At 73.1% G+C, this 56,101-nt stretch carries 55 protein-coding genes (2 of these 55 cut by a window edge); 24 read left to right on the top strand and 31 right to left on the bottom strand.

Going from position 1 to position 56,101, the window contains the following annotated elements; genetic code table 11:
• Window positions 1-608: the 5' portion of a LamG-like jellyroll fold domain-containing protein gene (locus tag QBL21_RS05485; protein WP_407560847.1), read on the bottom strand. It extends 3,649 nt beyond the left edge of the window; 608 of the gene's 4,257 nt are visible here — the first part of the coding sequence; the start codon lies at window positions 606-608; the stop codon falls past the left edge of the window.
• A gap of 1,039 nt (window positions 609-1,647) precedes the next feature.
• Window positions 1,648-2,736 carry a redox-regulated ATPase YchF gene (ychF, locus tag QBL21_RS05480; protein WP_407560846.1) on the bottom strand — a complete coding sequence of 363 codons (1,089 nt, stop codon included), beginning with the start codon at window positions 2,734-2,736 and terminating at the stop codon, window positions 1,648-1,650.
• Between the two features lie 300 nt (window positions 2,737-3,036).
• Here ychF and QBL21_RS05475 point away from each other — a divergent pair, with 300 nt between their 5' ends.
• A complete protein-coding gene (locus QBL21_RS05475) occupies window positions 3,037-3,660 on the top strand; it encodes a DUF6542 domain-containing protein (RefSeq protein WP_407560845.1) in 624 nt (207 codons plus the stop codon).
• Here the strand turns inward: QBL21_RS05475 and QBL21_RS05470 are convergent.
• Window positions 3,581-4,582: a 4-hydroxy-3-methylbut-2-enyl diphosphate reductase gene (locus tag QBL21_RS05470; RefSeq protein ID WP_407560844.1), complete on the bottom strand. Its 1,002-nt coding sequence runs from the start codon at window positions 4,580-4,582 to the stop codon at window positions 3,581-3,583. The two genes, QBL21_RS05475 and QBL21_RS05470, sit on opposite strands and share 80 nt — an antisense overlap.
• Window positions 4,583-4,688: 106 nt before the next feature.
• On the opposite strand from QBL21_RS05470, the gene xseA reads away from it, so the two are divergent.
• Both xseA and QBL21_RS05460 read left to right on the top strand, forming a co-directional pair.
• Window positions 4,689-5,900, top strand: coding sequence for an exodeoxyribonuclease VII large subunit (gene xseA, locus QBL21_RS05465; RefSeq protein ID WP_407560843.1), 1,212 nt, complete (start codon window positions 4,689-4,691; stop codon window positions 5,898-5,900).
• 21 nt (window positions 5,901-5,921) lie between these two features.
• On the top strand, window positions 5,922-6,206 hold the full coding sequence (locus QBL21_RS05460) for an exodeoxyribonuclease VII small subunit (protein WP_407560842.1): 285 nt from the start codon (window positions 5,922-5,924) through the stop codon (window positions 6,204-6,206).
• Between the two features lie 72 nt (window positions 6,207-6,278).
• On the opposite strand, the gene QBL21_RS05455 is transcribed toward QBL21_RS05460, so the two are convergent.
• The gene (locus QBL21_RS05455; protein WP_407560841.1) at window positions 6,279-6,806 is read right to left on the bottom strand and encodes a DUF4245 domain-containing protein; all 528 of its coding nucleotides are present in this window, start codon (window positions 6,804-6,806) and stop codon (window positions 6,279-6,281) included.
• Window positions 6,807-7,002: 196 nt separating this feature from the next.
• Between QBL21_RS05455 and glpX the strand changes: the two genes are divergently transcribed.
• On the top strand, window positions 7,003-8,049 hold the full coding sequence (gene glpX, locus QBL21_RS05450; protein ID WP_407560840.1) for a class II fructose-bisphosphatase: 1,047 nt from the start codon (window positions 7,003-7,005) through the stop codon (window positions 8,047-8,049).
• 78 nt (window positions 8,050-8,127) lie between these two features.
• Here glpX and QBL21_RS05445 read toward each other — a convergent pair whose 3' ends face one another.
• Both QBL21_RS05445 and QBL21_RS05440 read right to left on the bottom strand, forming a co-directional pair.
• Window positions 8,128-8,493, bottom strand: coding sequence for a WhiB family transcriptional regulator (locus tag QBL21_RS05445; protein WP_407560839.1), 366 nt, complete (start codon window positions 8,491-8,493; stop codon window positions 8,128-8,130).
• A 231-nt stretch (window positions 8,494-8,724) separates the two neighbouring features.
• Complete coding sequence (locus tag QBL21_RS05440; protein WP_407560838.1) at window positions 8,725-9,414, bottom strand: DUF1707 domain-containing protein; 690 nt, start codon at window positions 9,412-9,414, stop codon at window positions 8,725-8,727.
• A 165-nt stretch (window positions 9,415-9,579) separates the two neighbouring features.
• Here QBL21_RS05440 and QBL21_RS05435 point away from each other — a divergent pair, with 165 nt between their 5' ends.
• Window positions 9,580-11,316 carry a fumarate hydratase gene (locus tag QBL21_RS05435; protein WP_407560837.1) on the top strand — a complete coding sequence of 579 codons (1,737 nt, stop codon included), beginning with the start codon at window positions 9,580-9,582 and terminating at the stop codon, window positions 11,314-11,316.
• 84 nt (window positions 11,317-11,400) lie between these two features.
• Here QBL21_RS05435 and QBL21_RS05430 read toward each other — a convergent pair whose 3' ends face one another.
• Complete coding sequence (locus tag QBL21_RS05430; protein WP_407560836.1) at window positions 11,401-12,120, bottom strand: hypothetical protein; 720 nt, start codon at window positions 12,118-12,120, stop codon at window positions 11,401-11,403.
• 203 nt (window positions 12,121-12,323) lie between these two features.
• Between QBL21_RS05430 and QBL21_RS05425 the strand changes: the two genes are divergently transcribed.
• The 3 genes from QBL21_RS05425 to QBL21_RS05415 all read left to right on the top strand — a co-directional run bounded on the left by QBL21_RS05425 (window position 12,324) and on the right by QBL21_RS05415 (window position 16,752).
• Complete coding sequence (locus QBL21_RS05425) at window positions 12,324-13,760, top strand: class II fumarate hydratase (RefSeq protein WP_407560835.1); 1,437 nt, start codon at window positions 12,324-12,326, stop codon at window positions 13,758-13,760.
• 24 nt (window positions 13,761-13,784) lie between these two features.
• Window positions 13,785-14,612 carry a DUF402 domain-containing protein gene (locus QBL21_RS05420; RefSeq protein ID WP_407560834.1) on the top strand — a complete coding sequence of 276 codons (828 nt, stop codon included), beginning with the start codon at window positions 13,785-13,787 and terminating at the stop codon, window positions 14,610-14,612.
• 121 nt (window positions 14,613-14,733) lie between these two features.
• Window positions 14,734-16,752 carry a SpoIIE family protein phosphatase gene (locus tag QBL21_RS05415; protein ID WP_407560833.1) on the top strand — a complete coding sequence of 673 codons (2,019 nt, stop codon included), beginning with the start codon at window positions 14,734-14,736 and terminating at the stop codon, window positions 16,750-16,752.
• 370 nt (window positions 16,753-17,122) lie between these two features.
• Here the strand turns inward: QBL21_RS05415 and QBL21_RS05410 are convergent, their stop codons facing one another.
• Entirely contained in the window at window positions 17,123-18,397 is a 1,275-nt protein-coding gene (locus QBL21_RS05410; protein WP_407560832.1) for a hypothetical protein, read from the bottom strand.
• A complete protein-coding gene (locus QBL21_RS05405; protein WP_407560831.1) occupies window positions 18,381-19,217 on the bottom strand; it encodes a hypothetical protein in 837 nt (278 codons plus the stop codon). Before QBL21_RS05405 ends, QBL21_RS05410 begins: the two co-directional genes overlap by 17 nt.
• A 206-nt stretch (window positions 19,218-19,423) precedes the next feature.
• Here QBL21_RS05405 and QBL21_RS05400 point away from each other — a divergent pair, with 206 nt between their 5' ends.
• The 6 genes from QBL21_RS05400 to QBL21_RS05375 all read left to right on the top strand — a co-directional run bounded on the left by QBL21_RS05400 (window position 19,424) and on the right by QBL21_RS05375 (window position 25,031).
• The gene (locus QBL21_RS05400) at window positions 19,424-20,404 is read left to right on the top strand and encodes an SPFH domain-containing protein (protein WP_407560830.1); all 981 of its coding nucleotides are present in this window, start codon (window positions 19,424-19,426) and stop codon (window positions 20,402-20,404) included.
• 10 nt (window positions 20,405-20,414) lie between these two features.
• On the top strand, window positions 20,415-20,645 hold the full coding sequence (locus QBL21_RS05395) for a hypothetical protein (RefSeq protein WP_407560829.1): 231 nt from the start codon (window positions 20,415-20,417) through the stop codon (window positions 20,643-20,645).
• A 93-nt stretch (window positions 20,646-20,738) separates the two neighbouring features.
• Window positions 20,739-21,263 carry a PadR family transcriptional regulator gene (locus QBL21_RS05390; protein ID WP_407560828.1) on the top strand — a complete coding sequence of 175 codons (525 nt, stop codon included), beginning with the start codon at window positions 20,739-20,741 and terminating at the stop codon, window positions 21,261-21,263.
• Window positions 21,260-21,985: an ABC transporter ATP-binding protein gene (locus QBL21_RS05385; protein WP_407560827.1), complete on the top strand. Its 726-nt coding sequence runs from the start codon at window positions 21,260-21,262 to the stop codon at window positions 21,983-21,985. The genes QBL21_RS05390 and QBL21_RS05385 overlap by 4 nt, the downstream gene beginning before the upstream one ends.
• Entirely contained in the window at window positions 21,982-24,381 is a 2,400-nt protein-coding gene (locus QBL21_RS05380; RefSeq protein ID WP_407560826.1) for an ABC transporter permease, read from the top strand. Before QBL21_RS05385 ends, QBL21_RS05380 begins: the two co-directional genes overlap by 4 nt.
• A 113-nt stretch (window positions 24,382-24,494) precedes the next feature.
• Window positions 24,495-25,031: a carboxymuconolactone decarboxylase family protein gene (locus QBL21_RS05375; protein ID WP_407560825.1), complete on the top strand. Its 537-nt coding sequence runs from the start codon at window positions 24,495-24,497 to the stop codon at window positions 25,029-25,031.
• A gap of 9 nt (window positions 25,032-25,040) precedes the next feature.
• Here the strand turns inward: QBL21_RS05375 and QBL21_RS05370 are convergent, their stop codons facing one another.
• From QBL21_RS05370 to QBL21_RS05355, 4 genes are all read right to left on the bottom strand, one after another.
• Entirely contained in the window at window positions 25,041-26,414 is a 1,374-nt protein-coding gene (locus QBL21_RS05370) for an AI-2E family transporter (protein WP_407560824.1), read from the bottom strand.
• Window positions 26,415-26,621: 207 nt separating this feature from the next.
• Window positions 26,622-27,347, bottom strand: a complete 726-nt coding sequence (locus QBL21_RS05365) for a transglycosylase SLT domain-containing protein (RefSeq protein WP_407560823.1) — start codon at window positions 27,345-27,347, stop codon at window positions 26,622-26,624.
• 415 nt (window positions 27,348-27,762) lie between these two features.
• Window positions 27,763-29,076: a PhoH family protein gene (locus tag QBL21_RS05360; protein WP_407560822.1), complete on the bottom strand. Its 1,314-nt coding sequence runs from the start codon at window positions 29,074-29,076 to the stop codon at window positions 27,763-27,765.
• 310 nt (window positions 29,077-29,386) lie between these two features.
• Window positions 29,387-30,166, bottom strand: a complete 780-nt coding sequence (locus QBL21_RS05355; RefSeq protein WP_407560821.1) for an isoprenyl transferase — start codon at window positions 30,164-30,166, stop codon at window positions 29,387-29,389.
• A 117-nt stretch (window positions 30,167-30,283) separates the two neighbouring features.
• Between QBL21_RS05355 and mgrA the strand changes: the two genes are divergently transcribed.
• Window positions 30,284-31,321 (top strand): L-glyceraldehyde 3-phosphate reductase, encoded by a 1,038-nt coding sequence (gene mgrA / locus QBL21_RS05350; RefSeq protein WP_407560820.1) that lies wholly within the window; start codon window positions 30,284-30,286, stop codon window positions 31,319-31,321.
• Window positions 31,322-31,636: 315 nt separating this feature from the next.
• Here mgrA and QBL21_RS05345 read toward each other — a convergent pair whose 3' ends face one another.
• On the bottom strand, window positions 31,637-32,365 hold the full coding sequence (locus QBL21_RS05345) for a prepilin peptidase (RefSeq protein ID WP_407560819.1): 729 nt from the start codon (window positions 32,363-32,365) through the stop codon (window positions 31,637-31,639).
• A 123-nt stretch (window positions 32,366-32,488) separates the two neighbouring features.
• Between QBL21_RS05345 and QBL21_RS05340 the strand changes: the two genes are divergently transcribed.
• The 4 genes from QBL21_RS05340 to QBL21_RS05325 all read left to right on the top strand — a co-directional run bounded on the left by QBL21_RS05340 (window position 32,489) and on the right by QBL21_RS05325 (window position 35,058).
• Entirely contained in the window at window positions 32,489-32,863 is a 375-nt protein-coding gene (locus QBL21_RS05340; RefSeq protein WP_407560818.1) for a DUF192 domain-containing protein, read from the top strand.
• A 141-nt stretch (window positions 32,864-33,004) separates the two neighbouring features.
• Entirely contained in the window at window positions 33,005-33,943 is a 939-nt protein-coding gene (locus QBL21_RS05335) for a hypothetical protein (protein WP_407560817.1), read from the top strand.
• 175 nt (window positions 33,944-34,118) lie between these two features.
• Window positions 34,119-34,553: a hypothetical protein gene (locus QBL21_RS05330; RefSeq protein WP_407560816.1), complete on the top strand. Its 435-nt coding sequence runs from the start codon at window positions 34,119-34,121 to the stop codon at window positions 34,551-34,553.
• A 286-nt stretch (window positions 34,554-34,839) separates the two neighbouring features.
• Complete coding sequence (locus QBL21_RS05325; RefSeq protein WP_407560815.1) at window positions 34,840-35,058, top strand: DUF397 domain-containing protein; 219 nt, start codon at window positions 34,840-34,842, stop codon at window positions 35,056-35,058.
• Between the two features lie 74 nt (window positions 35,059-35,132).
• Here QBL21_RS05325 and QBL21_RS05320 read toward each other — a convergent pair whose 3' ends face one another.
• The 5 genes from QBL21_RS05320 to QBL21_RS05300 all read right to left on the bottom strand — a co-directional run bounded on the left by QBL21_RS05320 (window position 35,133) and on the right by QBL21_RS05300 (window position 37,803).
• Window positions 35,133-35,588: a hypothetical protein gene (locus tag QBL21_RS05320; RefSeq protein WP_407560814.1), complete on the bottom strand. Its 456-nt coding sequence runs from the start codon at window positions 35,586-35,588 to the stop codon at window positions 35,133-35,135.
• A 69-nt stretch (window positions 35,589-35,657) separates the two neighbouring features.
• Complete coding sequence (locus tag QBL21_RS05315) at window positions 35,658-36,284, bottom strand: OmpA family protein (protein ID WP_407560813.1); 627 nt, start codon at window positions 36,282-36,284, stop codon at window positions 35,658-35,660.
• Between the two features lie 13 nt (window positions 36,285-36,297).
• Window positions 36,298-36,906: a hypothetical protein gene (locus QBL21_RS05310; protein ID WP_407560812.1), complete on the bottom strand. Its 609-nt coding sequence runs from the start codon at window positions 36,904-36,906 to the stop codon at window positions 36,298-36,300.
• Window positions 36,907-36,925: 19 nt separating this feature from the next.
• Window positions 36,926-37,600: a pilus assembly protein TadG-related protein gene (locus QBL21_RS05305; protein ID WP_407566313.1), complete on the bottom strand. Its 675-nt coding sequence runs from the start codon at window positions 37,598-37,600 to the stop codon at window positions 36,926-36,928.
• Window positions 37,597-37,803, bottom strand: coding sequence for a hypothetical protein (locus QBL21_RS05300; protein WP_027754509.1), 207 nt, complete (start codon window positions 37,801-37,803; stop codon window positions 37,597-37,599). The genes QBL21_RS05305 and QBL21_RS05300 overlap by 4 nt, the downstream gene beginning before the upstream one ends.
• 288 nt (window positions 37,804-38,091) lie before the next feature.
• Here QBL21_RS05300 and QBL21_RS05295 point away from each other — a divergent pair, with 288 nt between their 5' ends.
• On the top strand, window positions 38,092-38,964 hold the full coding sequence (locus QBL21_RS05295; RefSeq protein ID WP_407560811.1) for an LLM class flavin-dependent oxidoreductase: 873 nt from the start codon (window positions 38,092-38,094) through the stop codon (window positions 38,962-38,964).
• Between the two features lie 23 nt (window positions 38,965-38,987).
• Here QBL21_RS05295 and QBL21_RS05290 read toward each other — a convergent pair whose 3' ends face one another.
• From QBL21_RS05290 to QBL21_RS05255, 8 genes are all read right to left on the bottom strand, one after another.
• Entirely contained in the window at window positions 38,988-40,808 is a 1,821-nt protein-coding gene (locus QBL21_RS05290) for a hypothetical protein (protein WP_407560810.1), read from the bottom strand.
• Window positions 40,809-40,926: 118 nt separating this feature from the next.
• A complete protein-coding gene (locus QBL21_RS05285) occupies window positions 40,927-41,826 on the bottom strand; it encodes a DUF5936 domain-containing protein (protein ID WP_407560809.1) in 900 nt (299 codons plus the stop codon).
• Between the two features lie 15 nt (window positions 41,827-41,841).
• On the bottom strand, window positions 41,842-42,777 hold the full coding sequence (locus QBL21_RS05280) for a type II secretion system F family protein (RefSeq protein ID WP_407560808.1): 936 nt from the start codon (window positions 42,775-42,777) through the stop codon (window positions 41,842-41,844).
• On the bottom strand, window positions 42,777-44,111 hold the full coding sequence (locus QBL21_RS05275; protein WP_407560807.1) for a CpaF family protein: 1,335 nt from the start codon (window positions 44,109-44,111) through the stop codon (window positions 42,777-42,779). The genes QBL21_RS05280 and QBL21_RS05275 overlap by 1 nt, the downstream gene beginning before the upstream one ends.
• A 2-nt stretch (window positions 44,112-44,113) precedes the next feature.
• The gene (locus QBL21_RS05270) at window positions 44,114-44,548 is read right to left on the bottom strand and encodes a TadE/TadG family type IV pilus assembly protein (protein WP_407560806.1); all 435 of its coding nucleotides are present in this window, start codon (window positions 44,546-44,548) and stop codon (window positions 44,114-44,116) included.
• A gap of 2 nt (window positions 44,549-44,550) precedes the next feature.
• Entirely contained in the window at window positions 44,551-46,323 is a 1,773-nt protein-coding gene (locus tag QBL21_RS05265; RefSeq protein ID WP_407560805.1) for a CpaE family protein, read from the bottom strand.
• A gap of 123 nt (window positions 46,324-46,446) precedes the next feature.
• Window positions 46,447-47,160 carry a Flp pilus assembly protein CpaB gene (gene cpaB / locus QBL21_RS05260; protein WP_407560804.1) on the bottom strand — a complete coding sequence of 238 codons (714 nt, stop codon included), beginning with the start codon at window positions 47,158-47,160 and terminating at the stop codon, window positions 46,447-46,449.
• Window positions 47,161-47,170: 10 nt separating this feature from the next.
• The gene (locus QBL21_RS05255; protein WP_407560803.1) at window positions 47,171-48,229 is read right to left on the bottom strand and encodes a hypothetical protein; all 1,059 of its coding nucleotides are present in this window, start codon (window positions 48,227-48,229) and stop codon (window positions 47,171-47,173) included.
• A gap of 299 nt (window positions 48,230-48,528) precedes the next feature.
• Between QBL21_RS05255 and QBL21_RS05250 the strand changes: the two genes are divergently transcribed.
• A complete protein-coding gene (locus tag QBL21_RS05250) occupies window positions 48,529-50,265 on the top strand; it encodes a chitinase (RefSeq protein WP_407560802.1) in 1,737 nt (578 codons plus the stop codon).
• 138 nt (window positions 50,266-50,403) lie between these two features.
• Here the strand turns inward: QBL21_RS05250 and QBL21_RS05245 are convergent, their stop codons facing one another.
• Window positions 50,404-51,705 (bottom strand): Nramp family divalent metal transporter, encoded by a 1,302-nt coding sequence (locus QBL21_RS05245; protein ID WP_407560801.1) that lies wholly within the window; start codon window positions 51,703-51,705, stop codon window positions 50,404-50,406.
• A gap of 221 nt (window positions 51,706-51,926) precedes the next feature.
• Here QBL21_RS05245 and QBL21_RS05240 point away from each other — a divergent pair, with 221 nt between their 5' ends.
• Window positions 51,927-53,273, top strand: coding sequence for a M14 family metallopeptidase (locus QBL21_RS05240; protein WP_407560800.1), 1,347 nt, complete (start codon window positions 51,927-51,929; stop codon window positions 53,271-53,273).
• A 55-nt stretch (window positions 53,274-53,328) separates the two neighbouring features.
• Here QBL21_RS05240 and QBL21_RS05235 read toward each other — a convergent pair whose 3' ends face one another.
• The gene (locus QBL21_RS05235; protein WP_407560799.1) at window positions 53,329-53,562 is read right to left on the bottom strand and encodes a hypothetical protein; all 234 of its coding nucleotides are present in this window, start codon (window positions 53,560-53,562) and stop codon (window positions 53,329-53,331) included.
• A gap of 93 nt (window positions 53,563-53,655) precedes the next feature.
• Here QBL21_RS05235 and QBL21_RS05230 point away from each other — a divergent pair, with 93 nt between their 5' ends.
• Window positions 53,656-54,630, top strand: coding sequence for a GlxA family transcriptional regulator (locus QBL21_RS05230; RefSeq protein ID WP_407560798.1), 975 nt, complete (start codon window positions 53,656-53,658; stop codon window positions 54,628-54,630).
• A 23-nt stretch (window positions 54,631-54,653) separates the two neighbouring features.
• On the opposite strand, the gene QBL21_RS05225 is transcribed toward QBL21_RS05230, so the two are convergent.
• Together QBL21_RS05225 and QBL21_RS05220 are read right to left on the bottom strand one after the other, a co-directional pair.
• Window positions 54,654-55,067, bottom strand: coding sequence for a RidA family protein (locus QBL21_RS05225; protein WP_407560797.1), 414 nt, complete (start codon window positions 55,065-55,067; stop codon window positions 54,654-54,656).
• A complete protein-coding gene (locus QBL21_RS05220) occupies window positions 55,064-55,813 on the bottom strand; it encodes an IclR family transcriptional regulator (protein WP_407560796.1) in 750 nt (249 codons plus the stop codon). Before QBL21_RS05220 ends, QBL21_RS05225 begins: the two co-directional genes overlap by 4 nt.
• Window positions 55,814-56,000: 187 nt before the next feature.
• Here QBL21_RS05220 and QBL21_RS05215 point away from each other — a divergent pair, with 187 nt between their 5' ends.
• Window positions 56,001-56,101 carry the 5' portion of an alanine racemase gene (locus QBL21_RS05215; protein WP_407560795.1) on the top strand. Its footprint extends 1,234 nt past the window's final position, so only the first 101 of its 1,335 coding nucleotides appear in the window; the start codon lies at window positions 56,001-56,003; its stop codon lies beyond the right edge, outside the window.

Below are 56,101 nucleotides of genomic sequence, written 5' to 3'. Positions count from 1 at the left end.
GCGGTCTTGACCACCAGCAGTTGGGCGAAGCCGTCAGCCTGCACCCCCATCCGCAGGTCGACCCCCGGCAACACCTCCGGGTAGACGGCCGCATCACCCTCCAGCCGCGGCTGCGGCAACTCACCCGGCCACGACAGCGACAACTCCCGCCCGGCCCGGGCCATCCGCACCAACGGCGCCGCCCCACCACCGGAGAACTCCAGCCCCACGGTCGTCGCCCCCGGCGCCACCATCCCGTCCGCGGCCGGAGCGAGCCGGGTGTCGATCGCCTTCCACTCGCCACCCACACGGGTCCGCACGGGCCGCAGATACTCGCGCGCCTCCAGGCTCCCGTCAGGAGTGGCGAACACCTCACTGGACTCGCCACGCAACGACGCGATCTCCACCGGCTCACCGGTACGCTCCGCCCGCGCCGCCGCCTGATCCTCCGTAGCCGCGACCGCGGTATCCGACGCCGCTGCATTCCCCTTGGCGTCCGGCGCCGCCGAGGGCGCGCGCGTGCTACCGGGAACCGCACCCGCTTCCACAACCGGAGCTGCACCCAAGAGCAGGGCCGTGCCCAGGCCCGCCGTCAACCACGCCCGACATCGCTGCCATCGCCCACGCATCACCACAGAGCCCCACCCCTGAGACAACGGAACGTAACGTCGCGTCAACGTAACGGGATCAAGGCTGCTGGACTAGACCTCCTTGGCGGGCAAACCTGGCAATTGTCCCACACCTCTCGTGACTTACATCACACCACTTGCCTTATCAGGCATACGTTCTTCAGAAAAGAACAACAGATACCAGCCAAACAGCGATCAAGTCTGAACACTTCAGCTGAAATACGGTCACACACGCCCCCTCAGCCGCCCCCTGTACCGAGCGCCGCGAGCCTGTTCGCGTACGGGACGCTCCAGTTCGACGCTGTCCTCGAAGCCCTGATACGTCGGATACCGCAGCAGGTTCCAGCCCGTGCCCTGGCTGGCGCGCTGCGTCCCTGGAGCGGCGTGTGTACCCAGGTCTCGTAGCGGCGCCCGGCCGCACCGCCCCCGGAGTGCAAAGCTGACCGGTGACACGGGGCGTGTTCGAGGAGGTCGGACCCCTCGGACGCTGGCAACCACGGCATCCGGTGATCCGAGCAGCGGGATGCCCTCCAGCCGGGGCGGAGGAGAACCTGCCGGATGATGCCAGCCGCTCGTCGGCCCCGGACTCGAATTTGCGGCTGACGCTGGGGCTTCAGAGGGGCAAAGTGGACTCGATGGTGATCCGTGAGTCCGCTGACCAGGGCCTATGGCCGTTCCCATCTGTCTGGTGCCCCGCTGAGGATTCGAGGGGGAACGGGGTGGCAGAGCGGCCCCGCTCAGCAGCCCACGGGGGCAGCGGCGGTGCCGTTCACGCACGCCGGGCCACGGGGGTGCGATCCGCGAAGCACTCGGCCGACGCAGGCGTACACGCCGTCTGCGCGTACCCACTTGCGCTGACTCGCCGTTGAGCGCTCTCCAGCCAAAATCCGGCCAGCGTGCGGAGAACGACAGGTGACGAGCCGTCAGGGCATCCAGCGAGAATCCAGCCACGGTACGCGAACGGGGGCGACCCGAATCCGGGCCGCCCCCGGATGACCTGGTGGTTTGCTAATTCGCCAGAGTTACAGTACCGCGTGGCCTATACATTGAACCTGAACTCGACCACGTCGCCGTCGCGCATGATGTAGTCCTTGCCCTCCATGCGGGCCTTGCCCGCCGCGCGGGCTTCGGGGACCGAGCCGGTGGTGACCAGGTCGTCGAAGGAGATGACCTCCGCCTTGATGAAGCCCTTCTGGAAGTCCGTGTGGATCACGCCTGCCGCCTCCGGGGCCGTGGCGCCCTTTTTGATGGTCCAGGCGCGGGCTTCCTTCGGGCCTGCGGTGAGGTAGGTCTGGAGGCCCAGGGTGGCGAAGCCGACGCGGGCCAGGGTGACCAGGCCCGGTTCTTCCTGGCCTACGGACTGGAGGAGTTCGAGGGCGTCGGCCTCGTCGAGTTCGGCGAGTTCGGATTCGAGTTTGGCGTTGAGGAAGATGGCCTCGGCGGGGGCGACCAGGGCGCGCTGTTCGTCCTTGAAGGTCTCGTCGGCCAGTTCGTCCTCGTCGACGTTGAAGACGTAGAGGAAGGGCTTGGCCGTCAGGAGGTGGAGGTCGTGGAGGAGTTCGGCGCGGGGGGTGCCCTGGGCGATGCCGGCGGCGAAGAGGGTCTGGCCGGCGTCGAGGATGCCCTTGGCCTCTTCGATGGCGGCGAGTTTGGGGGCCAGGTCCTTTTTGATGCGGGATTCCTTCTGGAGCCGCGGGAGGACCTTTTCGATGGTCTGGAGGTCGGCGAGGATCAGCTCGGTGTTGATGGTCTCGATGTCGTCCTTGGGTGAGACCTTGCCGTCCACGTGGACCACGTTCTCGTCCCGGAAGGCGCGGATGACCTGGCAGATCGCGTCGGACTCGCGGATGTTGGCCAGGAACTTGTTGCCCAGGCCCTCGCCCTCGCTCGCGCCGCGCACGATGCCGGCGATGTCGACGAAGTCGACCGTGGCCGGGAGGATGCGCTGGGAGTTGAAGATGCCGGACAGGGTGGCGAGGCGGGAGTCCGGGACGCCGACGACGCCGACGTTGGGCTCGATGGTGGCGAACGGGTAGTTGGCCGCCAGCACCTCGTTCTTGGTCAGGGCGTTGAAGAGGGTGGACTTGCCGACGTTCGGCAGGCCGACGATTCCGATCGTGAGGGACACGTGAGCGACTTCCGGTACGGGGTACGGGGACGGGGTCGCGACGCGGCGGGACCCGGTTGACGATTCTACGGGTGGCCCCGTGCACCCGGTGTGTGCGTCCCGTGGGACTCCGGCACTCCGAATGAGCGCATTCTGTGCCCCTCGCGGGGTTTCACCTGCCGCGGGGCCTAACGTGGAGCGATGCAGCATCACCGTACGAACACGGATCCTGACGGAGAGCGACGGCGGGCTCACGTCCCGCGACCGGCCCGTGAGCCCGACCCCTCCGCGGCGGGCGCCCGGCCCGAGGAGAGCGCCGGGGTGTACCGGGCCGCGGTGCGGCGGCCCGTGCCGCCGGTGCTGCGGGCGCTGCTGCGGCCGCCCGGGCCGCGGCTGACGGCGGCCGGCGGGGGGCTGCTGGCGGTGTCGGTGATGCTGGGTACGGGGGCGTTCGTGCAGGTGGTGATGGGGACCGCGCCGGTGTTCTTCGGGGTGGTGTTCCTGGTGCTCTCGGTGTGCTGCGCGCTGTGGATCCGGCCCGCGGACGCCGTCGCCGCGCCGATCGCCATGCCGATCGCGTTCGCCGCCGGGACCCTGGCCGTCGGCGAGGGCTCGGACGGGATCTCCTCGCACGTGATGGCCGCCGGTACGACCCTCGCCCTGGAGGCGCCGTGGCTCTACGGGGGCACGCTGCTGGCCGCCGCCGTCGCCCTGCTGCGGCACTTCGTCATGCTCGCCGTGCGGCGCGGCCCCGGCGGGGGCGGGTCCGGCGGCGCCCCCGTGCGGTCGTCGTCGGGGGCGCCGCCCGCGTCGCGGTCGCGGCGGCGGGCGCCCGGCCAGCCGGCTCCCGGCCAGCCGGCTCCGGTCAGTCCTGCCCGGCGGCGCCCAGCGCAGCAGCCTCGGCGCGCAGGTCGCGGCGGAGCTCCTTCGGCAGGGAGAAGGTGATCCGCTCGTCCACCGGCTGCACCAGGTCCACGTCTCCGTAGCCCCGCTCCGCCAGCCACTCCAGCACGCCGTCGACCAGCACCTCCGGCACCGACGCCCCCGACGTGACGCCCACCGTCGCCACGCCGTCCAGCCACGCCTCGTCGATCTCCTCGGCCCCGTCGATCAGGTACGACGCCTTGGCGCCCGCGTCGAGGGCGACCTCGACCAGCCGCACCGAGTTCGACGAGTTCTGCGAGCCGACGACGAGCACGAGGTCCGACTCCGCGCCCACCTGCTTGATCGCGACCTGCCGGTTCTGCGTCGCGTAGCAGATGTCGTCGCTCGGCGGGTCCAGCAGGTTGGGGAAGCGGCCCTTGAGCCGGCCGACGGTCTCCATCGTCTCGTCCACGGACAGCGTGGTCTGCGACAGCCAGACGACCTTGTCGGGGTCGCGCACGGTGACCTGCTCGGCGCCCTCCGGGCCGTCGACGAGCTGGATGTGCTCCGGCGCCTCGCCCGAGGTGCCGACGACCTCCTCGTGGCCCTCGTGGCCGATGAGGAGGATGTCGAAGTCGTCCTTGGCGAACCGGACGGCCTCCTTGTGCACCTTGGTCACCAGCGGGCAGGTCGCGTCGATGGTGGCGAGCCGGCCTTCCTTCGCCTCCCCGTGGACGGCGGGGGCGACGCCGTGCGCGGAGAAGATCACGATGTTGCCGGGGGGCACCTCGGCCGTCTCCTCGACGAAGATCGCGCCCTTGCGCTCCAGCGTCTTGACGACGTATTTGTTGTGCACGATCTCGTGCCGTACGTACACGGGTGCGCCGTACTGCTCAAGTGCCTGCTCCACGGCGATCACCGCCCGGTCCACGCCGGCGCAGTAGCCCCGGGGAGCGGCGAGAAGGACGCGGCGGGCGGGCTGCGGCATGCTCGAAGCAGTCATACCGCCATGGTACGGAACGCCCGGTGCGCGGTTGGAGGGCGCGGGCGCCCGCACGCCCCCCGCCGGAGCCGCCCGGGTGTCGTACCCCGCCGTTAGGCTCGGGGCCATGGCGGTGAACACGGCAGAGACACCCATGCCCGTCGGGGTCGTCTCGCGGAAGATCGGCGGCTGGATCGACCGGCTCGGCGCGCTGTGGGTGGAGGGGCAGATCACCCAGTTGTCGCGGCGGCCGGGCGCCGGCGTGGTCTTCATGACCCTGCGCGATCCGGCGCAGGAGGTCTCCCTGACCGTGACGTGCTTCCGCGACGTGTTCGACAAGGTGGCGGATGTCATACAGGAAGGCGCCCGCGTCGTCGTCTTCGCCAAGCCGGTCTGGTACGCGCCGAGCGGCCAGCTCTCGCTGCGCGCCGCCGAGATCCGCCCGGTGGGCGTCGGCGAACTGCTGGTGCGGCTGGAGCGGTTGAAGAAGGCGCTGGCCGCCGAGGGGCTGTTCGCGCCGGAGCGCAAGAAGCCGCTGCCGTTCCTGCCGCGCCGCATCGGGCTGGTGACGGGGCGGGCGTCGGCGGCGGAGCGGGACGTGCTGGAGACGGCGCGGCACCGGTGGCCGGCGGTGCGGTTCGAGGTGCGGCCGGTGGCGGTGCAGGGGGTGCACGCGGTGCCGCAGATCGTCGCGGCGGTGCGGGAGTTGGACGGCCACCCCGAGGTCGACGTCATCATCGTGGCGCGCGGCGGCGGCAGCGTGGAGGACCTGCTGCCGTTCTCGGACGAGCAGCTCGTACGGGCCGTGGCCGCCTGCCGTACGCCGGTGGTCTCCGCCATCGGCCACGAGCCGGACAACCCCCTGCTGGACCACGTGGCGGATCTCCGTTCCCGTACGCCCACGCACGCCGCCAAGGACGCGGTGCCGGACGTCGGCGAGGAGCACGTGCGGATAGAGCAGCTCCGGCAGCGCGCGCTGCGGGTGCTGACGGGGGTGCTGGACCGCGAGGAGCGCGGGCTCGCGGCGTGGCTGAGCCGGCCGGCGATGGCCGAGCCGTACCGGATCGTCGACGAGCGCGCAGAGGTCGTGGACGCGGTGCTCGCGCGCGGCCGGCGCACGCTGGCGCATCTGCTGGACCGCGCGGACTCCGAGCTGGCGCACACCCGCGCCCGGGTCGTCGCCCTCTCCCCCGCCTCGACGCTGAAGCGCGGCTACGCGGTGCTCCAGCGGGAGGACGGCTCGGCGGTGCGGGCGGCGGACGAGGTGAGCGCGGGCGAGGAGTTGCGCGCCCGCGTCGCCGACGGGGAGTTCGGTGTCACGGTCGGCCCGGTGTCGTAGGCGGGTCCTAAGGTGGGGGCCATGGCAGAGACGAAGGACCGGGGGACTCTCGGCTACGAGCAGGCGCGGGACGAGCTGATGGAGGTCGTGCGGCGGCTGGAGTCCGGCGGTTCGACCCTGGAGGAGTCCCTGGCGCTGTGGGAGCGCGGGGAGGAGCTGGCGCGGATCTGCCGGCAGTGGCTGGACGGCGCCCGCGAGCGGCTCGACGCGGCGCTGGCGGAGTCGGGGGACGCGGATGATGCGGAGGATGCGGAGGAAGAAGAGGGTGACGGCGCGGAGTTGGACGGCTCGGAGCGGGCGGGGTGACGCACCCCGCTCACCGCTCGTCCGGTACGGGCCGCAGGGTCCGCCGGAGTGTCCCGCCGACCGGCAGTCCGCTCACTTGGCCTTCAGCGCCGCCGCCACCCGCTCCATCTGCTTCAGGCTTCCCGTGCCGGTGACCACGGTCGTCACGCCGTCGCCCTTGTGCACCAGGGCGTCGTACTGCCTGCCCTCGTAGCGCGCCCACTCCTCGCCGGCCACCTGCCGGGTCTCGCCCGTCGGCCGCGCCTCGTGGGTGACCTTGCGGACGAAGCTGTCGGGGCGCTCGCTCCCCTGCTCCACCGCCACGTACTCCTCGTCGGGCGTGACGAAGCCCAGGTGCCAGGTCGTGCCGTGGTCGCCGGTCCCGCGGTACGTCACGGAGTTGGCCCGCCAGTCGTCCGGCAGGCCCACCGGCGCGACGACCGGGTACGGTGCGGCGCGGCGGGCCTGGCCCAGCTCCTGGCTGTAGGAGACGGCCGCCATCTCGTTGCCGTCGCCCTCGCGCGGGATGACGCCCCAGTAGACGACCAGCGACACCCCGCAGGTGACCGCCAGCGCACCCACCAGATTGCGCACCGTCCGCATGCTGTTCCTGTCTGCCACGCCTCCTATCGTCCCTCATCCCGGAGCGGCCCCTTCCCCGGGGGCGGGGAGTCCGGCGGGAGACACGGCGACCGACCCGCTCATCCGAGGGGCGGTGTGCTCAAAATGGCGATAAACGGATAGGCTTTGAGGGCCCCCTATGTCGCCCCCTACCGCCCCCCTTCCGGCCGTCGACCGAGCGGAAAGGTCCTCACGGATGCCACAGCCCCATGAGACGCCCCACCACCTCCCCGAGCAACTGGAGGTGGCCCCCGAGGCCCCCGACCGCAACCTCGCCCTGGAGCTGGTCCGGGTCACCGAGGCCGGCGCGATGGCCTCCGGCCGCTGGGTCGGCCGCGGCGACAAGAACGGCGCCGACGGCGCGGCCGTACGCGCCATGCGCACCCTGGTCAGCACCGTCTCGATGAACGGCGTCGTCGTGATCGGCGAGGGCGAGAAGGACGACGCCCCGATGCTCTTCAACGGCGAGCACGTCGGCGACGGCACCGGACCCGAGTGCGACGTGGCCGTAGACCCGGTCGACGGCACGACGCTGACCGCCAAGGGCATGGGCAACGCGGTCTCGGTGCTCGCCGTCGCCGAGCGGGGCGGCATGTTCGACCCGTCCGCGGTCTTCTACATGGACAAGCTCGCCACCGGCCCCGAGGCCGCCGAGTACGTCGACATCAACGCGCCGGTCGCCGCCAACATCCGCCGCGTCGCCAAGGCCAAGGGCGGCACCGCGCAGGACGTCACGGTCTGCGTGCTGGACCGGCCGCGCCACGACGGGCTGGTGCAGGAGGTCCGCGAGGCGGGGGCGCGGATCAAGTTCATCTCCGACGGCGATGTCGCCGGCGCCATCATGACCGCCCGCGACGGCACCGGCGTCGACCTGCTGCTCGGCGTCGGCGGCACCCCGGAGGCCGTCATCGCGGCCTGCGCGATGAAGTGCCTGGGCGGTACGTTCCAGGGCCGGCTGTGGCCGCGGGACGACGCGGAGCGGCAGCGGGCGCTGGACGCCGGCCACGACCTGGACCGCACGCTGCTCATCGACGACCTGGTCAGCGGCGAGAACGTGTTCTTCGTCGCCACCGGGATCACGGACGGGGAGCTGCTGCGCGGCGTGCGCTACCGGGCGGACCGGGCGTACACGCAGTCGCTGGTGATGCGGTCCAAGAGCGGCACGATCCGGCAGATCGAGTCGGAGCACCGGCTGTCGAAGCTGCGTGCGTACAGCTCGATCGACTTCGACCGGCCGCTGTAGCGGCGGCGCGCGCGGGAGGGCTGGTGCGTACGGTCGGCGCCCCCGGCAGAACCGTTTGTCCAGGCCCCGCGGGCAGTCTCAGCCGGCCTGCGCTATCCCCCGCGGGGCGGTCAGCTTCTCGGCCGTCTCACGCCGCCTGCGCCGCGCCTGGACGACCCGGCGCTCCGCGGCCGTGAGCCCGCCCCACACGCCGTACGGCTCGGGCAGCAGCAGCGCGTGCTCCCGGCACTCGATCATCACGGGGCAGCGCGCGCAGACCCGCTTCGCGGCGGCCTCGCGGGAGAGCCGGTCGGCCGTCGGTTCCTTCGACGGTGCAAAGAACAGCGCGGCCTCGTCCCGCCGGCACACCGCCTCCGTGTGCCACGGATCCCCCTCTTCCCGCCGGCCGGAGCGCTGGGTCGGCACCCGGGCTTCGTGCAGGGACTGCTGGTGGGACTGGAGCACGGTCCACTCCTGACGACGGCGTTGGCGGATCAGGGACAAAGCTGTCTCGGGGGCGTACGACGTTCGCACCTGCGGCCGTACGGAGGAGACGATGCACGTGCTCTACCCGCTGTGCGCGCGCTTATGCGCCGAGTTGCCACCCGGGATGGAGGTGCTCCTTCCGTGGCTGCGGGGGCGGTTGGGGCGGCGGGAAAGCGGCGGGAAAAGGGCCGGAAAAGGGCCGAAAAGGGGTCAGTGGCCGAGCCCGTGCTTGCGCATCCGGTCCGTCAGGTTCTTCAGGAACTTGCCCGTTTTGCCCTTTGCGTCCACCCCGCCGAAGAGCGCGAAACCGGTGACGACGACCACCGGCGCACGCGGATCGTCCGCCTCCTGCGCGTGCACGTCGAAGCCGCCGAAGATGGCCGTGCCGGAGCCGCGCAGCGACACGTTCTCGGGGACCCTGATCTCGACGCCGCCGAAGATCGCGGTGGCGTTGATGACGATCTCCTGCTGGTGGAAGACCGCCTCGGTCAGGTCGATGTCCACGCCCCCGAAGAGCGCGAACGCCGACGTCCTGCGCCCCACGCTCCAGCGCCCCTTGCGCCCGGAGCCGCTGAAGATCGCGACGAGGGTCTGCGGCTGCGGCGGCGGGTACGACTCCGGGGGCGCCCCCGCCGCGGGCCCGGCCCCGCGCCGGCCCACCGGGAGGTCGCGTACGAGCGGCTCCAGCTCCCCCACGGTCTTGGCGTTGTAGACGCCGTCGATCCGCTCGGCGTGCTCCTCCGGGTCCAACCGCCCCTCGGCGAGCGCCTCGCGGAGGATGTCGGCCACCCGGTCACGGTCCGCGTCGGAGGCGCGCAGCTCTCCCTCGGCGACCGGCTTCTTCGACAGCGACGGCTGGGCGGCGGGCACGGGGGCGTTGTCGCGCGGGGTCTCGTCCACGGCACCAGCCTAACCAAACGCGATACATCGTGACTAGGGCCCGTCCGCCCGCCGGACCGTCCGGTTCGGGCGGGGGGAGGGCGGGAGGGGCACCTCACGCCGAGGCGCCCGCGGGGCCGTCCTAATCTGGAGGGCGCCGCCGCCGGCCGACGACGAAGGAACGCGATGACCGCCACCGCCCGCCCCGCCAGCCCCGCGTTCTCGTACACGGACATCCTCCCGCTCGGCGCGGACACCACGACGTACCGCCTGCTGACAAAAGAGGGCGTGCGCACGGTCGAGGCCGGCGGCCGTACGTTCCTCGAAGTGCGGCCCGAGGCGCTGCGGCTGCTCGCCGCGGAGGCGATGCACGACATCTCGCACTACCTGCGCCCCGCCCACCTCGCGCAGCTCCGCGCCATCTGCGACGACCCCGAGGCGTCGGCCAACGACAAGTTCGTCGCGCTCGACCTGCTGAAGAACGCCAACATCTCGGCGGCGGGCGTGCTCCCCATGTGCCAGGACACGGGCACGGCGATCGTCATGGGCAAGCGCGGTCAGCACGTGCTGACCGAGGGGCGGGACGAGGAGGCGCTGTCGGGCGGGGTGTACGACGCGTACACCAAGCTCAACCTGCGCTACTCCCAGATGGCCCCGCTGACCATGTGGGACGAGAAGAACACCGGCAACAACCTGCCGGCGCAGGTGGAGCTGTACGCCACCGACGGGGACGCGTACAAGTTCCTGTTCATGGCCAAGGGCGGCGGCAGCGCCAACAAGTCGTTCCTCTACCAGGAGACGAAGGCCGTACTCAACGAGGCGTCGATGCTCCGCTTCCTGGAGGAGAAGATCCGCTCGCTGGGCACGGCCGCCTGCCCGCCGTACCACCTCGCGATCGTCGTCGGCGGCACCTCCGCCGAGTACGCGCTGAAGACCGCCAAGTACGCCTCCGCGCACTATCTCGACTCGCTGCCCACCGAGGGCTCCCCCGCCGGCCACGGCTTCCGCGACACGGAGCTGGAGGCGAAGGTCTTCGAGCTGACCCAGACGCTCGGCATCGGCGCGCAGTTCGGCGGCAAGTACTTCTGCCACGACGTGCGCGTCGTGCGGCTGCCGCGGCACGGCGCGTCCTGCCCGGTGGCCATCGCGGTCTCCTGCTCGGCCGACCGGCAGGCGCTGGCGAAGATCACGGCGGAGGGCGTCTTCCTGGAGCAACTGGAGCACGACCCGGCGCGCTTCCTGCCGGACACCACCGCGGCGGAGCTGACCGCGGGGGCCAGGGGGGCCGCGGGAGCCGCGGACACCGCGAACCCCATGGACGAGGCCGTACGGATCGATCTCGCCCGGCCGCTGGCCGAGGTGCGGGCGGAGCTGACGAAGTACCCGGTCAAGACGCGGCTGTCGCTGACCGGCCCGCTCGTCGTGGCGCGCGACATCGCGCACGCGAAGATCAAGGAGCGGCTGGACGCGGGCGAGGAGATGCCGCAGTACCTGAAGGACCATCCGGTGTACTACGCCGGCCCCGCCAAGACCCCCGAGGGCTACGCCTCCGGCTCCTTCGGGCCGACGACGGCGGGGCGGATGGACGCGTACGTGGAGCAGTTCCAGGCGGCCGGCGGGTCGACGGTGATGCTCGCCAAGGGCAACCGCTCGAAGCAGGTCACCGACGCCTGCGCCGCGCACGGCGGCTTCTACCTGGGCTCGATCGGCGGGCCCGCGGCGCGGCTGGCGCAGGACTGCATCAAGAAGGTCGAGGTCCTGGAGTACGAGGAGCTGGGCATGGAGGCGGTCTGGAAGATCGAGGTGGAGGACTTCCCCGCGTTCATCGTCGTCGACGACAAGGGGAACGACTTCTTCACCGACCCCGGGCCGGTGAAGCCGTTCGTGACGAGCATCCCGGTGCGGGGCGCGGCGAAGCCGTAGCGGGGCGCGGACGGGAGGGCAGGGGCGGCCGGGGCGTGCCGGGCGCCCCCTGCGGGCGTACGAGCCGGGCGGTACGCCGGCGCCTCAGCCGCGGCGCGCCGCCACCGCCCGGCGGCGTAGCGCGAACGCCACGGCCCCGCCGCCCAGCAGCAGCACGCCCGCGCCCAGCCCGTACGCCGCGGCGCTCCCGAAGTCGCCGGCGGCCTGCGGCTCGGCGTCGCGCCCGCCGCCGCGGCCGTCGTCGGCGGTGCGCGCCGGCGCGGCGGTCAGCCTGTCGATGTCCGGTGCGCACACCACCGGGGTCCTGGCGCCCTTCTCGTACGCGCATGCCGTCGCCGCCAGCTCGCCCGCCGTCGGCGCCTCCTTCGCCAGGCGCGTCCGCGCGGTGAACTCGGCGTGCTTGTGCCCCTTCAGGTCCGCCGTCCAGCGCACCTCGCGCCCCCGCACCGCGCCGCCCGCGCCCGGCTCGACCAGCTCCATGCCCTTCGCCAGCGTGTGCCGGATCTCGATGCCCTCGATCGGCCTGTCCTGGAGGCTGGAGACGCGGATGGTGTACGTGGCCTCCTGACCGGGGCCCGTGGTCTTGCGCGCGTTGTCGATGGCGATCTTCATCGCGGGCCCGGTCACCCCCTGCACGTCCTTCCCCTTGTCGTCGTCCTGCGGCCGGACGGCGCCCGCCGGCTGCGCCGCGGCGGCGAGCAGGGCGCAGGCGAGCGCGGCGGCGCACGCCCCGCCCCGGCGGCGAGGGAGGGGAAGGCGAGGGCTGGGGAGGCGAGGGATGCGGATGCGGGGGCTGGTCGTCACGTCACTCCTCGGGCCGTACCTGTTCGATGCCGGCTGATCTCTTCTGGTTTTTGGTTTCTTCTGATTTCTTTTCGCTTCCGGTCGATTCCACCGCGCCACCGCCCGCGCCCGCGGCAGCCGCCGCGGCAAGTCCGCGGCGGCCCCCGCCGAATCCACCGTTCGGCGCACGGGCGGTGTCGGCGCGCGGTCGTATCCTCGGCAGCATGAGCCAGCCCGCCACCACTCCCCCCGCAGAACGCCCCGACTCCGACGGCTTCCGCACCGAGCACGACTCGATGGGCGAGGTCCGCGTCCCCGCCCGCGCCAAGTGGCGCGCCCAGACGCAGCGCGCCGTGGAGAACTTCCCGGTCTCCGGGCTGCGCCTGGAGTCCGCGCACATCGCGGCGCTGGCCCGGATCAAGGCCGCCGCGGCGAAGGTCAACGCCGAGCTGGGCGTGCTCGACGAGGACGTCGCCGCGGCCGTGCAGGCGGCGGCGGAGGAGGTCGCGGAGGGCCGGTGGGACGAGGAGTTCCCGGTCGACGTCTTCCAGACCGGCTCCGGCACCTCGTCGAACATGAACATGAACGAGGTGCTGGCCACCCTCGCGCAGGAGAAGCTGGGCGCCGGGGGCCCGGTGGTCCACCCCAACGACCACGTCAACGCCAGCCAGTCGTCGAACGACACGTTCCCCTCCTCCATCCACATCGCCGCCACCGGCGCGGTCGTGCAGGACCTGATCCCCGCGCTGACCCACCTCCGGGCGGCGCTCACGGGCAAGGCGGAGGAGTTCGCGGAGGTGGTGAAGTCGGGGCGTACGCACCTGATGGACGCCACGCCCGTCACCCTCGGCCAGGAGTTCGCGGGCTACGCCGCCCAGGTCGCCTTCGGCGTCGAGCGGCTGCACGCCTCGCTGCCGCGGCTGGCCGAGCTGCCCCTCGGCGGCACCGCGGTCGGCACGGGCATCAACACCCCGCCCGGCTTCGCCGCCGCCGTCATCGCCGAGGTGGCGCGGACCACCGGGCTGCCGCTGACCGAGGCCCGCGACCACTTCGAGGCGCAGGGCGCCCGCGACGGCCTGGTGGAGATCTCTGGCCAGTTGCGCACGATCGCGGTCGGGCTCACCAAGATCTGCAACGACCTGCGCTGGATGGGCTCGGGACCGCGCACCGGCCTCGCCGAGATCGCCCTGCCCGACCTCCAGCCCGGCTCGTCGATCATGCCGGGCAAGGTCAACCCGGTGATTCCCGAGGCGGTGCTGATGGTCTGCGCCCAGGTCGTCGGGAACGACGTCACGGTCACCACCGCCGGCGCCTCCGGCAACTTCGAGTTGAACGTGATGCTGCCCGTCCTCGCCCGCAACGTCCTGGAGTCCGTCCGGCTGCTCGCCAACGCCGCACGCCTGCTCGCCGATCGCACGGTCGACGGCATCACGGCGCACGCCGGGCGCGCCCGGGAGTACGCGGAGTCCTCGCCGTCCGTCGTCACGCCGCTCAACCGCTACCTCGGCTACGAGGAGGCGGCCAAGGTGGCGAAGAAGTCGCTGGCGGAGCGCAAGACGATCCGCGAGGTGGTGGTGGAGGGCGGCTACGTGGAGCGCGGGCTGCTCACGGAGGAGCAGTTGGACAGTGCGCTCGACGTTCTGCGAATGACCCGTCCGTAAGGCGCCGCTGGATACCATCGTCGGATGCACGGGCCAGACGCGACGCTTGACGGCGGCAGGAACGGCAGGAACGGCAGGAGCAGCGGCAACGGGGGGAACGGCGGGAACGGCAGAGCCGAAGGGGCCGAAGGGGCCGGTGAAGCCGGCCGGACCGGCCGGGACGTCACGGACGGCCGGTGGACACCGGGGGACCACATCCTCTGGCGCTACCGCGCCAACGCCCCCGGCGCCGGCAGCACCGCCGAAGACGGCGCCCCGGCCCGTACCGTCGCCGTCTGCCGCCCGGTCACCGTCGTCCGCGACGACGCCGAGACCCTCGCCGTCTGGGTCGCGCCGGACACCGAATGCGTACGCCCCGTGCTCGCCGACGGCACCGAGCTGCACCGGGAGCCCCTGGTCACCCGCTACACCAAGCCGCACCGGCCGCTGCGCACCCGCTGGTTCGGCGCCGGCGTGCTGAAGCTGGCCCGGCCCGGCGAGCCGTGGTCCGTCTGGCTGTTCTGGGAAAACGACTGGACCTTCAGGTCCTTCTACGTCAACCTCGAAGCGCCCCGGGTGCGGTGGGCCGGGGGCGTCGACTCCGAGGACCACTACCTGGATCTCGTCGTCCACCCGGACCGCTCGTGGGAGTGGCGGGACGAGGACGAGTTCGCCGCGGCGCAGCGGGCGGGGCTGATGTCCGCCGCCAGGGCCGCGGCCGTACGGGACGCCGGCCGGCAGGCGGTCGACGCCATCGGTGCGTGGGGGCCGCCGTTCTCCGCGGGGTGGGAGCGCTGGCGCCCGGACCCGAAGTGGACAGTTCCGCTTCTTCCGGCGGATTGGGATCGCACGCCGGCGCGCTTGTCTTCATGAGCCTCTTGCTGCGCCCCGGTAGGTCAAACGTAGGATCGACGTCCACAGCACCGCAGTGCCCACAACTCAACCCGCCCTGTGGAGACTTGGGTGGATACGGCCGGATGGACGGTACCGACACGTGACGGAGCGCGACAGGCGGCGGGCAGCCGCCGAGCGGACGGAGTCCGGCAACACCCTTGCCGCCTCCGGCACGGACGAGGCGGTGTCGCCGGCCGCGAACTCGCCCGACGCCATCCCCGACCCCCGTGACGCCCTGCACCGCGCGAAGCCGGCGCAGCCCGCGAAGCCGCCCTCGGCGGACGGCACGGGCGGCGTACCGGCGCACCAGGGCGCCGACGACACCCCCAGCGGCGGCAGGCCGCGCCCCCAGCCGGGCGCGGGCGCCGACGCGGACCCGGGCCGGCCCGCGGGCCGGCAGCCCGAGGAGGACGCCGCGTCCGCGCGGCTGCGGTTCCTCGGCGCGGCCACCCGCCGGATCGCCCGCGGCATCGACCTGGACGAGATCGTCCTCGGCCTGTGCCGCTCGGTCGTCCCCTCCTTCGCCGACGCGATCCTCGTCTACCTCCGCGACCCGCTGCCCGTCGGCGACGAGCAGCCGACGGAACCGTTCCGGCTGCGCCTGCGGCGTACGGACCGGATCACCGACGGCGTCGAGGACGTCGACAGCATGGGCGGCAGCCGGCTGCTGCCCGCCGCGGCGGAGCCGGACGCCCCGGGCCTGGGCGCGGCCGAGCAGGTCGACGTCGTACGGGCCGGGGCGCTGCTCGAAGTCCTGCGCGGGGTGCGCCCGGTGTTCGGCGAGACGCTGGCCGCCCGCGCCGCGCTCACCGAGCTGCTGGGCCGCGAGAGCCCGCTGGCGAACGCGCCGGCCGACAAGCGCACGATCGTCGCCCCGCTGCGCGGCCGGCGCCGGGTGATCGGGGTCGCGGTGCTCGTACGGGGACCGGCGCGGCCCGCGTACGGGCAGGACGACCTGCTGATCGCCGCCCAACTGGCCACGCACACCGCACTCGGCGTCGACAAGGCGGTGATCTACGACCGCGAGGCGTACATCGCCGACCAGTTGCAGCGCACCATGCTGCCCGAGTACCTGCCGGAGCCCACCGGCGTCCGCCTCGCCAGCCGCTACCGGCCCGCGGCCGAGACCGCGCGGGTCGGCGGCGACTGGTACGACGCGATCCCGCTGCCCGGCAGCCGGGTCGCGCTGGTCGTCGGCGACGTCATGGGGCACTCCGTCACCTCCGCGGCGATCATGGGCCAGTTGCGTACCGCGGCGCAGACCCTGGCCCAGCTCGACCTGCCGCCGCAGGAGGTGCTGCACCACCTCGACGAGCAGGCGCAGCGCCTCGGCGACGACCGCATGGCCACGTGCCTGTACGCGGTCTACGACCCCATCGCCCACACCCTGACCGCCTCCAACGCCGGCCACCCGCCGCCGGTCCTGCTCCGCCGCGACGGCACCAGCGAGGTGCTGGACGTGCCGCCGGGCGCGCCGATCGGGGTGGGCGGTGTCGGCTTCGAGGCGGTGGAACTCCAGGCGCCGCAGGGCTCCACGCTGCTGCTGTACACGGACGGCCTGGTCGAGTCCCGGCTGATGGACGTCTCCACCGGCATCGAGCAGTTGTGCGCCCGCCTCAGCCGCACCGCGGCGCTCACCGGACCGGGCAACCCGCCGCCGCTGGAACCGCTGTGCGACGAGGTGCTGGACGTCCTCGGGCCCGGCGACCGCGACGACGACATCGCCCTGCTGGCGGCGCGGCTCGACGGCATAGCACCCAGCGCGGCGGCGCAGTGGTCCCTGGACCCCCGCGCGCAGGCGCCGCGCGAGGCGCGTTCGCTGGCGCGCGGAGCGCTGGCGGGCTGGGGCCTGGAGGAGCTGACGGACATCGTGGAGCTGCTGGTGAGCGAGGTGGTGACCAACGCGGTCCGCTACGCCCAGCGGCCGGTGACGCTCCGCCTGGTGCACACAGACCGGCTGCGGTGCGAGGTCGTGGACGACGTCCCTCAGTTGCCGCGGATGCGGCGGGCGGGTCCGGCGGACGAGGGCGGGCGGGGGATGTTCCTGGTGAACAAGCTGGCCCGGCACTGGGGCGCGGAGCGCCTGAGTGTGGGCAAGGTGGTGTGGTTCGAGATCTGAGCGGGGCCGGAGGGAACGGCGGAGGGCGCGGGGCAGGCCGCAGCGGTACGGGCCTGAGCCCCGGTCCTCGCCGGTCGGCTGTGGGAGGGGGCTGTTCCCCGACCACGTCCCTTCCCGAAACTCGGGGGCTCCGCCCCTGAGACCCCCGGGTCCCGAGCGCCTACGGCGCCGCGCCCGCGCCCTCCCGCCGAGCCGCGGCTGTGGCGCGGGGCCGACGCCGTCACCCCGTACGCTCCCGCCCGTTCCGGCGACGCCGGATCCGCGGGCCGGGCATGCCGCGGGCCGGCCGCGGGGCGCGCCCGTCTCCGTACCGTCCCGCCCTCATCCGGCAGCGCCGGATCCGCGTGCGGGCCTGCCGCGGGGGCGGCCCTCAGTCGCACTCCGGTAGCGGCGGCAGCGTCGAGGCGCGGGTGAGCTGGATGACGTTCGTCGCGCCCGGGTCCTTCGCCTCTCCCTCCGGGTACGCCACCCCCAGCCCCCCGTCCCGCGCCAGCGCGTACCCGTACCGCGGTGTGATCCGCGTGTACGACCGCGACCGCAGGTCCAGCGCCCACGCCGCCTCCGTCGTACGCCACGTGACCACCTCCCCGCTCACCTGCACCTGGTCGATGCCTCCCAGTTCCGGCTCCGGCTCCGGCACCGCCCCGGCGCCCGCGCCCTCGCCCCGTACCAGCGCCAGCGGTTTCCGCCAGCCCTCCCGCCACACGTACAGCCGCTGCCGCTCCGCGTCGCCGCCCGCCCAGGCCCACGTCCGACCGTCGGAGGCCACGTACCGGACGTTGCGCAGCGCCGCGATCGGGCCCGGCAGTTCCGCCTGCCGCAGCGTGTCCATCGAGACCGCCGCGAGCCGGGTCTCCGGGCGCCCCGACGACTCCCCCTGCCGCAGCCACACCAGCAGTCCGCCCGCCGCGAACGGCGTGTCGACGACGCCTTCGTACACCGTGCGCCGCTCGCCCCCGCCCAGGTCCCGCGCGTACACCGCCGACTTGCCGCCGCCCGTGCCCTGCGCCCAGAACAGCCGCCCGGAGCGCACCACCGCCTGCACGAACGGGCCCGGCACCGCGCTCTGTCCGTCGCCCGCCGACTCCGCCTCGGCGACCGCCTGGCGCCGGCCGCTGGTCGCGTCCCAGGCGTAGAGCGTCCAGGGGCTCTCCAACTGCCGGCCCTCGACAACGTCGAAAACAAGCCACCGCCCGTCGAAGTCCGCGCTGCCCACCTGGTGTTCCACCGGGTCCGCCAGCCGCATCACCGGCCGGGGTTCGCCGCCCTCGCGCAGCACGACCGACCGCCCGTCGCCGCCGTCGCCCGTGCCCGACGACTGGAGCACCGCCCAGCCCGCTCCCGGGCCGACCTCGGTGAGCACCGCCTGCTCGCCCTCGGGCACCGGGACCTGCCCGTCGGCCAGCGCGTCGGACCACCCGCCCGGCAGCTCCACCTCGCACGCCCGGTCGCGTACGGGCGCGCCGGACGGCGCCCCCGTGGGGGGCGCCGCCGTTCGCGTACGCGACCCGCCTTCGTCGTCCGCGCCGTCGCCGCCCCCCGACGAGCACGCGGGCGTGCCCGCCAGGAGGACGGCCGCACCGAGCGCGGCGACTACGCCGCGGGCGCGGGACACGACGGGCCGGGCCTCACCAGACGTACCCACGACCGCCCATGATGGTGGTGATGGTGTCCGACGAGATGGTCGCCGTCCGCGGCACGCTGCCCGCCCACGAGATGACGCTCGTCGGCACCCCGCCCACCGGGTCGCGGTACTGCACGGTACGCGCGCCGTCGTCGCTGTGGCCGTCGATCGACACCCAGTGGAATATCTCCCGGTTCGGGTGCCCGACGAGGTGCGGGCCGCCGACGACCTCCCAGGCGTTGCCCGCGATCGCGAAGTCGCCGGAGGTGTTGTGGACGATGTGGTCGCGGAAGTTGGCCTTGTCCGTGGCGCTCGGCGTGTACGGCAGTGCCTTCGGCACGTAGCCGGCGCCGGGCAGGCGGTGGTTGAGCACGTCGGGGATGGGATAGCCGGTCGGGTTGGGCACGTTCGCGTTGATGCCGTACCAGGCCGTCCCGGAGGAGTTCGTACGCAGGTCGCTGCCGGCCTGCGTCTGGGACCGGTTGCCGACCTCGTCGCGCGCGGACTGCGTGATCACGAGGGTGGCGGGGCCGCAGTAGTACGAGTTGATCTGGGACTGCTGTACGGCGCCGGAGGAGACGATCGCCGCCGCCCCGGCGTCGCCGCTCGCGGCGAACCGCTGGGCCGACTGCCGCGCCGCGCCCTCGGCCGCCGCCGACTTCTCGGCGAGCAGCCGCTGCTGCTCGGGCGTCAGCCGCTCGGGCGGCAGGGTGTCGGTGCGCTGCTTGTACGCCCCGGCCGCCGCGGCACCCGCGGACGGGCCCGGCTCGGCCGCCTGCGCGGGGCCGGCGGTGAGCGTGAGGGCGGCGACCAGGATGCCGCCCGCTCCGGCTGCGGACACGGCTCGAATAGTGGACATCGCTGTCTCCTGTCGTTCGTGGGGGTGACACGGGGACGGTGATGCCGGCGTCTGCTCCCGCAGGCGGCTCCATTCTGACCGGAGTAGACCACTTCCCGGAAGGGGGCATGACAACCCGTCTCGCTAAAGTGATAGCACTTTGCTAGGCTCCCACCCCACCGGCACGGACCGAGAAACGGGGATTTCACATGACCGACCAACCACGCGACGAGCACACGCCCGCGGCGGACCCGCCCCCCAGCGCCGACCCCGGCACCCCGCCCACGATGCCCGCGCCGCCCGTCGGCGAGCGGCAGGCGAACAGCATCGGCGGCGCCCTCGCCCTGGTCCTCGGCCTCGTCGGCGCCCTGGTCGGCGCCGGCCTGCTGGCCCTCGGCATCGCCCTGTCGGGCAACGGCGTCCCGGCGGCCGGCATCCCCCTCCTCGTCCTCGGCGCCCTGCTCTTCCTCGCCGCGATCTTCGCGATGGCCGGGCTGAACATGGTCGAGCCCGGCGAGGCCCGCGTCGTGCAGCTCTTCGGCCGCTACACCGGCACCATCCGCGACGACGGCCTGCGCTGGGTCAACCCGCTCACCACCCGCCGCAAGATCTCCACCCGGGTACGCAACCACGAGACCGCCGTCCTCAAGGTCAACGACGCCCGCGGCAACCCCATCGAGCTGGCCGCCGTCGTCGTCTGGCAGGTCGAGGACACCGCGCAGGCGGTCTTCGCCGTCGACGACTTCACCGAGTTCGTCGCCACCCAGACGGAGACCGCGGTGCGGCACATCGCCATCGAGTACCCGTACGACGCCTACGAGGACGAGGAGTTGTCGCTGCGCGCCGACGCCGAGGAGATCACCGAGAAGCTGGCCGAGGAGCTGACCGCGCGGGTGCAGGCGGCGGGCGTGCGCATCATCGAGTCGCGCTTCACGCATCTCGCGTACGCACCGGAGATCGCCTCCGCGATGCTCCAGCGCCAGCAGGCCGGCGCCGTGGTCGCCGCGCGGCGGCAGATCGTGGACGGCGCGGTGGGCATGGTCGAGGACGCGCTCGCCCGGCTCACCCAGCAGGACATCGTCGAGCTGGACGAGGAGCGCAAGGCGGCGATGGTCGGCAACCTCATGGTCGTACTCTGCGGCGACCGCGCCCCCCAGCCCGTCCTCAACACCGGCTCCCTCTACCAGTGACGGGCGACCAGTGACGGACGACGACCCCGGCCGCCCCCGCCGGGCCGCGCGCAAGCAGGTGCTGCTGCGGCTGGACCCGGCCGTGCACGACGCGCTGGCCCGGTGGGCGGCGGACGAACTGCGCAGCACCAACGCGCAGATCGACTACCTGCTCCGCCGGGCCCTCGCGGAGGCCGGCCGGCTGCCGAAGGAAGCCCGCCCGCACCCGCGCCGCGGCCGTCCGCCGCGCGAGCCGGACTAGCCCATCCGCCCCCGGCACCGCTCCCACCAGGCGTGACCCACTACACACCCCGTCTATACACAGCACGTATACACACCGTGTAGAGTCACCCGCATGACGATCGGCCACACCCTCCTCGGACTCCTGGAGTCGGGACCCCGCCACGGTTACGACCTGAAGCGCGCCTTCGACGAACGCTTCGGGCACGACCGCCCGCTGCACTACGGGCAGGTCTACTCCACGATGTCCCGGCTGCTGAAGAACGGCCTCGTCGAGGTCGACGGCATCGAGCCCGGCGGCGGCCCGGAGCGCAAGCGCTACGCCATCACCGACGCCGGCGTCACCGACGTCGCCGACTGGCTCGCCGCCCCCGAGAAGCCGGAGCCGTACCTCCAGTCGACCCTGTACACCAAGGTCGTCCTCGCGCTGCTCACCGGCCGCGACGCCGCGGAACTGCTCGACGTACAGCGCGCGGAACACCTGCGGCTGATGCGCGAGCTGACCCGTCGCAAGAAGCACGGCGACCTCGCCGACCAGCTCATCTGCGACCACGCCCTGTTCCATCTGGAAGCCGACCTGCGGTGGCTGGAGCTGACCGCCGCGCGCCTCGGCAAACTCGCCGCGGAGGTACGCGCATGAGCACCGCCCCCACCCCCGACCCCCTCGCCGCGCCCGACGAGCCGGCGCCCGTCCTCACCGCCACCGCCCTGCGCAAGGTCTACGCCGGCACCCCCGCGCTCGACGGCGCCGACTTCGCCATCGCCCCCGGCGAGACCGTCGCCGTCATGGGCCCCTCCGGCTCCGGCAAGTCCACGCTGCTGCACTGCCTCGCCGGCATCGTCCCCGCCGACGCGGGCACCGTGACGTACGCCGGCCGCGACCTCGCCGCGCTCTCCGACGCCGAGCGCAGCGCCCTGCGCCGCCGGGAATTCGGCTTCGTCTTCCAGTTCGGCCAGCTCGTACCGGAGCTGACCTGCGTGGAGAACGTCGCGCTGCCGCTGCGCCTGACCGGCCTCGGCCGCCGCGACGCCGAACGCGCCGCCCGCCCGTGGCTGGAGCGCCTGGAGGTGGACGACGTGGCGCACCAGCGGCCGGGCGAGATCTCCGGCGGCCAGGGCCAGCGCGTCGCGGTCGCCCGCGCGCTGGCGACCACGCCGCGGGTGGTCTTCGCCGACGAGCCCACCGGCGCGCTGGACTCCCTCAACGGCGAGCGCGTGATGGAACTCCTCACCGCAGCCGCGCAGGACAGCGGCGCCGCCGTCGTCCTGGTCACCCACGAGGCGCGCGTCGCGGCGTACGCGGACCGCGAGATCGTCGTACGCGACGGGCGGACCCGCAGCCTGGAGCCGGCCGGCCGATGAGCGACCTGAGCTACGCCGAGAAGACGAGCGGCACCGGCCGTACGGCACCAGCCGCCGGCCCGCCGCCGCCCGACCCCCGCGGCACGCTGCGGACCTGGGCCGACGACCTGCGCATGGGCCTGGCGTTCGCGCTCCGCGGCGGGCGCGAGGGCTGGGTGCGTACCGTGCTCACCGCGGTCGGCGTCGGCCTGGGGGTGGCGCTGCTGCTGCTCACCACCGCCGTCCCCGGCGCCCTGGCCGACCGCGACGGGCGCGAGCTGGCCCGCGCCGAAGTCCCCGCCTCGGACGCCGAGTACGCGGACGGCACCGTGCTGGTGGGCACCGTCGACACCGAGTACACCGGCACCGGGATCCGCGGCCGGCTGCTACGCCCCGAGGGCCCCGGCGCGCCGCTGCCCCCGGGCGTCGAGAGCTTCCCGAAGCCCGGCGAGATGGTGGTCTCCCCCGCGCTCGCCGACCGCCTCGACGACGGCGACGCGGGCCTGCTGCGCGAACGCCTGGACTACGGCATCGCCGGCACCATCGCCGACTCCGGCCTGATCGACCCCGGCGACCTGACGTTCTACGCGGGCAGCGACAGCATCGAAGCCGCGGACGTCAACGTCAGCCGGGTCGCCGCCTTCGGCACCGAAGGGGCCGACGAGGGCATGGACCCGGTGCTGCTGCTGCTCGCGATGATCGTGTTCGTCGCGCTGCTGATGCCCGTCGCGGTCTTCCTCATCGCGGCCGTACGCTTCGGCGGCGAGCGCCGCGACCGCCGCCTCGCCGCGCTCCGCCTCGTCGGCGCCGACGGCCGCGCGGTGCGCCGGATCGCCGCGGGCGAGGCGCTGGCCGGGGCGCTGCTCGGACTCGCCGTCGGCGCGGGCCTGTTCCTCGTCGGCCGGCAGCTCGCGGGCAGCGTGCGGATCTCCGACATGAGCATCTTCCCCGCCGACCTGAACCCCGCGCCGACGCTCGCCCTGCTGGTCGCCGTGGCCGTGCCCGCCGCGGCCGTCGGCGTCACCCTGCTCGCGCTGCGCGGCGTCGTCATCGAGCCGCTCGGCGTCGTACGGTCGGCGCGGCCCGCCCGGCGGCGCATCTGGTGGCGGCTGCTGCTGCCCGCCGCCGGACTCGGCCTGCTCGCGCCGATGATGGGCCGCGGCGACGGCGCCGGCTCGTTCCCCGAGTGGCAGGTCATCGGCGGCACCGTACTGCTGCTGACCGGCATCACCGCGCTGCTGCCCTGGCTCGTCGAGGCCGTGGTCGCCCGCCTGGGCCGCGGGCCGACGTCCTGGCAACTGGCCGTGCGCCGGCTCCAACTGAGCAGCGGCACCGCCGCCCGGCTGGTCAACGGCATCGCCGTCGCCGTCGCCGGGGCCATCGCGCTCCAGATGGTCTTCGCCGGCGTCGAGGACGACTACACCGAGCCGACCGGCAACGACACCGCCAGGGCCCAGCTCGCGATCTACGCGGCGGCCGGGCAGGACGTCGGCGTGGGCGAACGGATCGCCGGGACGAAGGGCGTCCGCAAGGCCACCTCCCGGGTCAGCACCGTGCTCGCCACCGCGAAGCACAACCCCCGCAAGTCCGTCACGCTGACCGTCGGCACCTGCGCGAAGCTGCGCCGGTTGGCGCAGCTTCCCGACTGCCGCGACGGCGACGCCTTCGCCCTCACCCACACGTACGGCACCGCCGACACCAGGCGCATGGTCTCCGGCGGCGACCGGCTGTACCTCGACCCGTCGTACGACGACCTGGCGGGCAAGGCGCTCCCCTGGAAGCCGCCGCCCGGCACCCGCCCCGCCAGGGCCCTCCCCGACCCCGAGGGCGTCAAGCACGACGGCATCCTCGCCACCCCCTCCGCCGCCCCCGACGTCCACGACTCCGGCGCGTTCACCGCCTGGGTCGACGTACAGCTCGACCCGGCCGTGCCGGACGCGGCCGAGCGCGTACGCAACGAGGTCGACGCCCTCGACCCGCTGCTGGCCGTCCACACGCTGGACTACGAGGTCGTCTCGGAGGACTTCGCCGGCATCCGCACCGGTCTCGCGGTGGGCGCCACGTGCGTGCTGGTGCTGATCGGCAGCAGTCTGCTCGTCGGCCAGCTCGAACAACTGCGGGACCGGCGCAAGCTGCTGTCGTCGCTGGTCGCGTTCGGCACCCGGCGCTCCACGCTCAGCCTGTCCGTGCTCTGGCAGACGGCGATCCCGGTGGCGCTGGGGATGGCCCTGTCGACGGCGTTCGGGCTCGTCCTGGGCGCGGTGCTGATGCGGATGACGGCCACGCCCGTCGCGGTCGACTGGGGGTCGGTGCTGGCGATGTCGGCGGCGGGCGCCGGGGTCGTCGCCGCGGTCACGGCGCTGAGCATGCCGCTGCTGGTCCGGCTGATGCGGCCGGACGGGCTGCGCACCGAGTAGGGAACCGAGCAGGGAGCAGGGGAGGGGCCCGGCGCGCGTCGGAGGGGGGCGCGCCGGGCCCCTCCCGTACGCGCGCAGGGGCGCAGGCCGTGCGGTTCTGTAGGGTCGGGCCCGTGGCACTCGACGCGCTCAGGTCGGCCCTCCCCGACTACGCCGGGGACCTGCGCCGCAACCTCGCCTCCGTCGTCGACGGCGGCCGGCTGCCGGAGCGGCAGTTGTGGGGCGCCCTGCTCGCCTGCGCCATCGCCGTACGCTCCCCCGCCGTGCTGCGCGCGGTGGCGCCGGAGGCGCGCGAGCGGCTGGGGCCCGAGGCGTACGACGCCGCCAGGTCGGCCGCCGCGGCGATGGCGGCGAACAACGTCTTCTTCCGCGCCCGGCACCTGCTCTCCGACCCCGGGTACGGCCATCTGCGTACCGGGCTGCGGACGAACGTGCTCGGCGCCCGGGGCGTACCGAAGGCGGACTACGAACTGTGGTGCGTCGCCGTCTCCGCCGTGGGCGGCTGCGGGGCCTGCCTGGACGAGCACGAGCGGGCGCTGCGGCGGGCAGGCGCGGACCGCGAGACGGTCCAGGAGGCGCTGAAGGTCGCCGCCGTCGTGCACGCCGCCGGCACGGTCCTCGACGCGGAAGCCGCATTCGGCGACGGCTGAGAGCCCGCGCTAGCCCTTCGCGTCGCCGCCCCCGGCCTCCGGGCCGTCGGCCGTCCCCGCGGCCACCTCCGCCGCGTCCGCGCCCGGCACGGGGGCGTCGGTCGGCGCGGCGGGCGAGACTTCGAGCACCGTCGACCCGTGCGGCCCGGGTCCCGGATCCTCCAGGCGCTCCCGGTGGTACGCCTTGAGGTACCCGACCGCCGTGTTGAGCACCGCGATCAGCGGCACCGCCACCACCGCGCCCGGGATGCCCGCGACCAGCGTGCCGATGGCCACCGAGAGGACCACCGCCAGCGGGTGCACCCGCACCATGCGGCCGAGGATGAACGGCTGGAGGATGTGCCCCTCGATCTGCTGCACCAGCAGCACCACGCCGAGCACCAGCAGCGCCGTGACGAGTCCGTTCGTCACGAACGCCACCACCACCGCGAGCGCGCCGGAGACCAGCGCGCCGACGAGCGGCACGAACGCGAAGAGGAAGATCAGCACGGCCAGCGGCACGGCCATGGGCACGTCGAGGATGAAGATGCCGACGCCGATGAACACGGCGTCGATGAGCGCCACCAGCACCGTGCCGCGCACGTAACCGGTGAGCGTGGCCCACACCTTCGGACCCGCGCCCGCCACCGCGTCCCGGGCGTCGGAGGGGACGAAGTTCAGGCACCACTTCCAGATGCGCTCGCCGTCGTAGAGCAGGAAGAGGGTGACGAAGGCGGCGATGGCGGCACCGGAGAAGAACTCCAGCACGTACGAGACGCCTTCGAGGCCGGCGGAGGTGACCTCGCTGGAGTTCTCGCCCAGCCAGTCGCTTATCTCGTTGCCGATGTTGTTGATCTGCTTTTCCTGCACGTGGAACGGCCCGTCGATGAGCCATTTCTGCGCGTCGTCAATGCCCTGCTGGATGCGGCCGGTCAGATCGTCGATGTTCTCCATGATCTGCCAGACCACGAACCAGCCGATGAGGCCGATCGTGACGAAGCCGCCGATGAACGTGGTGGCGGTGGCGAGCCCCTGGCTGAAGCCCCAGCGGCGCAGCCGCGCGACCGTCGGCTGGAGCAGCGCGGTGACCAGCAGGCCGACCGCGAAGGCGATGACGACCAGGCTGACGACGCTGATGATCTGCATCAGCACGTAGACGAGGCCGGCGAGGACCAGCAGCCGCCAGCCGACCTCGGCCGCGACCCGCACCCCCCACGGCACGACGCTGGACGGCACCGGCCGCGCCGGCTCCGCGTCCTTGGGAGGGCCCGCGACGGCGGCCTTCTCGGACGCGGCCCTCTCCGCGGCGGCGGCAGCGGCAGTGGCGGCGGCGGTCCGGCGCCGCTCCGCCATCCGGCTGGCCCGCTCGCCCACCCCGCCGAGCCAGTCCGTCATCTTCGACATAGAAGTCCTCACGCCGCCTACGGTCCCGCCGCAGTACCGTCCGTCACCCGCACGACCGTACACGGCCCGTGCGTGCGGGAGGGGTCTGCTCCGACCATCTGGGACGTGCCGGTCGCGGGCGGCGGTTCCGCGCGCAGACGAAACGCCCCCGGCGGCGGGGCCGGGGGCGTTTCACAAAAAAGGTCGCGCGGGGTGCCGCGCCGGGGTTCAGTACCAGCCGTTCGCCTGCCAGAACTCCCAGCCGCCGCAGGCGCTGCCGTAGCGGTCGTTCATGTAGTTGAGGCCCCACTCGATCTGCGTGGCGGGGTTGGTCTGCCAGTCGGCGCCGGCCGAGGCCATCTTCTCGCCGGGCAGGGCCTGCATCAGGCCGTACGCACCGGAACTCGGGTTGGTGGCGGTGTAGTCCCAGCCCGACTCGTGGTCGACGATGTTGCTGAAGCACTGGTACTGGTCGGCCGGCACCATCTGCCGGGCCATGGCCTGCACATCGGCGACGGAGTAGGACGACTGCGGGGCGAAGTCGCCGGCGTCGGCGGAAGCGGAGGACGCGGCTGCCGAGCGGCTGGCGGCCTCTTCGGCCTCCCGCTCCTTCTCGGCTGCCTCCTCGGCCGCCTTGCGCTCGGCGGCCTCCTTCTTGTCCTCCGCGGCCTGGGCGGCGGACTTGCGCGCCGCCTCCTCGGCCGCCTTGCGGGCGTCCGTGTGTGCGGCGTCGGCCTGGGCGTCCGCCTGCTCCGTGAGGGAGGCGGTCTGCACCTGGGCCGTGGCGCCAGCGGGTACGTCGGCGAGGAGCGTCGCGTCGGCGGCGGTCGCCTCGACGTTGGCCGTCGAGTCGTCGCCCTTCTCCGCGCCCGTGGCCACGCCGACGACAGCGCCGACAGAGGTGACCGCGGTGGCGGAAGCCACAGCGAAACCCCGGACCGAAATCCGGCTCACACAAAGTCCTTCCAGCGTCGCCCGCTTCGGTGACCTCGCGGACGCGTCCCTGCCCCTGACACTGGCCTCCCTTTGTTCCGGACCGCCGACTGTGGCGGACCGACTGGTCACGGGAGGCGCGGGCCCGGCAGCCCCCGCGTCCGCGGGGGCCGGTACTGCTCTCGGGCGGCGTACGGCGGCTCTGTTCAGTTGAGTCGTGCTGCACCGGGTCGGTGCCGGGCCGTACGCAGGGCCTGACGAGTCCCAGACTCTGCCGGAGACGGACACCCGGACGCAATTCCCCGTCCAGTGGGAAAGCTCACACCGCGTTTGCCCCTCGCCGTTGACGGAAACCCGTGCGCAGCACTGGGCGCAACAGCTAAGCTGCTGCGCCCAGTTCACATGTTCGGGAAGAAGCACGGGGAGCAGTATCCCGTTATACCCGCCCGTCCTCCAGCATTTCGGTCACCAGCGCGGCGATCGGCGACCGCTCGGAGCGGTTGAGCGTCACATGCGCGAAGAGCGGATGCCCCTTCAGCTTCTCGACGACGGCCACCACGCCGTCGTAGCGACCGACGCGCAGGTTGTCCCGCTGCGCCACGTCATGCGTGAGTACGACACGGGAGTTCGTCCCGATCCGGGAGAGCACGGTCAGCAGCACGTTCCGCTCCAGCGACTGCGCCTCGTCGACGATCACGAAGGCGTCGTGCAGCGAGCGGCCCCGGATGTGGGTCAGCGGCAGCACTTCGAGCATGCCGCGCGCGATGACCTCCTCGATCACCTCGCGCGAGGTGACCGCGGACAGCGTGTCGAAGACCGCCTGCGCCCACGGGCTCATCTTCTCGGCCTCGGTGCCCGGCAGATAGCCGAGTTCCTGACCGCCGACCGCGTACAGCGGGCGGAAGACCATCACCTTCTGGTGCTGGCGGCGCTCCAGCACCGACTCCAGGCCCGCGCAGAGCGCCAGCGCGGACTTGCCCGTACCGGCCCGCCCGCCCATCGAGACGATGCCGACGTCCTCGTCCACCAGCAGGTCCAGCGCGATGCGCTGCTCGGCGCTGCGGCCGTGGATGCCGAAGACCTCCCGGTCGCCGCGGACCAGCCGGACCCGCCCGTCGGGGGTGACCCGGCCGAGCGCCCGGCCGCGCTCGGACTGGAGCACGAGCCCGGTGTGCACCGGCAGCTCGTCCGCCTCCGGCACCGAGACGACCTCCGCCGAGAACAGCTCGTCGACCTGCTCGCCGGCGAGCATCAGCTCGGCCATCCCGGTCCAGCCGGAGTCCGTGATGGCCAGCTCCGCCCGGTACTCCTCGGCGGCCAGTCCCACCGACGACGCCTTGATGCGCAGCGGCAGGTCCTTGGACACGACGGTGACGTCCTGCCCCTCGGCCTGGAGGTTGCGCGCGACGGCCAGGATGCGGGAGTCGTTGTCCCCGAGGCGGAAACCGGCCGGGAGGACCCCGGTGTCGGTGTGGTTCAGCTCCACCCGCAGGGTGCCGCCGAGATCGCCCAGCGGGATCGGCGCGTCGAGCCGGCCGTGCTTGACCCGGTACTCGTCGAGCTGGCGGAGCGCCTGGCGGGCGAAGTAGCCCAGCTCCGGATGGTGCCGCTTGGCCTCGAGCTCGGTGACCACCACGACGGGCAGCACCACCTCGTGTTCGTCGAAGCGCGCCATGGCCCTGGGGTCGGCCAGCAGGACGCTCGTGTCGAGGACATAGGTGCGCCGGTCAGGCTTCTTGCTGTTCACCACGGATGGACGAACCCCCTCGGATGAGGTCGGCACGCGACGGAGTCGCGGGGATCGGGCCGGGCGTCCGGCCCCGTACGGCCACGCGGACGCGCAGGACCGGGCCCCGGCCCTCCGCGTCGTCCGTACGTGCGACGGTGCGCTGCGCACGGACCTCGTGATGCGGCACGTGGTGCAAAGGGCCCTCCCGGGCGGGCGGTGCGGTGGACCGCCTGCTAGCACGGATATTCCCTCGTGAGCCCCGGGGCATGCAATGCCTGTGACAGACGGGCCGTAACGGTGAATACGTGCTAAAGGGTGCGCAGAAGAAGTTTCAGCCGCCGAAGCGGCGGTGGCGGGCCGCGTAGTCGCGCAGGGCGCGCAGGAAGTCGACGCGGCGGAACGCCGGCCAGAAGACCTCGCAGAAGTAGTACTCGGAGTGGGCCGACTGCCACAGCATGAACCCGGACAGCCGTTGTTCGCCGCTGGTGCGGATCACCAGGTCGGGGTCGGGCTGGCCGCGGGTGTAGAGGTGCTGCGCGATGTGCTCCACCTCGACCGTCTCGGCCACGTCGGTGAGCGTACGGCCCTGGTCGGCGGCGTCGCCGAGCATCGAGCGGACGGCGTCGGCGATCTCCTGCCGGCCGCCGTAGGCGACGGCGACGTTGACCAGGACGGCGCCGCTGCCGGCCCCGGTGGCCACGTCGAGGGTCGCCTCCTCCGCCTCCTTGAGGATCCGCTGGGTCCGCATGGGCAGCAGGTCGAGGTTGCCGACGTGGTGCACCCGAGCGCCGCCGGCCGCGGCGACGCCGGAGACGGCCTCCTCGATGATGGCGAGCAGCGGGTTCAGCTCGCGCTCGGGCCGGTCGAGGTTGTCGGTGGACAGCAGCCAGAGGGTGAGCACCTCGACGTCGGTCTCGCGGCACCAGCGGATCAGCTCGTGGATCTTCTCCGCGCCCGCCTGGTGGCCCTGCGCCGCCGTGCCCCCCGCGGCCCGGGCCCAGCGGCGGTTGCCGTCCAGGATGACACCGATGTGCTTGGGCACCCGGGCCGGGTCGAGACGGCGCTCAAGACGCTTCTCGTACACGCGATACACGATGCCGCGCCAGGTCATCCCGCGTTCAGCCCTTCCGTCGCACGTTCGAAGTACCCCCCGGAAGGCGCCACAGTACTGCCCGTTGTGCCACAGTCCTGTCACAGGAGCGCACCGGGTTCGTGATAGGCAGGTTTTGTGAACAGTCTCTTGCCTTACCTGCCAGCAGACACCCGTTACGACGCGATGACCTACCGCCGGACGGGTCGCAGCGGCCTGAAGCTGCCGGAGATCTCCCTCGGTCTCTGGCACAATTTCGGCGACGACCGCTCGCTGGAGTCGCAGCGCGCGATCCTGCGGCGCGCGTTCGACCTCGGCGTGACCCACTTCGACCTGGCGAACAACTACGGCCCGCCGCCCGGCTCCGCGGAGGAGAACTTCGGCCGGCTCTTCGCCGCCGACTTCCGCCCGTACCGCGACGAGCTGGTGCTGTCGACCAAGGCGGGCTACCTGATGCAGCCGGGGCCGTACGGCGAGTGGGGCTCGCGCAAGTACCTGCTGTCGTCGCTCGACGCCTCGCTGGGCCGCATGGGCGTCGACTACGTCGACATCTTCTACTCCCACCGCTACGACCCGGACACCCCGCTGGAGGAGACGATGGGCGCGCTGGCGTCCGCCGTGCAGCAGGGCAAGGCGCTGTACGTCGGCGTCTCCTCGTACACCGCGGAGCAGACGCGCGAAGCCGCCCGGATCCTGCGGGAGATGGGCGTACGGCCGCTGATCCACCAGCCCTCGTACTCGATGATCAACCGCTGGACCGAGGACGACGAACTGCTCGACACCCTGGAGGCGGAGGGTATGGGCTGCATCTCCTTCGCGCCGCTCGCGCAGGGGATGCTGACCGACAAGTACCTGAACGGCATCCCGGAGGGGTCGCGGGCCGCGCAGAACAAGTCGCTGGACCCCAAGCTGCTGACGGACGAGGTCGTGCGGCGGCTGCGCGGGCTGAACGAGCTGGCGCGCGGGCGCGGGCAGTCGCTGGCGCAGCTCGCGCTGGGCTGGGTGCTGCGGGACCCGCGGATGACGTCGGCGCTCATCGGCGCGTCGAGCGTGGCGCAGTTGGAGGCGAACGTCGCGGCGCTGGGCGGTCCCGAGCTGACGGCGGCGGAGCTGGCGGAGATCGACGGCTTCGCGAAGACGACGAGCGGCGTGAACATCTGGGCCGGACGCGGCTGAGACCCGGTCCCGCAAGGCGCCCGCCCGGCCGCCCGGGCGGGCGCCTCGGCGCGGGTTGGGAGGGGCCAGGGGGAAAAGGGAACGGGCCGGTCCGTGGGGGGGATACGGACCGGCCCGAGGGGGGGAGTTCCACCATAACCCAGGGTGAGGGGTGCTCAGTACCGGAACGGACGGGACACCTCGAAAAGTGCTCGCTCGGTGACAGTCCGTATACGAACTCCGCTGCGATCAGGTCACTCGCACGAGGCGGTTCGCGGCCCACGGGAGGGGTTCGGGGGGCGTGCGGGGCGTACGTGCCGTCCCGTCCCGCGCCGCTCAGCCGGCGGCCAGCCCGCCGACGACGAGCCCCGCGAAGGCGCCGACGATCATGAACGGGCCGAACGCGATGCCCGTCTTCCGCCCCACCCTGCGGGCCGCCAGCATGGTGATCGCGTACCCCGCGCCCAGCAGCAGACCGGCGAACGAGCCGGTGAACAGGACGTCCCAGCCGTACCAGCCGAGCGCGACGCCCAGCACGAGCGCCAGCTTCACGTCCCCGAAACCCATGCCGGCCGGGTTGATGAAGAAGAGCAGAAAGTAGATGGCCCCCAGCGCAATGCCGCCCAAGAGGGCGCGCGTCCATGATCCCGCTCCCCCTACGAGCGCCGCACCCCCCAGCAGCACTACGGCCGCCCCCGCGAGCGGCAGCGTCAGGACGTCCGGAAGTCGCCGCACCGCCCGGTCGACGGCGAAGAGCAGCACCCCGAACGGCGCCAGCAGCAGCCAGACGGCCAGCTCGGGCTCGGCGCCGGTGGCGGCGGCGAGCGCGGCGCAGGCGGCGGCGGTCGCGGTGGCCGGGAGCCAGAGGCGCAGGCCGTACGGGCTCCCCCCGCACTCCCCGCACGTCGCCGGGCCGGCCCAGCCGGGGAGCGGGTGGTCCTGCGGACAGCGGTCGCGCCACGGCTCGTCGGCGGCCACGGAGAGCCGGTAGGCGGCCCGGGGCAGCAGGGCCCCGGCGCCGGCGCCGTAGCCGGCGGCGAGGACGACGAGGAGGACGGCGAGCACGGGGTGAGCCTAACGGCGGGCCGGCGGACGGGGCAGGGGCGGGTCGGCGGCGGCATCGCGGCGATACGGTGGCGGCTCGGCGGCGGCTCAAAGCCGCCGCGACGCAACCGGGAGACGCCCGCCATGCCCACCTGGCCCGACGGACCGGCCACACTCACGGTCGGCCCCGGCGCGGCTCCGCTGCCGCTGGAGGTGGCGTCCTCCTTCGCCCGCCGCAGCCGCGGCCTCCTCGGCCGCGACGGCCTGGCCGGCGCCCTCCTCCTCACCCCCGCCCAGGGCGTCCACACCCTCGGCATGCGCTTCGCCATCGACGTCGCGTACCTCGACCGCCGGCTGACGGTCCTGGCCGTACGCACCATGCCCCCCGGCCGCCTCGGCCGCCCCCGGCTGCGGGCCCGGCACGTGCTGGAGGCAGAGGCGGGCGCCTTCGCCCGCTGGGGCGTACGCCCCGGGGTGCGCCTCGGCGTCGGCGCCGCCCCGCCGGCGGGGCCGGGCTGACCGGGCAGCGCAGCAGGCTGCCCTGGCCGACCGGGCGGCGGGAGCGTCAGAGGCGATCGCTACGATCGAAAACGACCGTGATCGCGGCCCGAACGCACGGCCGCCACGCGGACGACGTACGGACGTACAGGGGGCACCACCGTGGGGATATTCGGTCGCAAGCCGCGCCGCGACGGGCGGGACACCACGCGCGACGCCTCGTTCGAGTTCTTCTCCGAGGACGAGGGCGCCCGCTTCCGCGCCGGCGTCCACGAGGCGTTCGCCGAGCAGGGGTTGGAGGTCACCGTCGGCGCGGACGCCGTGACCGACAGCTCGGGCCGGCAGTTCGGCCTGGGCAACCTGGCGGCGGTCTGCCACAACGACACCCGCGGACCGCGCGTCTGGCCCGAGCTGACCCGTCGCCACATCGGCATCATGCTGCGGGCCATGGACGGCCCTTCGGTGCTGGACACCATGCCGGCGGACACGTTCCGCGCCCAGCTCTACCCGCGGCTGCTGCCCGACGAGATGACCGGGTCCGACGGCTTCGACTACGCGCGCCCGCTCGCCGAAGGGCTGCGCGAGGTGCTGGCGCTGGACCTCCCCGAGAGCGTCATGGTCCTGCCCCGCTCCTCGCTGGAGCCCTTCGGCGACATCGCCGCCCTGCGCGCGCAGGCGCTGGACAACCTCCGCGGGCTGCCGGTCGAGGCGCACGAGACCATCGAGCAGGAGGAGGGCGCCCGCGTCGACGTGGTGATGGGCGAGTCGATGTTCACGGCGAGCCTGGTGCTGACGCTGGACGAGCTGGTGCCCCGGGTCACGGGCCGCGGGCTGAGCACGGACGGCGCGCTCGTCGCGGTGCCGTTCCGGCACCAGCTCGCGTTCCACGCGATCCGCGACCGGCACGTGATCGCCGGCCTCAACACCCTCGCGCAGTTCGCCGCGGCCGGCTTCGAGGAGGGCGTCGGGCGGATCACGCCGGACGTCTACTGGTGGCGGGCCGGCTCGCTCACCCGGCTCAGCGCCATGGACGAGGACGGCATCAAGATCATGGTGGACGGGGAGTTCCAGGCGGTGCTGGAGCGGCTCATCGAGGGCTGAGCCCGACGCCCCTGGGGCGCCCGCGAGTTGCCCGGCGGTGGACCGGCAGCGGCCCGGCGGCCAACTCCCCGCGACGCACCCCGAGCGCCCCTGGTACGCGCGCACGCACCCGGCCTACGGTGGGGTGCCGAAGAGCCGGCGGAAGAACAGCGGCAGGAAGCCGGAGGAAGCAACCATGGGCGACTGGTGGTCCATCGAGGTGTCCGACGCCCACTCCTCCGCACTGCGGTGGAAGGACGCGTACGAGTACGCCCTCGTCGAGTCGGCGCTCGGCCACCGGGCGACGACCTGGGAGTGGCACGTCCACTCCCGCGGGATCGTCTTCGAGATCGCCTTCCGGGAGAAGAGCGACGGGGAGGCGTGGCGGCAACTGCCGGGCGTACGGGCGGCCCTCGACGCCGTACCCGACCCGGCGGCCGGACTCCTCGTACGCCGCGGCCCCGACGGCAACGGCTGCTGCCGCGGAGCTCGGCGGCCGCGCCCCGCTCCCGCCGCGGCAGCGGTGGAGTCGCCGGATGGCCGGGAGGCCGCCGGCGGTGTGGCGAACACCGCCGCACAGGGCTCCGGCGCCCGGGGCACGGCCCCGAAGCCCCCGCCCCGTGCAGGCTGAGGACGGGAGCACGGGCCGGCAGGGCCTCGGGGGGCACCGGCCGACCCGCCCACAGACTCGGTGGGGCGGGGTGGTCGCGCCAAGGTGTTTCAGGCAGAGCCGAAACACCGGGGCCGGGGGAACGACGGGAACGTCGGGCACGGGGGGCACGGGGGGCACGGGGGGCACGGCGGGAACTAAGTGCCGTTCCGTCTCGTCAATCGTTTCGAGGTCTTGTGCCCGCAATGGGCGGCCTTGGGCGCGTCGTGGTCCGGCGCGCGGTACGTGACCATACGGCGGGAGACCGATGAGCACCGAGCACGGCCCTGATGGCCTGGAATGGCGGAGGAGCAGCTACAGCCGCGGGGCCGGGGCCAAGTGCGTCGAGGTCGCCGCCGGGGCCGGGGCGGTGCACGTACGGGACTCCAAGACGCCGGACGGGCCGGTGCTGACGTTCACGCCGGAGGCGTGGGCGGCGTTCACGGCCTACGCGACCCGTACACCGGGGACGGTCCGCAGGTTCTGAACGGGCGGGCCGGCGAGCGCGGTTGGCGGGCCGGGCCGGCGGGCGGGGCCGGTGGGCGGGGCCGGTGGGATGGGTCAGGAGGTTTGGTGCCTGTCGCCGGGGCAGCCGCCCTGCCGCCGGGTGAAGCCGAGGACGTCGCCGGACCGGATCTCGTCACCGTCGCGGTCGTTGACGACGACCTCGGGGAGCTTCTCGACGCAGTCGGCGAGGAGTTGCTGAAGGTGCGCGCGCTTGATGCCGGCGGCGACACGGCGGCCGGGGGCGTCGTCGGCGAGGTCGGTGAAGATGACCGTACGCACCGCGGCACCGCCCTCCCACTCGGTCTCGACGCTGGTGACGTGCTCGGCGAACTCGGCGGGGGCGTAGGTCGAGGCGCCGGCGGACCGCCCGGCGGCGGGATGCCGGAGCGCGACGGAGTCGTCGGGCACACCCCGTAACACGTCGTCGGCGAGCCACAGCACGCCGCCCAGCACGGCCACCACACCCGCCACGACGGCAACCACCCGCAGCACCCGCCCCACGAAGGCCACGCAGTCCTCGCCCCCTCCCGGCACGCAGGCGCGCCGAGGTGAGCATACCGGGCACGACGGACATCCGGGTCACTGCCCCCGGGGGAAGCTCACCTCGACCCGCCGGTTCTGCTTCCGGCCTTCCTCGGTGGCGTTGTCGGCGATGGGGTAGTCCTCGCTGTAGCCCCGGACGACGTAGGTGACGTCGGCGGCCTGGAGGGTGTTGGTCAGCTCCTGGTGCACGGCGTTGGCGCGGTTCTTGGAGAGGGTGACGCCGTGCTCGTACGACCCGAGGTCGTCGGTGAAGCCGAAGACGCGCACGGTGTCGGGGTCGTTCTGCTCGATCTCGTCGGCGATGGCGGCGATCCGGGACCGCGCCTGGCCGGTGAGCTGGGCGCTGTCCTTGGGGAAGAGCACCTCGGCCTGGAGCGCGATGGTGATGGTCGAGTTGGAGTCGGACCGCCGCTCCTCGCCGCCCTGGGTCTCGACGACGGAGACGATGTCGAGCACCTTGGGGTCGTCGAGGGTGGCGCCGTCCTCCAACTGGAGATCGGGGTCGTTGGCGTCGGTCTCGACGGGCGGGGGCGCGGAGGTGCTGGTCCCGGGCGGGGAGGACGGGACGGGCACGTCGTCCTGCGCGGGCAGCGCCTGCGCGACGCCGGGGGTGGCGACGAGGAACGAGGCGAGGGCGAGCGCTACGGCTGTGCGGGAGGGCATCGCGGTGCTCACCTCATTCGGAGATCTCTAGGTTGGTGGGCGGGAACGTGGGGAGTTGGAACTCGACCTCGGTGGTGTCGTCCGGCGGGGCGGGGAACTGGATGTAGACGGTCAGGCTCTCCCCGGCGTCGAGGCTGGCGATGCCGGAGGTGCACAGGCAGCGCATCTCGGTGTCCCGCAGGGCGTAGTAGCGCTTCTTGCCGTCCAGGTCCACGAACGTCGCGCCCATGAGGGACGACTTGTCCGCTCCCTGCTCCCGGCCGGACCAGTCCTGGATGTGCAGGAAGTCCTCGGCGCCGGTGTTCTCCAGCTCGCCGTTGAGGGTGACGAACCCGCCCGCGTCCCGCTTCAGCTCCAGCACGCGAAGGACGATGTCCTCCTTGTTCTTCACCTCGGCGATGGGCTCCGACGGCACCTCCTCGTCGCCGCCGCCCTGCCGGCCGTCGCCCTTGCCGTCGGAGTCCCCGCCGCCGGACGTCTCGGCGGTCTCGGACGACTTCTCGTCGCCGCCTCCGTCGCCGTCATCGCCACCGCCGCAGCCTGCGGCGGTGAGCGCCAGAGCCGCGGCCAGCGCCACGGTGGCGGCTCCTCTGCGCGCCCTGCTCGTGCCCCACATGCTCATTGCCAGCTTCCTTCGCAGTTCAGTCGACGAGACGTACGGAGAAGAGGTCGTCGGGGTCGGGAAGGAGGTGGATGTCGTCGGGATCGAGGGACCAGTCGCGGCCGTCGCAGTCGAGTTCGAGCGGCGGCTTGTCCCGGTCCTCGTCGTCGCCGGAATCGCCGTCACCACCGCCGTCACCGTCACCGCCGCCGTCGTCCTCGCCCCGGCCGTCGTCCCCTCCCCCGCCGTCGTCGGGCTCCCGCACGTCGCAGCGGGACTCCAGGACCGCCGTGGCGGTGGCCTCGGAGCGTTTGCTCTCCGTGCCCGGTACGAGCGTGTCGCCGACGGCCTCACGGTTGCGTACCGTCACGGTGAACCCGTCGTCCGGGTCGTACACGCGGTCGCACGCGGTCGTGTCGGCGTCGTTCTTGGCGGCGAAGTCCTGCGCAGCGGCGCAGGCCGACCCGTACTCGAACCCCTCGCCCCCGATGATGTCGTCCCACGAGCCCGGGTCGACCAGTTTGTCGAGCAGACCCTCCGACAACTGCTCGCGCGCGTCGTGCGCGGCGGCAAGCGCGGCGGCGTCGGCAGCGCCCTGGGCGTCGTTGCGGTTCGCCGCGGCCTGGCCGACGGCGAAGTACGCGACGGCGAGGAACAGCAGACCCGCGATCGCGGCGATGTAGAGCGGGAACGCCTGACCGGAGTCACCGCTCAGCCGATCTTTCCGATCTGGTCCTGGATCTTGCCGAGGATCAACTCCCCCAGCCCCGACTGGATCAGCACCAGCACGATCACCACGGCCACCGCGATGATCCCCAGGTACTCCACCGCTGTCTGCCCCCGATCGCGCTCGCGTCCGCGGCGCAGCCGCTGGGTGGCGGCCAGGGACCTCAGCAGCACGTCGTTGGGTTTCCACATGCGGTCTACCTCCGGAGTCGGACAACGCGGCCGTTGCCGTCGGTCCGTCAAGCCAATTGTGTGCTGTAACAGCGGACTTGGCGTCAGGAACGGCCATTTTCCGTCCTCCCCCTCGCCGCCCGCCTTACACCTGCGGCGGCCCGCGCCGCGGCGCGTCCACGTGCGCAGCGTAACCGGCCGCTTGCCGACTGTCCCACAGACCCCTTGCGCATGCGAAGAGGGCGGAGCGGAATACCCCGGGATGTCCGCCTGCCCGGTGGTGTCGGCCGGGGCGGGTACCGTCGCCGCATGACGAGACTTGCCACCGTGTTCGTTCCGCAGTTCCCGCCCGAGCAGCTTCGCGCCGTGGCGCGGGCCGCGGACGAGGCCGGGATCGACGAGTTGTGGGTGTGGGAGGACTGCTTCTACGAGAGCGGGGTCGCCACCGCCGCCGCCGTGCTCGCCTGGACCGAGCGGGTGCACGTCGCCATCGGGATCCTGCCCGTGCCGCTGCGGAACGTCGCGCTGGTAGCCATGGAGGCGGCCACCCTGCACCGGCTGTTTCCCGGGCGGGTGACGCTCGGGGTGGGGCACGGGGTGCAGTCGTGGATGGGGCAGGTCGGGGCGCGGGCCGCGTCGCCGCTGACGTTGCTGCGCGAGCATCTGACCGCGCTGCGCGCGCTGCTCGCCGGGGAGAACGTCACCGTCGACGGGCGGTACGTCGAGCTCGACGGCGTCGAGCTGGCCTGGCCGCCGGCGGAGGCGCCGCCGGTGCTCTCCGGGGGTACGGGGCCGAAGACGCTGCGGCTCACCGGGGAGGCGGCCGACGGGACGATCCTCGCCGGGGGTGCCTCGCCCGAGGTGGTGCAGGAGGCCGCCGAGGCGGTACGGGCCGGGCGGGAGGCCGCCGGGCGCGGCGGGGAGCATCCGCTCGTCGCCTCGATCCTCGTCGCCACCGGCCCGGGCGCCGAGCGGCGGCTGGCCGACGACGCCCGCCGGATGGGCTGGGACCCGGCCGCGGAGGCGCACGTCGCCGGGGACGCGGCGGCGGTCGCGGCGGCGGTGGACCGGTGGGCGGCGGCCGGGGCGACGACGGTGGTGCTCCAGCCGACCGCCGACGAGCCGGATCCGGTGGGCTTCGTACGGTGGGTGGCGGAGGAGGTGCGTCCGCTGGTGTCGTAGCGCGGGCGTGCCCGCGCCCGCGGCTAGCTCCTTCGCCGCCTGCTCCCTATCGCCTGCGCGCGCTGCTGGAGTCGCGATCGCAGGCGGATGTTGACGACGATGCCCACGAGCAGGATGACGACCGCGAGGCTCAGCCCCTGGAGCACGAGGCTCTCCAGCACCGTCACCACACCGATGAAGGCGAGCCCGAGCAGGAACACCAGCTCGCGCAGCTCCTTCTTGAGCTGGTACGAGCGGCTGCACCGGATCCGTACCGTGCCCATCCACTGCCCGGCCATCCCCAGCCCCGCCCACAGGCGTCGGTCGAGGAAGACCCAGGGCAGGTCGGGGAAGACCCCCAGGGCGTCGAGGGAGCTGGGGTAGCGGCTGTTCATCGTGCCGCCGTGCAGTTCCTTGCGCCGCTCGGTGACCTCGTCGCTCGTCTCGATGGCCTTGAGCCGCAGGGTGGGCACGACGCCGTCGGGGCCCGGGAAGCCTTCCAGCACGACGGCGTCGCCGCTGGCGACGCCCAGCAGTTCCAGCGTCAGGTGGTCGAGGAGGCACACCTCGTGCTCGGCGCTCGCGCGGTCGCCGTCCTGCACCCGGCAGAGCACGTAGTTGTGCCGGCCGAAGAGGAGCTTCTGCCACCAGGACTGACGGAGCGGCAGTTCGGCGGGGAGCAGCGTGACCGTGTCGCCGGGGTCGACGCCGATGCCGACGCGCAGCGAGTTGTCGACCTGGACCAGGCTGACGTCGTCCGCGGCGATGTCGTCGGCGACGACGACGCCGGCGAGCGCGCCGAGGCGGTCGTGGTGGGGGCGCGGGAGCCGGGCGTTCTGCACCACGAGGAGGCGCGGATCGCCGAGTCGGCGGGAGAGCGCGGCGGAGATCCGGACGACGCCCGCCTCGCGCTGGTCGAAGGCGTCGGGCGTACGGCCGACGCGGTACGTGCCGTCCTCGGGGTCGCCGTGGGGGTGGAGGTCGTCGTAGACGGCGGTGGCGGGGCGGTCGGGGACGTAACGTTCGAGGCCGGAGGGCGTGGTGCGGTTCTCGTCGGCGAAGAGGCGGGTGCCCTTGCCGCAGAGCGTCGGGTTGCCGCGGGCGCGGGAGCTGAACTCCTCCGGCGTCTCGCCGAACCACTCGCGCAGCCGGCGCGACTCGGCCAGCACGTCGGCCAGGAGCTGTCGCTCGCCCAGGTGCCGCCGGGGCCGGCGTTCTGAGTCGCAGAGGACGCCGTAGCGGTGGACGTAGGCGTACACCTCGCCCAGCACCTCGCCGGAGGCGAGTTCCACGCGGATGTCGGGCGCCGGGAGCAGCACGCGGTCGTACTCGCCCTCCGGGTCGAAGATGCCCTCGCTGCGGTCGACGATCTCCAACTGGCTGGCGTCGAACCAGGTCACGAAGAGTGTGCGGGTGTGGCCGGGGGCGGCGACGGGCGAGGAGGAGATGTATCCCAGGGGGCTGATGTACGCGGACACGCCGACGTCGACCCCGGTGACGGTGGCCTTCGCCATGGGGATGGTGGAGGAGACGCCCGCGCCCTCCATCTTGTGCACGAGCTGCGCCGGGCAGGCGTTGGAGCCGACGGCCAGCACCGGGTAGCGGTCGCCGACGAGCGTTTCGTTGGCGCGCATCAGCGCGTGGTTGACCGGTACGGGGTCCTGGAGGCCGGGTTCGCCGCGGAAGCCGCCGGGCGGCGGGTGGACGAGCCACTTCGCCAGCCTTCTGTTCGGGGTCGCGTCGAGGCGCAACAGCCGGTTCTTGTACAGCAGTCCGGAGTCCTCGGGCCACGCACCCGGGTAGATCAGCGGGTTCTCACGTGGCGCCTCGTGCAGTCCGAGCGCCTCCAGCGTGCGTTCTTCCACCGTGCGGCCAGCCCTTTCGACGGTCAGCGGAGCACCTCCGCGGCGTGGTGCGTCATCCTAAGGTCAGCCGGGCGGTCCGCCGTGCGCCGGGACGGCCGTGTCCCGTAGGGCCGGTGCGTCACTCCGTCAGGACGCCGAACTCCGAGCCCGAGCCGAGATAGACCGCCGTCACCAGCAGGATGATCGTGGCCGGCACCATCAGGCTGGTGATGAGCAGGGTGGCCTTCGGGATGGCGCGGGAGGCGCGGCGGCGGGCGTTCTGGGCGTCCGTGCGGCGCTGGTCCGTGGCGATCTGTATCAGCGTCTCGACGATCGGCGCGCCGAGGTCCTCGCCCTGCTGGAGGGCGGTAACGAACTGGGCGACCTGCTCGGAGTCGTTGCGGCGGCGCAGTTCCTCGAACGCCTGGCGGCGGGAGACGCCCATGTCCATCTGGCGCAGGGTGATGCGCAGTTCGTCGGCCCAGGGGCCCGAGTAGCGTTCGCTGACGCGGTCGAGGGCCTGGCGGAAGCCGAGCCCGGCGCTGACGACCACGGCCAGGACGTCGAGGAAGTCGGGCAGGGTGCGTTCGATGACGTCGCGCCGCTTGCGTACGGCCGCCCAGATGCCGACCTCCGCCCAGCCGTAGCCGAAGGCCGCGAGCACCAGCGCGCCGACCCACTGGCCGGAGTTGAGCAGGGTCAGCGCGCCGCCGAAGCCGATGGCGGCGTAGACGGCGCGGCGGGCGGCGTAGCGGTCGATGGTCAGGCCGCCGGGGTTGCCCGCGCGGTCGATCTTGCGGCGTTTGTTCTCCACCGCCCGCCGGCCCATCAGCTTCAGCACCAGCGGCGCGAAGCGCATCCCGAGGCGGTCGACGAGCGAGCCGACGGCGCCGGTGCGGGTGGCGCCGACCTCCAGGGCGACCTGGAGGTCGCTGGGGAGCTTGACCTCGGCGCGGTAGACGCGGATGCCGCTGAGGACGCCGAAGACGGCGAGGCCGACGGCGGCGGCGAGGAGCAGGCCGAGGGTTCCGTATTCCATCTGCGTCCGGCCCCCTCAGACGTCGATCTTCGCGAGCCGGCGGATGAGCAGGATGGCCAGTGCGTACAGCCCGACGGCCGTCAGCACCGCGCCCTGGCCGAGCGGCGAGGAGCCCATGTGCTCGATGGAGCCGGGCATCACCTGGTCGGTGAGGAGCAGGGTGCCGATGCCCATGACGGGCACGGTGTACGCGGTGAGGGTGACCTGCGAGAGCTGGGTACGCACCTCGCGGCGGGTCTCCTTGCGGTCGTTGAGGGTGCCGGTGAGGTTCCGCAGGGAGGCGACGACCTGGCCGCCGGCCTTGTTGGAGAGCACCAGCGTGGAGACGAGTACGGACAGCTCGCGCGACGGCAGCCGCTCGGCGAGGTCGCCGAGGGCGTCGTCGAGGGGTACGCCCACGGCGAGCTGGTCGGTGACCTTGGTCAGCTCCTCGCCGGCCGGCGCCTCCAGCTCCTCGGCGGCGAGGCCGAGCGCGGTGCGCAGGGCGAGGCCGGCCTGGGTGGCGTTGGCGAGGATGCGGGAGAGGTCGGGCAGTTGGTTGATGAACGCCTCGATGCGCTTCTGGCGCTGCCAGTTGAGGTAGGCGTGCGCGCACCACAGTCCGATGAGCCCGGCGATGGGACCGAAGAAGGCGGCGAACAGCGCGTCGGCGAGCAGCCACAGTACGGCGACGCCGGCCAGCGCGTAGACCGTGAACTCGCCCGGTGTGACGTCCAGCCCCGTCGTCGCGATGCGCCGCTCCAGGTACCGGCCGATCCGCGTCGGCCGCACCCGCCGGTCGACCTCCGCGAAGCGGCGCCGGGGCCGGCGGTCGCCGGCGTCGGAGAGCCGGTCGAGCAGCTCGGCGCGGCGGGCGCGGCCCGCGGCGTAGACGGCGACGCCGCAGACGGCGAGCGCGCCGGCGAGCAGCGACAGGCCGACGACGAGCGCGAACAGCTCCTGGCGGTCCATCACCTCGCCTCCCGCGTCTGGAGGTGCCGCTCGGAGGGCGCCACCCCGAACGCCGGCGGGACGGGCTCGCCGGCGTAGAAGAGGCGGTCTCCCGTGCGGCGGGGCAGCGGGGAGAACTCGAACTGGCCCCGTACGATCCGGTCCGAGCTGATCGGCAGGGCGTGGAAGCGGCAGACGGACACCAGTTGGTAGACCTCCCGGCCGCGGGACGACAGCATCACGATCTCGTCGATCTTGCGGGTGCCGTCGGTGTGCCGCGCGAGCTGCACGATCACGTCGACGGCGGAGTTGATCTGGTCGCGCAGCGCCTCGAACGGCACCTCGACGTCCGACATCGACGCCAGCGTCTGGAGCCGCATCAGCGCGTCCTCGGCGGAGTTGGCGTGCACGGTGGCCAGCGACCCGTCGTGGCCGGTGGACATGGCCTGGAGCATGTCGAGGGTCTCGCCGCCGCGCACCTCGCCGACGATGATGCGGTCCGGGCGCATGCGCAGCGAGTTGCGTACGAGGTCGCGGATGGTGATCCGGCCCTTGCCCTCGACGTTCGGCGGGCGCGACTCCAGCCGGATGACGTGCGACTGCTGGAGTTGCAGCTCGGCGGCGTCCTCGACGGTGATGATCCGCTCGTGCTCGGGGATGAGCCCGGAGAGCGAGTTCAGCAGGGTCGTCTTCCCGGCGCCCGTCGCGCCGGAGACGATGATGTTGAACTTCGCCCGGACGAGGCCGGAGAGCAGCAGCAGCATGTGCTCGTCGAGGGTGCCGAGGCCGATGAGTTCGGCCAGGGTGTACGAGCGCGGGAAGCGGCGGATCGTCAGCGTGGGCCCGCTCAGGGACAGCGGCGGGATGATGACGTTGACGCGCTCGCCGGTGGGCAGCCGGGCGTCGACCATCGGGGTCGACTCGTCCACGCGGCGGTTGACGGTGGAGACGATGCGTTCGATGGTCTGCATCAGTTGTTCGTCGGAGGCGAAGCGCAGCGGCAGTTGCTCGACCCGGCCGGAGCGCTCGACGTAGATCCGGTCGGGACCGTTGACCATGATCTCGGTGACGCTCGGGTCCTCCAGCAGCGGCTCCAGGATGCCGAGTCCCAGCGCCTCGTCCACGACGCGGCGGATGAGCTGGCCGCGCTCGGCGGTGGAGAGCACGGGGCCCTCGCGGCTGAGGATGTGGCCGAGCACCCGCTCCAGCCGGGCGCGCCGCTCGGCGGGCGACAGCGCCGACATCTCGGCGAGGTCGATCTCCTCCAGGAGCTTGGCGCGGTAGGTGGGGACGAGGGTCTCGCTGTGGCCTTCGGCGCTGTGGTCGGGGGTGGTGATACGGGCCCTGAGGCTCATCGTCAGTCCTCCCCCCGCGGCATGGTCGAGCTGCGCTCCACCGAGCCGAAGTTGTCGACGCCGGGGATGATCGAGGGGATCTCGACGCTGGCGGTGACGGTCACCTCGCCGTCGCCGGAGGAGACCTCGAAGCCGGCCTCCAGCCAGTCGCTGATCGACGCGGCCCCGGCGGCGCCGGCGGACGACGGCGGGTCGTCCAGGGACTCCATCCGGGCGGCGGCGCGGGCGGCGGTGCCGGCCTGGGAGGCGGTGTAGGCGGCGACGCCCAACTGCACGGCGGCGAGGGCGATGAAGATCAGCACGGGCAGGAAGCCGATGTACTCGACGGCGACGGACCCGCGGTCGCGGCGCCGCGGCGGCACGACCGGCCCCGGCACGACCGGCCCCGGCGCGGCCCGCTCGGCGCGGAGCGTTCTCGTACGCGATCCGCTGCGCACCCTCAGCCTCCCTCGTCCGTCGCGCCCGCGGTGCCGCTGACCGTGAACGGGAAGTTCAGGCCGCCCGGGAAGAGGACCGGCACCTTGAGGTCGACGGTGGCGGTGGTGACGCCGTCCGACGAGCCGACCGAGACGGAGGCGTCCCAGGCGTCGGGCAGGTCCTCCTCCGCCGCGGCTACGGGGTCGTCGCCGACGGCGGCGGCGCGGGCGGCCATGTCGGCGGCGTTGCCGGCCAGCGAGTAGGTGTAGCCGACGAGGACGAACTGCCAGACGACGACGAGGACGAGCGCGATCAGCGGCAGCATGCCGGCGAACTCCACCGACACCTGCCCCCGGTCACCGCGGTCACCGCGGTCGCCCCGGCGCCGCCCGCCGCGTCCGGGTGCGGGCCCCGGCGCCGCGCCGGGTCCCGGCGCCGGACCGCCGGGCCCGCCCGGGGTCCCGGGCGGCAGCGCCGGCTGGGCGCCGGGCGGGGCGACCTGCGGCGCGGGCGCGCCGCGGCCGCCGGCGCCCACGGCGCCGGGGCCGGCGCCCGCGCCCAGCGCCCGCTGCGCTCCGCCGCCGTGCGCGGGGGGCCCGCCGGGGGCGCCCTGGTCCGGCACCACCGTCAGCCCCAGCTCCCCCGCCACCGCCCACAGCGCCTGCCGTACCGTCGAGCGCTGCTCCAAGTCCTGGAGCCGCCCGGCGTCCACGAGCGGCTGGAGTTCCTTGAACGCCGCCGGCACCGCCGTGCGCGCCACCGTGGTCCCGGTGGCGCGCGCGATGATGGACGGCTGGATCTCGGTGTTCTTGGTGAGCCGGTTGACCAGCACGACGGTGTCCTCCGCCTTGCGGATCTGGAGCCGGTCCCACAGCCGCAGCATGCGCTTCGCGCCGCGTACGGAGATCACGTCGGGCGTCGTCACGAGCAGCGCGATGTCGGCGAGTTCGACGGCGGCGGCGTTCGGCGTGGTCACCTGGCTGCCGCAGTCGAGGACCACCACGTCGTACCGCGACCGCAGCGCGCTCAGCGTCTGCCGCGCCGCCCGGTCGTCGACGTCCTCGCCGCGCTCGCCCTCGGAGGGGGCGAGCAGCAGGCCGAGGCCGGTGTGGTGGGTGAAGACGGCGTCCTGGAGCACGCGCGGCGAGATGTCCTTGATGCCCGCCAGGTCGGCGACCGAGCGGCGGAACTGCACGTCGAGGTACGAGGCGATGTCGCCGGACTGGAGGTCCAGGTCGGCCAGCGCGACGTGCCGGCCGGCGGCCCGCGCGGCGAGCGCGAGCTGCACCGCCGCGACGGTGGTGCCGACGCCGCCCTTCGCGCCGCTGACGGTGACGAGCGTGCCGCCGGGGCCGCCGAACGCCTCCGGCCCGGCCGCGGCGCCGAGGTGCCGCCGGACGCCGCCGGACCACTGCGCGGCGGCCTGCACCCGGGCGGCCAGCTCCTCGTACGCCAGCGGCAGCCCGACGACGCCGCGGGCGCCGGCGTCCATGGCGGCGGAGTAGCCGGCGGGCGAGGTGTCGGCGGTGACGAGGACGGTGCCGACGGCGGGGAAGCGCAGCGCGACGTCGCGGATCAGCTCCAGCGCGGGCACCGGCCCGATCCGCTCGTGGACGAGGAGCACCTCGGGCAGTTCGGCCACGCCGGCCCCGGCGAGCGTCGCGAGGTGGTCGAGGAGCGCGACGGAGTCGCCGATCGGCGCGGCGGCCTCGGCGTCGGGCAGTTGGTGGAGCAGCGAGACGGTGGCGCGCGCGGCGTCGGGGTCGGCGATGACGGGCTGGATGCGTACGGTCATGGGCGCCGGCCCCTCTCCGGCGCGCACGCGCGCGCGGGCGCGGCCCGCGTCCCGTACGCCCGCGTCCCGTACGCCCGCGGGGCGGCTGCCCTTCGCTGGATGCGGCTGGTCATGTGCGGCCCCTCACCGGTCCTCGTCGAGGGTGTACGTGCGGTCCTCGGGGGCGATGTCCGCGTCCTCCTCGCCGGGGGCGACGAGGGCGAGGCGCACGTGCGTCGCGAAGGACTCCGCGTACGCCACGCGCTGCGCGTCGGAGGTGCCGAGGGCGAAGGTGATCGGCACGGCCTCGCCCTCGTCGGCCCGGGGGTCGTCGTCGCCGGTGCGCTCGATCGGGGTCAGCTCGCCGACGTCGATGACGCGGGCGCCCGCGACGATCACCTGGGAGACGGGCTTGTCGCCGTCGCCCTGGGCGTCGAAGGTGGCGAAGATGTTGACCCGCGCGCCCGGCGTGATCTTTCCGGCGACGCCGGTGGAGGCGTCGATCATGATGGCGATCTCCTGCTGTCCGGGCTCCAGGTCCGGACGGCCGCTGACCATGTCGCTCTGGAGCAGCGAGCCCTGCCGCAGCGGCGTGAGCGCGACCTTGCCGTCCAGCTCGTCCGGGTCGGTGACCGCGGTGTCGGGCAGCCAGCGCTTCGGCATGGTCGTCTTCTCGTACTGGTCCGGCTCCAGCGGCTCGTACGCCTCGACGTCGGTGGTGAGCCGGTACGCGGTGGCCTCGTCGCCGACCTTGGACTCCACGTCGCTGACGAACGCCAGCACACCGGCGAAGGCGCCGAGTGCGACGAGGACCGACAGCAGGACGAGGATGATGCCGCGACGCTGGCGTGAGTTCATCGACGGGACCTCAACGGTTGATCTCGGGGGGTGACGGTATGGCCGCGCCGACGGCGGGCTGGTGCGGCGGCTGCGGTACGGAATGCTGCGGCGGCGGCTGCGCGAGGGGCGGGGGCGCGCCCTGCTGCGGTACGGCATGCGGCGGTACGGCGTACGGCGGCGGCGTGGCGTGCGCGGGTACGGCCTGCGGCGGGGCGGGCGACGGGGCGGCCGGCCCCGGCGGCACCGGGGTGGCGCACAGCAGGCACCGGTCCCCGATGATCTCCAGCCCGCACCACGAGCAGCGCGCCCGCTGCACCGAGGCCACCAGCCGGCTCAGCACCAGCGGGTCGGTGATCCCGGCGGCGAACTCGCACACCTTCTCCGTCGCCCACCACGGCGCGGACGCCGCCGGCAGCGGCGTCATCTCCAGCGCCTGCACCCGCCAGCCGGCGGCCAGTTCGCCGGTGACCCAGGCCGCGTCCACCCGCCCGGAGGCGTGCACGAGCCCGGTGGCGAAGTCCGGCCCCTGCGGCACGGGGTCGCGGCCGATCCGTACGAGCTGGGGCCGTGGCGCGGCGATGACGGCGAAGTGCGCGCCGGGCACCCAGGAGCGGGCGTGCGCGCCGAGGGTCACCGGCACCCGGTCGAGCTTGGCGACGCTGCCGAGCACGGCGCCCGCGTGGATGTAGTGGGTGAGCAGCCGGGCGGCGGTGGCGAGCACGCCGGCGCCGAGGTCGGCGGTGGACAACTGGAGCAACTGGCGGGCGATGACGGCGACGGCCAGCGGCGGTAACGGCAGCGGGATCAGCGCCATCCGGTCGCTCTCCAGCACGGACCGTACGGTGTGCAGCCGGCGGACCACGGCGGCGGGGGCGGCGGCGGGGTGGAGCACGACGAGGAAGCCGTGCTGCTCCAGCACGGCCGACACCTCCGCCAGCGCCTCCTCCAGGGGCTGCTCCCGCGGGTGGCGCAGCGCCATGACCGTGGGTCCCGGGAGGCCGGGCGGGCCCTGCCGGCCGAGCGGGCCGTGCCGGCCGGGGGCGGGGAGCACGAGGTCGGGGCTGGTGACTGCGATGGCTGTTGGCACGTCGGGCGTCCCCCCACCGGTCTCAGACACGCTCTGAGCACCATAACCGGGACGTGGACTGCGGAAACACCTTTTGTGCAAAGAGGGTTGGGGTGCGCGGCGGGCGGCCGGGGGGCGGGGCGGACGGACCCGTTCCCGTTTGCGGCGCTCGTACGGGAAGACTTGACACCCGCATTGGTCTGGACCAAGTTGTGCGGCGCGGCCCGCACCGACCCGCACCACACCTGACACGTACGTCCCCGGCCACCCACTACCCCGCACGGTCCCGCTCCTCACGCGCTCCCGTTACGGAGGCCCCCGTGTTCCGAGCACACAGACCCCGCACGCCCCGGACCCCCAGATCCGCCCCAACCGCCAGATCCGCCCGATCCGCCAGAACCTCCTTCCGCCGGCTCGCCGTCGCCGCGGCCGGCGGCCTCCTCGCCACTCTCCTCGGCACCCCGCTGGCCGCGGGCGCCGAGCCCAACCTCGTCCAGAACCCCGGCTTCGAGTCCGGCCTCAGCGGCTGGACCTGCTCCGGCACCGCCGGCACCACCGTCGCCAGCCCGGTGCACTCCGGTACGGGCGCGCTGCGCGCCACCCCCGCCGGCCAGGACTACGCCCGCTGTACCCAGGCCGTCGCCGTCAAGCCCAACTCCGCGTACGAGCTGAGCGCCTGGGTGCAGGGCTCGTACGTCTACCTGGGCGCGAGCGGCACCGGCACCACCGACGTCTCGACCTGGACCTCCGGCGCGTCCTCGTACAGCCAGCTCAAGACGAACTTCACCACCGGGCCGAACACCACCTCGGTGACGGTCTACACCCACGGCTGGTACGGCCAGCCCGCCTACCACGCCGACGACATCAGCCTCACCGGCCCCGGCGGCGACCCGGGCACCATCCCGGCCGCACCCACCGGCGTCGCCGTGACCGGCACCGCCGCCCGCTCCGTCTCGCTGGGCTGGTCCCCCGTCACCGGCGCGACCGGCTACAACGTCTACCGCGACGGTACGAAGGTGCTCAGCACCGGCGGCGCCTCCGCGACCGTCACGGGGCTCACGCCCTCGACCGCGTACCAGTTCCAGGTGACCGCGACCAACGCCGCCGGCGAGTCGCCGAAGTCCCCGGCCGTCACCGGCACCACGACCCCCGACGGCGGGGGCGGCAACAAGGTGCCGAAGCACGCGGTCACGGGCTACTGGCAGAACTTCAACAACGGCGCGACCGTCCAGCGGATCCGCGACGTGAGCAGCCAGTACGACATCATCGCGGTCGCCTTCGCGGACGCGACCCCCACCCCCGGCCAGGTGACCTTCAACCTCGCCTCGGCCGCCCTCGGCGGCTACACCGTCGCGGAGTTCAAGCAGGACATCGCCGCCAAGCAGCAGGCCGGCAAGTCCGTCATCATCTCCGTGGGCGGCGAACTCGGCACGGTCTCGGTGAACTCCCCGCAGGCGGCCACGAACTTCGCGAACAGCCTGCACGCGCTGATGCTGGAGTACGGCTTCGACGGGGTCGACATCGACCTGGAGAACGGGGTCAACTCCACCTACATGACGCAGGCCCTGCGCCAGTTGTCGCAGAAGGCGGGCCCGGACCTCGTCATCACGATGGCGCCGCAGACCATCGACATGCAGTCGACCGCGGGCGAGTACTTCAAGACGGCGCTGAACATCAAGGACATCCTCACCGTCGTCAACATGCAGTACTACAACAGCGGCACGATGCTCGGCTGCGACGGCGGCGTGTACGCGCAGGGCACGATCAACTTCCTCACCGCCCTGGCCTGCATCCAGCTCGAAGGCGGCCTCGCGCCCTCGCAGGTGGGCCTCGGCCTGCCGGCGTCCACCCGGGCCGCGGGCGGCGGCTACACCGCGCCGTCCGTCGTCAACGCCGCGCTCGACTGCCTCACCCGCGGGACGAACTGCGGCTCGTTCAAGCCGCCGCGGACGTACCCCGACCTGCGCGGCGCCATGACCTGGTCGACCAACTGGGACGCCACGGCCGGCAACGCCTGGTCCGGCGCGGTGGGGCCGCACGTGCACGCCCTGCCCTGACCGGCCGTCCGCGGCCGGCCGCCTCCCGCACTGCCGGCCGCGCCGACGGCCTCGGCCCGCCCGCCCATGCAACCTGGGCGGGCGGGCCCCCTTTTCCCCTGATCCGCTGATCCGCCTCGGGTGATCACGCCAGGGCGACTACCAGGGCAGGTCCCTGATCTGCTGCACGCACAGCACGATGAAGAGCAGCCCGGAGGCCGTCAGCAGGCCGTTGCTGAGTCCGCCGTTGCGCCACTGCCGCGGGGTGCGGTCGGTGTTGAGCAGCCACAGCAGCGTCAGCGCGAGGAACGGCATGAAGAACGCGCCGAGCACGCCGTACGTGATGACGATGGCGAACGGCTCGTCCAGCCACAGCAGCGTCATCGGCGGGAACGTCAGCCACAGCAGGTAGGCGCGGAACGGCAGCGACCGCTCGCGGCTGCCCGCGGCGACCTCCCGCGCGTTGCCGTCGCCGGCGCCGTGCCCGTCGTGCCCGCCGCGCACGTTCGCCACGAAGTCCGCGAAGAGCAGGCTGACGCCGTGCCAGACGCCGATGAGCGAGGTGAACGAGGTGGCGAAGAAGCCGACGAGGAAGAGGTTCGCGGTGGCCGCGCCGTAGCGCTCCTCCAGGATGTCGCCGAGGTCGACCAGGCCCTTGTCGCCCGACTCCAGCGTGAGTTGCGTGGCGTGCAGCAGCTCGGCGCCGACGAGCAGCATCGCGACGACGAAGATGCCGGTGGTGATGTACGCGACCCGGTTGTCCAGCCGCATCACCTTCAGCCAGCCGACGTCCGTCCAGCCCTTGGCGTTGACCCAGTAGCCGTACGCGGCCATGGTGATCGTGCCGCCGACGCCGCCGATCAGGCCGAGGGTGTAGAGCAGCGAGCCGTCGGGCAGCGTGGGCCACAGTCCCGCGAAGGCGTCTCCGAAGTTCGGCGAGACGCGGATCGCGACGTAGACGACGACCACGAACATGACGCCGACCAGGACGGTCATGACCTTCTCGAAGACCGCGTAGCGGTTGAACCACACGAAGACCAGCCCGGTCAGGCCGGTGAGGATGCCCCAGGTCTTCAGGTTCGGCCCGTCCGGGAAGAGCGCGACCAGCGGTAGCGCGGAGGACGACATGGCGGTCGCGCCGTAGACGAAACCCCAGATGACGACGTAGATCGCGAAGTAGACCGAGGTCCAGGTGCCGAGGGTGCGCCAGCCCTCGAACAGGGTGCGGCCGGTGGCCAGGTGCCAGCGGCCGACGGCCTCGGCGAGGGCGACCTTGACGACGCAGCCTATGACGGCGGCCCACAGCAGGGTGTAGCCGAACTTGCTGCCGGCGAGCAGCGTGGCCACCAGGTCGCCGGCGCCGACGCCGGTGGCGGCGACGACGATCCCCGGCCCGATGTAGCGCCACTTGGCCTTTCTCATCTCGGGCGGTGCGGACGCGGGCTCGGTGCGGTCAGCCATGAGCGGCTCCTTCGCAGCTCGTCCCCTCTGCGATCTCCGGCATTGAAAGGGATCGGCGGACGGCCGCACAAGGGGGCGTACGTGGCCGAACACACGCGCGCAACACCCCGGGGCCTCTTGACCTGATCACGCCAGGTTCAGAACCATTGACGCGCACCACCGCCCCACACGACACGACGTCGCCATGCACCACCCCACACACTCCACATCCAGGAGACGGCATGCGACTACCCCTACGGTCGGTGACCCTGACCGCGGTGCTCTCCCTCGCCGCCGCCGGCACCCTCAGTGCCGCGGGCGCGGAACCCGCCGCCGAGACGGCGGAGAGGACCGGGACGAGCGCGGCCCAGGCACAACGCGGCGAGGAGATCCGGCAGTACGAGGTCCTGGGCCAGACGGGCCGCGAGGCCCGTACCCGCCTCGCGGCCACCGGCGTCTCCGTCGACGAGGCACGCGACCACTCCGTGGTCGTCTCCGCCGACGGCGCCCAGGCCCGCAAGCTCCGCGACCTCGGCTACCGGCTCGACAAGCTCCCCGCGCCGCCCGCCCGGCTCGCGGACCAGCCCCCCACGACGCTCGACTTCCCGCCGGCCGACTCGCGGTACCACAACTACGCGGAGATGACCGCGGAGATCGACCAGCGGATCGCCCAGCGCCCGGACCTCATCAGCAAGCGGGTCATCGGCACCTCGTACCAGGGCCGCGACATCGTCGCCCTCAAGATCAGCGACAACGTGAGCGCCGACGAGGACGAGCCCGAGGTCCTCTTCACCCACCACCAGCACGCGCGCGAGCACCTCACCGTCGAGATGGCGCTGTACCTGCTGGGCGAGTTCGCGGACGACTACGGCACGGACCAGCGGATCACCGACGTCGTCGACGGCCGCGAGATCTGGATCGTGCCGGACCTCAACCCGGACGGCGGCGAGTACGACATCGCCTCCGGCTCGTACCGGAGCTGGCGCAAGAACCGCCAGCCCAACTCCGGCTCCAGCGCGGTCGGCACGGACCTGAACCGCAACTGGAAATACCGCTGGGGCTGCTGCGGCGGCTCCTCCGGCAGCCCGTCGAGCGATACCTACCGCGGCACCGCGGGCGAGTCGGCCAAGGAGGTCAAGGTCGTCGCCGACTTCGCGCGCAGCCGGGTCGTGGGCGGCGAGCAGCAGATCACCGCGGGGATCGACTTCCACACGTACAGCGAGCTGGTGCTGTGGCCGTACGGCTACACGTACAACGACACCGGCCCCGGGCTGACACAGGACGACCGCGACGCGTTCGCCGCGGTCGGGGAGAAGATGGCCGCGAGCAACGGCTACACGCCGCAGCAGTCGAGCGACCTGTACATCACGGACGGGTCGGTCAACGACTACCTCTGGGGCGAGCAGAAGATCTTCAGCTACACGTTCGAGATGTACCCGCGCTCGGCGGGCGGCGGCGGTTTCTACCCGCCCGACGAGGTCATCGGGCGGGAGACGAGCCGCAACCGGGACGCGGTGCTGCAACTGCTGGAGAACGCCGACTGCATGTACCGCTCGATCGGCAAGGAGGGCGAGTACTGCACCGGCTGACGCCGGGGCGCGCCCCCGCGGTGCGGGGGCGCGCCATGGCGCGCGGGGTGTGCGGTCAGGCGGCGCGGCCGTAGCCGGCGAGCGCGTCCCGGGCGGAGACGCCCTCGGCGGACGCGCCCTCGGCGGGTACGTTCCGTCCGGGCGCCGTGCTCCCGCCGCGCTCGGCGGCCTTGAGCCGGCGGTGGGCGGTGCGCTCGCGGCGGTCGAAGTACAGTGCCGGGCCGACCAGGATCGCGGCCATCAGGATCAGGACCAGGGTTCCGACGACGTTTTCGAGGATCGCGTTCATGTCCTCTACGGTCGCCGATCCTTGCACACACAAACAGTGGCAGCTCTGCCATAGGCCTTCGAATTACTGCCAGGCCGGTGGCATACTGGCCGCATGCTCTCCAAAGTGGTGTGTCTGCTCAACGACGATGTCAACGCCTTCGAGCTGGGCGTCATCTGCGAGGTCTTCGGCATGGACCGACGCGACGAGGGCCTGCCGGTCTACGACTTCTCGTACGCCGCGCCGAAGCCCGGCCGCGTCACCATCCACCCCGGCCTGCCCGTCGAGGTCCCGCACGGCCTGGAGAGCTTCGCCGGCGCCGACCTGATCGCCGTCCCGGCGGGGCAGAAGTTCGCGTACCGCGACTTCCCGCCCGAGCTGCTGCACGCGCTGCGCGAGGCGGTCGCGCGCGGCACGAAGGTGCTGAGCGTGTGCACCGGCGGGTTCCTGCTCGCCCAGGCCGGGCTGCTGGACGGCCGCCGGTGCACGACGCACTGGATGTTCGCCGACCAGATGAAGCGCGAGTACCCGCGGGCGCTGATCGAGCCCGACGTGCTCTACGTCGCCGACGGCCCGGTGATCACCTCGGCCGGCACCGCCTCCGGCATCGACGCCTGCCTCGCCCTCGTCCGCGAGGAGCAGGGCAGCAAGGTGGCCAACGCGATCGCCCGCCGCATGGTCGTACCGCCGCACCGGGACGGTGGCCAGGCGCAGTACATCGACCGGCCGGTGCGCGGCACGTGCGACGACGACGCCATCGCCCGGGTGCTGACCTGGCTCCAGGAGCACCTGGACGAGGACGCCACGGTGGAGCAGTTGGCGGCGCGGGCGCATCTGGCGCCGCGGACGTTCGCCCGCCGCTTCCAGCAGGAGACGGGGACGACGCCGTACCAGTGGCTGCTGGGCCAGCGGCTGCTGCTGGCGCAGCAGTTGCTGGAGGAGACCGACGCCACGGTGGACACCATCGCCTCGCGCGCGGGCTTCGGCAACGCGGCGACGCTGCGCCACCACTTCCTGCGCCGGCTGGACACCACCCCGCACGCCTACCGGCGCACGTTCCGCGGCCCGGCCGTCGGCGCGGGGCGCTGACGGCCGGGCCGCGGGCAGGCGCCTCAGCCGAGCACGGCCAGGCAGTCGATCTCCACGAGCAGCCCCGCGGGCAGCCCGACGTACACGGTCGTACGCGCCGCCGGCGGCTGCTCCAGCTCCGCGAAGTAGGCGTCGTAGATCTGGTTGAACTCGGCGAAGTGGGCGGTGTCGGTGAGGTACACGCGGATCATCACCGCGTCCTCCCAGGACGCGCCGCCCTCCTCCAGCACCGCCTTGACGTTGGAGAGCGTCTGCTCGGTCTGCGCGCGCAGCGTCGGACCGGCGGGGGCCGGCGCCTTGCCCTCCTCGGCGGGCAGGAAGCCGACCTGGCCGGCGACCTGGAGGATGTTGCCCTTGCGCACGCCCGCGGAGAAGCGCGCCGGCGGCGGGACGTGGTTGGCGGGGGTGACGGCGGTCTTCTGGGCCTTGTCGCTCATACGGGCACTCTTCCGGAGTAGTCGTCACTGATCGCTGCCGCCGTGCGGCGGAGCTGCGGGAGGAGGGTCATCAGCTCGTCCGCGGTGACGACGACGTTCGGCGCCGACAGGGAACAGGCGGCGGCGGTACGGCCGTCGGCGCCGCGGATGGGGGCGCCGATGCAGTTGATGGACTCCTCGTGGCCGCCGAAGTCGGTGGCCCACCCCTGCTCGCGCACCGCGGCCAGCTCGGCGAGCAGGGCCTGGGCGTCGGGCGTCGAGCGGGGGGTGTACATGGGGTATTCGAGCCGTTCGGCGACGGCGCGCCGCTCCGGCTCCGGCAGGTCGGCCAGCAGCAGCTTCGCCACGGCCGCGACGGTGATCGCCACGGGCCGGCCGATGCGCGAGTACATGCGCACCGGGTAGCGGCTGTCGACCTTGTCGATGTACATCACCTCGCGGTCCTCGTAGACGGCGAGGTGCACGGTGTGCCCGGTGACCTCGCCGAGCTTCACCAGGTGCGGGTGGGCGATCTCGCGTACGTCCAGGCTCTCGGCCGCCGCCTGGGCGAGGGCGAAGAGCCGGGCACCGAGGCGGTAGCGCTGGTCGTCCTGGCGGTAGACCAGGCCGTGTTCGTGGAGGGTGCGCAGCAGCCGCATGGCGGTGGTCTTGTGCACGCCGAGCCTCGTGGCGACCTGCTCCAGGCCGGCGGGGCCGTCGGCGAGCATGGGCAGGATGGCGAGCGCGCGGCCGACCGACTGGCTCATCGCGTCCTCCCACCGTTCGTCGTGCCGTCGTGCCCGAGCTGTCGTGCTGTCGTGCTGGCGCTGCTGTCGTACCCCGTACGGCGCGCTCGGGCCGGCGTGCCGATGTGCTCTCGGGCCCGTCCCGGCGTACCGGCCACCGTTGACCAGCCGTTCGCCCGGATGTTAGACAGCGGTGTCGATATACGCAATGCACGTTGCGTGGTGCGCAACCAACCTGCTGGAGGGCTTCATGGCGTCGCTCGCCGAGCTGGCGGAAGAACGTATCGACCACCGCTTCAAGGGCCTGCC

This window comes from Streptomyces sp. 184 (assembly GCF_045781775.1).
Lineage (GTDB): Bacteria > Actinomycetota > Actinomycetes > Streptomycetales > Streptomycetaceae > Streptomyces.
This window is presented reverse-complemented; position numbering and strand designations above follow the sequence as displayed.

Excerpts from the sequence above, each read along its gene's own strand:
- QBL21_RS05240 (WP_407560800.1), top strand. The coding sequence starts at position 51,927 with ATGCGACTACCCCTACGGTCGGTGACCCTGACCGCGGTGCTCTCCCTC.
- QBL21_RS05315 (WP_407560813.1), bottom strand. The coding sequence starts at position 36,284 with ATGCCCTCCCGCACAGCCGTAGCGCTCGCCCTCGCCTCGTTCCTCGTC.
- QBL21_RS05460 (WP_407560842.1), top strand. The coding sequence starts at position 5,922 with ATGGCAGAGACGAAGGACCGGGGGACTCTCGGCTACGAGCAGGCGCGG.
- QBL21_RS05225 (WP_407560797.1), bottom strand. The coding sequence starts at position 55,067 with ATGAGCGACAAGGCCCAGAAGACCGCCGTCACCCCCGCCAACCACGTC.
- QBL21_RS05340 (WP_407560818.1), top strand. The coding sequence starts at position 32,489 with ATGCCCACCTGGCCCGACGGACCGGCCACACTCACGGTCGGCCCCGGC.
- QBL21_RS05280 (WP_407560808.1), bottom strand. The coding sequence starts at position 42,777 with ATGGACCGCCAGGAGCTGTTCGCGCTCGTCGTCGGCCTGTCGCTGCTC.
- QBL21_RS05300 (WP_027754509.1), bottom strand. The coding sequence starts at position 37,803 with ATGTGGAAACCCAACGACGTGCTGCTGAGGTCCCTGGCCGCCACCCAG.
- QBL21_RS05230 (WP_407560798.1), top strand. The coding sequence starts at position 53,656 with ATGCTCTCCAAAGTGGTGTGTCTGCTCAACGACGATGTCAACGCCTTC.
- xseA (WP_407560843.1), top strand. The coding sequence starts at position 4,689 with ATGGCGGTGAACACGGCAGAGACACCCATGCCCGTCGGGGTCGTCTCG.
- QBL21_RS05370 (WP_407560824.1), bottom strand. The coding sequence starts at position 26,414 with ATGTCGAAGATGACGGACTGGCTCGGCGGGGTGGGCGAGCGGGCCAGC.
- QBL21_RS05435 (WP_407560837.1), top strand. The coding sequence starts at position 9,580 with ATGACCGCCACCGCCCGCCCCGCCAGCCCCGCGTTCTCGTACACGGAC.
- QBL21_RS05390 (WP_407560828.1), top strand. The coding sequence starts at position 20,739 with ATGACGATCGGCCACACCCTCCTCGGACTCCTGGAGTCGGGACCCCGC.
- glpX (WP_407560840.1), top strand. The coding sequence starts at position 7,003 with ATGCCACAGCCCCATGAGACGCCCCACCACCTCCCCGAGCAACTGGAG.
- QBL21_RS05420 (WP_407560834.1), top strand. The coding sequence starts at position 13,785 with ATGCACGGGCCAGACGCGACGCTTGACGGCGGCAGGAACGGCAGGAAC.
- QBL21_RS05385 (WP_407560827.1), top strand. The coding sequence starts at position 21,260 with ATGAGCACCGCCCCCACCCCCGACCCCCTCGCCGCGCCCGACGAGCCG.
- QBL21_RS05295 (WP_407560811.1), top strand. The coding sequence starts at position 38,092 with ATGACGAGACTTGCCACCGTGTTCGTTCCGCAGTTCCCGCCCGAGCAG.
- QBL21_RS05470 (WP_407560844.1), bottom strand. The coding sequence starts at position 4,582 with ATGACTGCTTCGAGCATGCCGCAGCCCGCCCGCCGCGTCCTTCTCGCC.
- QBL21_RS05220 (WP_407560796.1), bottom strand. The coding sequence starts at position 55,813 with ATGAGCCAGTCGGTCGGCCGCGCGCTCGCCATCCTGCCCATGCTCGCC.
- QBL21_RS05275 (WP_407560807.1), bottom strand. The coding sequence starts at position 44,111 with ATGAGCCTCAGGGCCCGTATCACCACCCCCGACCACAGCGCCGAAGGC.
- QBL21_RS05380 (WP_407560826.1), top strand. The coding sequence starts at position 21,982 with ATGAGCGACCTGAGCTACGCCGAGAAGACGAGCGGCACCGGCCGTACG.
- cpaB (WP_407560804.1), bottom strand. The coding sequence starts at position 47,160 with ATGAACTCACGCCAGCGTCGCGGCATCATCCTCGTCCTGCTGTCGGTC.
- QBL21_RS05330 (WP_407560816.1), top strand. The coding sequence starts at position 34,119 with ATGGGCGACTGGTGGTCCATCGAGGTGTCCGACGCCCACTCCTCCGCA.
- QBL21_RS05400 (WP_407560830.1), top strand. The coding sequence starts at position 19,424 with ATGACCGACCAACCACGCGACGAGCACACGCCCGCGGCGGACCCGCCC.
- QBL21_RS05425 (WP_407560835.1), top strand. The coding sequence starts at position 12,324 with ATGAGCCAGCCCGCCACCACTCCCCCCGCAGAACGCCCCGACTCCGAC.
- QBL21_RS05310 (WP_407560812.1), bottom strand. The coding sequence starts at position 36,906 with ATGAGCATGTGGGGCACGAGCAGGGCGCGCAGAGGAGCCGCCACCGTG.
- QBL21_RS05265 (WP_407560805.1), bottom strand. The coding sequence starts at position 46,323 with ATGACCGTACGCATCCAGCCCGTCATCGCCGACCCCGACGCCGCGCGC.
- QBL21_RS05355 (WP_407560821.1), bottom strand. The coding sequence starts at position 30,166 with ATGACCTGGCGCGGCATCGTGTATCGCGTGTACGAGAAGCGTCTTGAG.
- QBL21_RS05245 (WP_407560801.1), bottom strand. The coding sequence starts at position 51,705 with ATGGCTGACCGCACCGAGCCCGCGTCCGCACCGCCCGAGATGAGAAAG.
- QBL21_RS05285 (WP_407560809.1), bottom strand. The coding sequence starts at position 41,826 with ATGGAATACGGAACCCTCGGCCTGCTCCTCGCCGCCGCCGTCGGCCTC.
- QBL21_RS05325 (WP_407560815.1), top strand. The coding sequence starts at position 34,840 with ATGAGCACCGAGCACGGCCCTGATGGCCTGGAATGGCGGAGGAGCAGC.
- QBL21_RS05235 (WP_407560799.1), bottom strand. The coding sequence starts at position 53,562 with ATGAACGCGATCCTCGAAAACGTCGTCGGAACCCTGGTCCTGATCCTG.